The sequence below is a fragment of the Thioalkalivibrio sp. ALE12 genome, from assembly GCF_000381105.1.
GTDB lineage: Bacteria > Pseudomonadota > Gammaproteobacteria > Ectothiorhodospirales > Ectothiorhodospiraceae > Thioalkalivibrio.
In genome coordinates, this window is record NZ_KB905907.1 from 10346 (window position 1) to 63101 (window position 52756).

The following is a 52756-nucleotide window of genomic DNA, read 5'->3' on the forward strand; positions in this document are numbered from 1 at the left end:
CAGGGAGAAACAAGGAAATGGCTCTGTGAGGCCAAAAAAAGGGGCGTATGGAACGCCCCGGAACACGGAAAAACAGGGAAATGGAGGCTGGGGTCTCTACCCTATTTCAGCGGCAAGGCGTTGAATCGCGGGCGTCTCACGCCGGCTGATCGTCGCTTATACCCGCATTTTTACCCGCAGATGGCGGGCCGGGGACTATTGCGGGACTCGCGCGCTTGAGCCACGGAAGCCATTATAGAGGGGCAGACAAAGTAGGAGTGTTCTATGGACCTGGAGCTGGCGCTGACGATCGCGCGAATCCTCGTGATGATCCTGATTATGGTCGTGGGCTCGCTGATCGCGGACCGCTACTACGACAGGGCTGACGAAGCCGATGACGCGGCGACTGGCTTCAGGGAGAATCTGAAGGGGAGCGCGGTGTTCTTCTCTGCCTTGGCGTTGACTGGAGCCTTTTTCGTTGGGTCCATCATGCTGCAGTCTGCGGTGCTGGGCGGGCCGCTCGATTGAACCACTTTACCAGCGCCCAGGCGAACCTGACGCGGTGCATGCCCTACATCCTGGCGGCACCGCTGGTCTATGCGGGGATGATCGTCGTCTGGATGGGGTTCACCAACGGCCTGTCGCCGATGCTACCCGATCCGATCTTCAGGATCTTCGCACTGGTGACGCTGGCCGGCTACCTCGCCATCCTCATCAGCCCGCTCTGGTATATCCCGCGCCGGTACGATCCGAACACGACCGTTCGCAGCGTGCTCATGGGCGTGTGCCCGATGCTGGTACTGCCGATCGGGCTTTCGTTCTACTGACCGTCCACGTCCGGCACGTACATGCCCCGCTGCATCAGCAGCAGGCGACGCATGCCCGGCGTCAGCTTCTGGTCGCCCCGCATGGACTCGAGATCGTCGCGCAGGTCGTCCATCGGTGACCGCCGCGACATCAGGCCGGCTTTCATGGCTGCCTCGCGGAATGTCGAGTCGATCCGCTGGATCCGCTGGAAGCTGTCCGGGCCCACGCGCTCCTCGGCCCAGCGCAGGAAGTCCCGGCGCTCTTTCTCGGACGGGCTCTCGAACACCCGGGCCGGCTGATAGGCTCGCACGGAGGCCTGCAGCGACATCATCGTGCGGTCGAACTCCTCGCGCGTTTCGGCCTGCTCGATCACCTCCAGGGCAATCTGCCGCGCCCGTTCGGACTCGCCCAGCAGCAGGGCCTTGTTGATCCGGCGATTGTACGGCGTCATTTCCGTATGCCCGATCCGATCCGGGGCGCGGCGCTTGTTCTCCAGGCCGATGTCATCCGAGTAGCGGCGCACCATCTTGCGCACGTACCGGCGATCACGCTGCGCGGCTTCCCACTGTGCCTGCCGCCAATCGGAGACGTGCGAAAGGCCCATCAGGGCGGCTCGGTTCCAGGTGCGGTACAGCGACCACTGGCCCTCGGTGAAGTCGTGCAGGTCGCGCCAGTCCAGGGTGCCCTGTTCGAACAGGCGCATGCCGATGTCCACGCCGTCACGGATCGGAGACAGACCCGGCGGGTCGATCGGGGACTTCACCCGCTGCCGGTCGGCCACGTCATGGACGAACTGCGCGTAGTTGCCGAAGAACCCGAGCGAGCCCACCGACATATTGGAGTGCCAGAAGCGCCAGGCGGCGAGCACCGCGGCCTCGGCGTATTCACCCTGGGCCAGCTGCTCCTCGATCTCCTCGAAGTCGGGGCCCGGATCCTGGTAGCCGAACATGCCTTCGCGCAATGCGGCCAGGGCCGTGCCGGACACCCCGGCCACGGCGAAGAACCGAATCAGGGGCGTGATCGTGCGCACGCGCTTCTGGTGCTGCTCGCCGCCCACCTCGACGTCCACGACCTCGCCACCCTTCACCACGGAGTCGATCGCTGGCTTCAGGTGGTTGATCCAGAACATGCGGGACAGCTGGGTGCCGAACTTCTGGTACTTGAACAGGAAGCGACCCACCGGGGTATCGGTGAACACCGGAACCTGGTTGACCCGATAGCTACCCTGGGTCAGGTTCACCGCCTTGCGCAGGAACCGGTCGGTCTCGGGGCCCTCGCCGTTCTCATCCAGAATCTGCCGGTAGTCGAAGCCCTGGCGCTTGAACCAGGCCACTGCCTGCAGGCTGCGCTTGCTCGTCACGTCCTTGTTCCAGCGGGCAATGGAGTCCTCGAGGAACGTCTTGGCCGTGAGCATCGCATGCGAGCGGATGAAGATCTCCGCCGGTGTGTAACCGCCGATCTTGAGCATGAAGCTGGTGAAGTTGCTTAAACGTTCCGGCACGCCCTGCTGCTGCGCGTCGTGCATGAAGGTCAGGTAGTCGTTGATCAGGATGCCCTTCTGTGTGCCCATCTCCAGGGCCCCGCCGAAGTCGGCCAGCTCCTTGCCCAGCGCCCGAATCGACGGCCATACACCGTAGGCCTGGAAGTTGAGCGACGTCCCGCCGATCAGGTTCAGGGCCGCGGTCGCCGGGTTACCCAGCATCGCGCCGGTGGCGAAGATGTTGAGGGCCCCGATGAACTGCGTGATCATGCTCGCGTCGGTCGTGTTGTAGACGCGCTGCTGCACCTGGTCCAGGTAGTTCTGCGTGTTCTGGTCCGTGGTCAGGCGCTTCGCCTTGTCGAACACGTCACCTTCGGCATCCACGTCGGCCTGACCAAACGCCTCGATCTGGCTCACACGCTCGGCCCAGCGATCCTTGTACAGCATCGCCGCGTCCCAGCTGTAGTCGTAGAACCACTCGGGCAGCGGATCCTTGCGCGCCTTCTCCACGCCTGCGAAGTAGTCGTTGCTCGTCTCGCGGGAGAAGTAGTTACGCACGTAGGTCTGCGCCTCGGCGGCGTCCTCGATCATGCCCGCGGCCAGCAGCTCGTCCTGGATGCGCTGCCAGGTCTCCGGGTTGCCGGCCGGGTGCATCAGGGCTTGCTGCACCTCGCGCTTCATCACGCGCGGGAAGAAGCCCTTAACCCGGCCAATCGGGCGCCAGCCGCCCTCAGCCTCGTCGTAGACCTGAACGCCGACCTCCTGGTTGTCTCGGCCGGATAGATCGGCGACTTGATCCCAGGCCTCGATCAGATTGCGTACCCGCTTCGGGCCCTCCTCGCGGATCAAGCGCGCCTCCTCGGTTCGGCCGTTCTCCTTCGCTGCCTGATACCGCTCGAACAGGCGGAACAGCTCACCCCGGCGCTTGCGGTTCAGGCTCGGGATCTCCTTCATCGCTGGCCGGATGATCGCGTTCACCCGGCCCATGCGCATACGGGTTCGATCGAAGAACTGGTCCACGGCGTCCGCCACATGGGCCAGCTGCTCGTGCCGGCGCAGGATGTCCGATGCCGAGTCCCACATGCCGCGCAGCCGGGCCAGTTCCGCATAGCGGTTTTCGATCGCCGGCATGTTGTCCAGGTCCGGGCGCGACGGGCTGGACTTCTCGCCGCGGCTGAACCGAATGTCGTCGGTGTCGGCGTCGAAGGTGCCCTGGTTGCCGGTGGCGGATTTGACCTGCTCAGGAGAAAACGCGATCACTTCGCTGCCATAGACGTGCGCGCGTGCTTCACCAAGGCGGTTGAACCCTGGGTTGATCCAAATCGCGCCGTCGTACCCTTGCTCCTGGAGGCTGGCGATTGCCTCCGCGTCGGACGCCAGGTTGTAGATCCCGGCCTCGTCCTTTACGCGCCATGGGTTCCGGATTGACGCATACACCGGAGCCACATTCGGCGTGGCAATGCGGTCCCGGCCGCGCACCTCATTAAATTGGTCACGCGCCTGGCGGCGCCGACGATCTGACTCCTGCATCCGCTGGCCAATTTCACGCACGCGCTCGACCCGCTCACGGGCGCCAGGGCGCCGCTGCTCAAGGCGGTCGCGCTGAGCCTGTGTCATGTCGTCCCACATGGCCACCTCGGACGAATCCGAGTGCTCCGCGTAGAAATCGCGGTCTTCGCGCGATACCAGCGCCTCCGCTTCGTCCATCGCCGCTTCGGAATCTGCAACCGCCTGGCGCTGTTCCGCCTCGGTCATGTCACCAATCGGGTATGGACCTTCCTGCGGGAAGCTCGCGGGGGCGCCGGTTCGCTCGCCCCCCGCATAGTAATTGGCGTATTGCGCGGAGTCGGTCAGGTAGATCGGGCCGCCGGAGCGATCAATGCCCGTCATGGTCCCGTGGTACATCAGCAGGGGCTGGCCATCCTGGTCCTGGGCAACGGACCCATCGAACCACCGCCAGAAGTTCCGCACGCCCTCCTCGGTCGGATGGATCACGCGGCCTTCGCTGTTTCGGGTTGGGCGCGGGGTGCCATCCACGTCGATCGTATCGGGTAGGCTGGTATCCGCTTCGCTGCGGCTGGCTGCTGCATCATCTTTGCCCATGGCGCTCGGCGAAGTCGTGTCCATGCCGCCGGTCTCGGCCACGCGGCGGGCCTGGTGGATCAGGTTGGCCAGGTCGGCGTCAGTCATGCCAAGATCCCAGCCCATGCGGCGCAGCCAGTCGCGCACGGCGGATACAGCCCGTTGTACCAGACTGGCGTGCGTGCCGCGCTCGGCCATGTGCGCGATCAGCTCCTCGGCCACGAGATCCCGGTGCTCGCGGTTGTTCACGTCGAACCGCCGGCCGCCGGTGAAGTAGCGGCCGATGATGTCGCGCACCTCGGGATGGTTGCGGCCGTGCATGGCCCACACGCGGTTCAGGACGCGGCCGAGATCGTCACCGACCAGCTTGCGCAGCCCGTGGTGACCCACCACCTCGTGCAGCACCTTCTCGCGCACGTCCTGGGTGCTGTTCATCTTGTTGGCGACGATGTAGACCCGGTTGCGCCAGTAGACTGCGTTCACGGTGCCGCTGGCGCCGTGCTCGGCGATCTTTCGGATCAGTCCCTGCGGAAGGTCGGCCTCGGACTGCACCGCGCGCACCTGGGGCGCGCCCTTCCATTGGCCCATGAGCCCATCGACCGCACCCTGAGCATCGGAAACAGAAAGCCCGGCACGGGGCCGGGCTTGGGGGGCTTCGCGTCGGGCGTTCACTGGAGGGGGTGCGTTCTGCATTTCCCGTCCATTGAATACCACTACCGCCTGATCAGCCGGAATGTCCCGCGTTGCCTCGGGCGGCGTGGCAGCGCGTTCCTCTGCGGTCATGCCCTGGCGGGCCTGTACGTTGCGGGCCTCGATCTCTCCGGCCAGGCGTTGGTACTTGGCGTGCGCCGGCAGGTTCTCGCGCTGGACCTGTCGTGCCGCCTCCAGGGCCTCGTCCAGACGCCCCTCGGAGACGACGCGCCGGACCTGATCCGCCTGATCGGCATCCAGTGCCCCGGACTCCAGCAGGGCCTCGTAGGTCGAGCCCTGACCCTCCACCAGGCGCTCGGCCTCCAGCAGGTTCTCGGCGGCACGCAAGGCCTCCGGGCTCGGCTCAGTGCCCCGGAACTGGCTTTCCGTGCCCCCTCGGGCAAAGCCTTCCTGATATTGGATGGCATGCTGAATCTCATGCAAAAGCGTGGATAGCTGCTGCCCGCGCCCGATGCGGATTACCGGTTCCCCGTTCTCCATCTGTGCATAGGCGCCACCCACCCCCATGCTGGGGTCCACCTGGACCATGGCCTCGCGTAGACGCGGGTATGCGGCAAACAAGCCCGGGTGGTCAAGCACCATATCCAGCGGCAGGGCATTGAAGCCCTCGAACTGGAATGACTGCTCGATCCTCTTGGCCTCAACGAAGTCACCCACGAACGAATCGTTGCCTTCACCGCGACGCATGCGCTGCAGCAGGTCAGGCGGCACCATGGACTCAAGCATGGAGTCGGTTACGCTCGAGAAGCTGCCAATATCAGCGGTTCGCTGCGGGTCTCGAGGCACCAAGTGCAGCTCCCAGGTTCCATCCTCGGCTTTGCGGTAGTCGATCTTTTCGATTCGCTGCGCCTCGAATCCACCGCGCGCCAAGTTCTGGATCATCTCGCGGTTCAGGCTTGCCTGGCTGTCGTCGATCTCGAAGCGCCAGCGGCCGTCATAGCCCTGGAACCAACCGGTTTCCTGGCGCACGGCCTCTGCGTCCTCGCCGGCGTCAATGCGCCGGCGCGCCTCGCTCAATGCGTACCGGTCGGCCGTTTCGGCGCGTTCGCCGGCGAAGGAAAACTGCGCGCCGCCCTCGTCGGGCAGGATGGTCTGGTCGGCCTCGAACGCGACGAACTGCACCGGGCCGCCGACTCCGCTTTGATCCAGGATGATTCCGTCGTAGCCCTGAGCGCGCAGATGATCCCGGTAGCGGGTCGCCTCCTCCACCGAGTCGAACTGCGGCATGTTCTCGGCCTGGAAGACCTTGGGGTTGCGGATATCCAGGTAGGCCGAATCGACGTGCGATCCATACCGGCCCGCTTCGCCCTGGTCCGACGTGAACCACACTCCCAGCCCCGCCGTCGGGTGCCCGGTGGCCTGGCCCAGTGATTCAACCGCGAACGTATCCGGCCGAATGGCGCTACGCGCGCCGCGGTAGACTAGTCGAGGCCCTGCGCCTTGATCGCGGACACGGCTTGCCGAAATCCACCCCATTCGGGGTGCTCCGCCGCCAACTGTTCGGAGGTCTTCGTCGGCACGTAGTTCGGATCCATCGGCTCGAAGTGGTCGCTGCCCGCTGCGTCCCATTCCCGGAACTTCTGTTCCTGGCTCTTGGTTGCGGAAGTATTGCGCGAACTCTGCATCGGTCATTTCTCCTACGTCTATCCCTACCGTATCACCGGAATCCTCGCGCGAGAAGCGCGCACCGGCCTGCGGTTCGCGGATCATCTCAGCACTAACCGCGTGGTCACGGGTGCGGCCTCGGTTCTCGGTGAACCCGTGGCCCTGGTAGAAGCGGCGCAGGCGGCGGCGGGACGTGGTGCCCATGCCATCGGAGGGCGCGGCCACGTCGAGCGCCAGGGTGGCCCCGGCGGCGTCGGCCTGCTCCAGCAGGGCTTCCATGAAGCGCGACCCCTGGCCGGCTTCGCGTTGCCCCTCGGGCACGACCATGTTGGTCAACTCCCAGACCGGGCGCCCTTCGCTGTCCGGGCCACGGCGCCCCAGGTGGAACCGCATGTCCGGGAACTGCTCGGCCAGCGCGCGGCGAGCGGTATCGACGTCACCGGTGCGGCTGAACATCGCCACGCCGGAGTCGGTTTCGCGCGTCTCGATCGTCTGGAACAGCTGGTCAAAGGCACCCTCAACGGCTGGCATTTCCTCAGACAGCAGATACGGGTACAGAGCATCGTTGCGCTCGAATGCAGAGACATCCGCGACGTTGGCCAGGTAGTCATTGTCATAGCCCTGGCTGTGCATCTTGGAGATCACGTAGTTCTCGAAGGCGCGCGCGCCGCGCTCGATGATGCGGGACCAGTATTCGCTGCCCTTGCCGGCGTCGATCTGCCGCGACCGCTCGGCCATCGGTGAATCATCCAGCGCCTCGACCAGGCTGGCGAATGCCTCACCCACCTCGGGGCGCACCCCTTCCACTTTCTCCCACTGGCTGCGGTTGCGGTCGGCCGGGTGCAGGCGGCGCCCGTCCGGCAGAGCGCGGCCCGGGGTCATCATGTCATCGAAAAGGCGCTCGGGGATTCGAGGCGCGTTGCTGTCCGTCCGGTGGACGTAGTAGGTCTCGGGCGAATACGTGATGTAGCGGGACTCACGCGACTGGCCTGCCCCGCGCTGGCGCTGAAAATAGTTATCCAGGGCGTGGAACCACTCGTGCGCCAGGCTGCCGGCGCCCTTCGTCTTGGTCAGGTTGATCACCAGCTGGTCAGGCTCGTAGTGCGCCGCTGCCTTGCCCTTGCCGCGCGCGCCAAACGCAATCCCCAGATCGCCGTTGAGCGACATCGCACGAGGCGGCATGTCGATGATCGCCGCCAGATCCATCAGTGCGTCGTAGGCCTGGTTGATCATGCCCTGGCGGTCCTGCGCTCCGCGGCCCTGGCCGACCCACTCGCCGAACTGCACGCCCCGGAACCCGAAGGTCTCGCGGAACTCGTCGGCCGTCACGTCCCGGCCCTGGCGGTGATCTTCGCCGCGGCGCTCGCGGTTCTCCTTGCGGCGCACGTCCGCCCGGTTCACGTTGTCTCGCTTCTTAACGGCCTCCCACTCCTGCACCAGATCCGCGTTGTGCTCGTCGCGGTATGCCAGCGCCTCGCGCCCCGTGCTGAAGCCTTCGGCTAGTTTTCGGTAAAGCGGATCACCTTCCTTATGGATCCAGTACGACCCACGCCGTCCGCGCACCGTGAACTTCATCTGCCGCTCACCGGCTGCCTGGCTGGTCTCGGCGTCGCCAAGCGCCTCCTGGATGGCTGGCAATGCTTCCTGCACAGTGCTTGCGCCGGTAAACGTCTGCGGTCGGTTATCAATGCGGACGTGGACTTGAGGGTTTGCTTCCCACTGACCGTCAGCCCCACGACGCTTGGCGTCCGGATAGGCGCTCACCGATCCGACACGCGACCATTGGCCACGGGGGATCGCCGCCAGCACGTCGGTTCGGTCCAGCAGCGGCCGCAGTGACCGGTTGCCCATCATCTTGTCGCGCACGCGGGCCGGATCTTCCATGTAGATCCGCATCAGCTCACGCACGGTCTGAACCTGCTCGACCCAGCGACGCTTGGCGTGACTCTGGCGCGGCTTCCGAGGAATGCTGTCACGCAGCGCCGTCGCAAATGCAGCCAGTCCGGTATCTTCGATCTTGTCGATTTCGGCTTTCGGCCAGATTTTCGACAGCGGCATGTTGGCAATGTCCGCGCCGTCCAGCGTGCCCTCGATGGACTGAAGTTGCGCGCGGTCCTTGCGGGAACCCGGCAGGTGCTCACCGACGTTTTCGACGCGATCCGGGTCTTGCTCGACTGCCTCAGCGTCCGCTACCTCCTGCGCCTCACCCTCGATCCGGCCTGGCTCGGCCGGGGCCTGCGCCTCGGCGAACCCGGCGCGCTCGAACCCGGCAATGAATCCGCCGATCTCGGTGGCCACATCCGGGTCCAGGTCGGCCTCCTGACGCCAGGCGCGCAGCTCGTCGGCCGCGTCGCGCTGTAGCTGCGCCAGGTCGCCGCCCTGCTCCAGTGTGTCGTTGATCCGGCGATACAGGTCGCCCACTCGGCCGGAGATCGCGGACGGGGCAGTGAAGTCCTCCAGCCAGGCATCCAGGAACTCGCGCACCGCGATCAGGCGGGATCGGTCGGGGCCTTCTCCCGCGGCCTCGGCTCGGGTGCGCGTGGCCAGATCGGCCTCGTCGGAATCGACCACCTGCGGGTCCGCTTGCTGCTCACCGGTGAGCGCGTCGCCGGTTTGTTGATCAGATTCCGCCGATTCTGAGCGACGATCGCGCAGCGCCCAACCGCCCTCGGTCTCCACGGCCTCCAGCTGGTCCTTGCGGTCCTTCAGGTCGTCGCGGTTGCGCGCAGCCAGCGCGGCGCGCTCGGTCTGGAACGGGGTGCCGTCCTTCTTGAGGATCAGGCCCTCAGAACGAGAAACCCCCGCTTCAGGGGCGGGGGTTTCGGTGGCTTCAGGCTGGGTTTCGGCGGGCGTTCGTCGTGGGCTGGCCAGTAGATCCTGCTGGCCGGCGGCCATGGCCTGGTCGGCGGGGCTTGGGGAGCCGGTGAGGCGGAAGTCGCCCAGTTGCTCCTGCTGGCGCAGCCGCTCCTGGCGCTGGGCCTCGGCGGCTTCGGCGGCATCGCGCTCGGCTTGCTGCTGCGCCAGTTGCTCCGGCGTCTGCTGCTCGAGCGTCAGTCCTTCGCGGCTTTCCGCATCTCGTCCAGGGCGTGCCGGATCTGATCCTTGGTCTCCAGCGGATACCCCGCCTGCCTCGCCTCGTTGATAAGCAGCAGGCGGGCCTGCGCGGCCTTCGTCGCGGCCGCTCGTTTCTCCGGGGGCATCGCGTCGAGCTGCTGCTGCATCCGGCGCCCCACCTTCGGCTTGCCTGAAGTTTCGGTCATATTCGCTCAGTCCTTGTTCGGTCTCGGCTTGCGCCTGCTCCTGCGACGATAGCATGTCGAGGATCAGGGTCTCCCCTGCTTCGGAGTGCAGATCGGCCTCGAGCACGTCGGCGTCGATCGCCTCGTAGAACATCTCCAGATCGGTCGCCTCCATCTGCGCTTCCTGCTGGTCGATCACATCGAACAGGAAGCTGACGGCGCGTTTCTCGGCGGCGTTCAGGGGCTCGCCCGCGCGCACCTTGCGGACGCCGCTGGTCACGGCGGCTTCGGTGACGTTGCTCGGCTTGTCGGCCCACCAAGGCGCGATCGGGATCCAGTTGGTGCGGCCGACCACGTTACCTTCCGTGTCGCGAATGGCCTGGCCACCACGCTCGGACCATCCGGCGCCTGCGGCCACATCCGGCAGGCGATCCAGGTATCCCGGCTGCTGCGCGCGAGGGTCGGTGAACGCGGCCGGACGGCGGCCACCGCGAGCCGGTTCCTGCTGGGGCGCGGCGGTGGCCTGTTGGGGTGCCGGTTCCTGTGGCGCTGGGGCGGTCTCGCCGGGCTGCAATGCACGGCGCACCACGGCCCAATCGGTATCCGGGGCCTCGCTGATGGGTGCTGCCTCGTACCGGAACCCGTCGCCTCGCCGGTTCAGATCTTCGACGCGCTGCGTGATGGACTCTCGGGGGCCCGGCTCCACTACGCGCCGGCCAACGCGGCTCCAACCCTCCTGGCGCATCCTCTCGATCGGGCTTTCCGCTTGCTGCGGACCGTCCGGCGTTTCGGGCTGCGGGTCGCGCAGGGACGCGGCGCGTTCTGCGGCACGCTCGGCCAGGGCCTGCGCGGCAAACGGGCCGCGGCCGGGGTGCGTCGGAAGATCCCGCGTGGCGCGCTCCAGGTCGCGCAGCGCCTGTTCTGTGTCGGCGGCTTCAATGGCGGCCTCGGCCTCGCTGTAACGGCGCAGGCGCTCGGCGCGTAGAGCATCTTCCTCGGCGCGGGTGTGGGGCGAGTAGGCATCCAGGTCGGCCCCGGTCATTTCGGTGAACGGCGATTCGGCCTCGGGGATCGACGGCGCGGCGGATTCGGTGTCGGCCGGGGCTGGCTGCTGCGCAGGTAGGGCGCCCAACCCTTGCGGCGCGGCATCCGGAGCCCCGATATCGGGCATCTGCGCCGCGTCCTGCGCGGGCGCCTGGGTCGGCGCCATGGGATCCTGCATGGCCTCGGGACCAATGCCGGTCGGGGCGTCGGTCTGGATCGCGGCCGGATCGGTGCCTCGCATCTGGGCCGGGTCTCCCGTGGCCTGCTGGCTCACCTGGCCATCGGCCGATACCTCGGCGCCAACGTCCGGCAGGCCCAGCATTTCGGAGGCGAGGCTGGCCGCTTCGTCGGCATCCATCCCCTGGAAGGCTTCGGCGGCCTGCTGCGCATCCGGATCCTGCAGCATCTCGTCCAGGCGCTTCTCGAACTCGGTCCGGTCGCCCTGCCAGGCACCCACTCCACGCTCGATGCCGAACCGTCCAACCTGGGTGACGCCGGCAGACAGTGCACCGATAGTGCCGCGATAAAGCACGTCATCCATGAGGGTCTGGCGCTCGTCATAGGACATCTGGCCCCAGTTCTGGACCAGGGCGCCCGCGCCCTCCACCCCGAACTCGTTGGCCATGGAGCGAAGGATCTGCGGGCCTGCATTCGCCAGCAGGCGCTCCCGAGCCTGGCGCGGAAGCGTGCGCAGTAGCGTGCCGATGTTCAGCACCTGAACCGTGCCAGCCGGGGCCCCGTACCAGCGCGCCACGCTCTGCGCATGCTCCGGGTCCAGTCCGTACTGAATGGCGCGCTCGTAGGCCTCGTCGACCCCGGCCGGAGCCGCCAGGGACGCCGCTGCACCGAACTGCCCGGCGCGACGTGCGCGCTGCTGTCCCGTGGCCCCCGCCCCCAGGCGCGCGGACAGGCCGCGGCCGGCCATGCCGCCAATACCGCCAAGCGGCATGAATACCGACATGGAGCCTGCACCGCGAGCGGTATCCGCCACCATGCCGTCTTGATGAATCGGGTCCACCAGGTCGCGGGCCTGTTCGGACTGGTCGATCATCCATTGACCGGCGCCTGCAAGGCGGCCCTCGCCAATGTTTTCGGGGTCCGCGAACGCCCGATCCAGCCCGCGGAGGCCTCCGCCAATGGCGCCCAGGCCGCCCTCGGCCACCTGCGTCGGGAGCGCCGTCAACGTTCCCGTAAAGCTGCGCTCAGGTAGCTCCTCGCCCTCCGCAAACGCCTTGATCCGGGCGTCCTCGTAGGCGGAAGGCTTTGATGAGGCAATGTCCGGTCGAGTCCGACCGGCGCCCTCACTATCCCCGGAGGCAAAGTCGGCGATCTTCAGATCAATGTCGTCCATCTTTGGCAAGCCCTGGTTCTGATCAGCCATTACTGCCCCTGGTTGCGCATGCGGTTGGCGTATTCGCGGGCGTGGCGCCGGACCTCCTGTTCAGCCTCCGGCGTCAGAAGTCCGGCCTCAGCCGCCTCGATCGCCTCGTGCAGTTCGCCGCGCTCCGGCGGCACGCCCTGCTCGATCTTCTCGAAGAACGGGGCGGCTCGACGCACCCTGCGAGGCATTGCCTGGTTCACATCCCCACCACGGAACGCATTGCGCTCGACAGCGCCTTCACGGACCCATCCGGGCGTTCCATCCTCGCGCTGGCCGAAGCCCGCGGGTTCCGGCGCCTGTTGCCGGTCGCCCGCTGGATCTCCTGCGCGCGCACGCAGTCCGGGCCCGCCATCCGGGATCAAGGATGCGCGTTCGCCTTCAGGTGTGCGGAAACCCGCACTCTGGCCGGGCGGGAACATCCGCAACCCGCCCGCCTGCGCCTGACCGGGGCTTTGCTGCTGCGCGCCGCCGCGCATCGGCTGCTGCGGCATTCCACCGGCCGGAGCCTGCCCCTGCTGAGGCATGCCACCCGGCATCGGCTGGCCGCCCTGCTGGGGCATACCGCCGCCCTGCTGGCCCTGGAACTGCGGGCGCATGTCGCGGACGAACGTGCCAGTGGCGGGGTCGACGCCGTACTCCTGGCGCGCGAAGTCCATCAGGTTCGGGACGTTCGGGCCGGCGCGTTCCTCCATGTACTGGTTCACCGCCTCCTCGCCGTGCGTCTGCAGCATGACCATCATCTGCTCGGCGTCGAGACCGTAGCGGTTGCTGTAATCGGAGCGCATCTGCGCCCATACGCTGCTGGGGGCTTCGGTGCCCGGGGCGCCAACACCGCCCCCTCCACCTGGGCCGGCCTGGCGCACCTCGCCCGTGCGCTGATTGAACAGCGACCCGTCGTTCAACCTGCGCCAATCGGCATCGTCTCCGCCACCGGGGCGCATCGACTGCGGCAGGTCGTGCATGCGGCCGTCCGGGCCCATCTGTGCAATCGGATTGCCCTGCTCGTCGCGCAGCACCTCGAAGTTCTCCTGCTGCGGCAGTTCACCGCCCAGGCGCAGGATCTCCGGCTCGAGCGCGGCGCGCACTTCCTCGGGGCTCATGTTGGCAGTGCCCTGCAGCAGTGCCTTGTGGCCCTGCACGCGCTGCATGATCTTGTCGATCGGGACATCCAGCACCAGATCATCGTTGGCGCTGTGGCCTTCGGTCATGGGCGCTTCATATTCGTAGGGCTCGCCATCCGGGCCGACGGCCTCGACCTTCAGGCCGATATGCACGCCCTCGCCGGTCTGATCCGGGACCACGCTGGAGATCCGCTTGTCGCGGATGGTGTACGTCTTTCCGTCGCGCTCGAACGTCTCGCCCAGGTTCTCGTTGACCAGTTCGCCCAGTAGCACCTGCGCGGAGCTTAGGGTGCGCTCGTCGTTCATCACCTCGATCGGGCGGCGGTTGTCCTGGCCGCTGGCCAGCTGCTCGAAATACTGGACGGCCTGTTCGGTGGGCTTGCGGTTCTCGCCGAGGAGCTTGGACGGGTCGACTTTGGTGCGCTCCCGGAACTGCTGGAACACGGGATCACGCGCCCACTCGTTCTCGTTGAAGTCGATCTCCATCGGCCCGTCGGCCTGGCTGGCCTGGTGGCGCAGGGCGTTCAGGCCGCGCAGCTGCTGCTGCCGCTCGTGCTCGCCCACCTTCAGGTCATGCAATTCTGCACGCTGCGCGTCCTGCTGCTCTGCGCGCTCGCGCTGCCACTGCCGATGCTTCTGGTTCGCCTGGTTCTGGTAGTGCCGGTCCATCATGCCGAAACCGGCCTGGAAACCGGACGCAAGCCCGCCTAGTCCTGCCATATCAATGACTCCTCAAAATACCGAGCTGGCCAGCCAGCCGACGCCGGCACCGATCACGGCACCGATGGGGCCGGCCGCGCCGCCCATCTGCATGCCGATCATCGCGCCCGAAGCCGCGCCGGTGCCGATCGCACTCATCTGCGCCTGCTTCTCCTGCTGCTCGATCTGGTCGTTCATGTGCTCCCGGCGCTGCTCCATGTCGGCCGCCTGTTGCAGCCCCTGCATCGCCTGGTTGCGGTAGTTCTGGCCGAGGCCAATCAATCCGGACATCGCTGTGCTCTCCTACGGTTGGCCGGGGTTCTGGCGCTGCTGGGCCAGCGTGCTCAAGCCGCCGGCCATGGCGGCCAGGTCGCGATCCTGAAGGCCCATGCGCGCGGTGTTCATGGCGCCGGCCTTGGCCGAGGCGTGGTTGACCGCTTGCGAGCGGTCGAACGCCTGCTGCTGATCCGGCGTCATGCCGATGCCAAAGCCACTGAGGCCGCGCTGGTGTTCACGCGCCTGCGTGGCGTACTGCTGGTCGACACTGCGCCCGACTTGCTCCAGCGCCTGACCGTGGTTGCCCACGGACGCCATCAGCGCGTTCTCCGCCGGGATGAACCGCCGCTGGTAGTCCTCCCACATGCCGCGGTGGACCTGCGCCATGTTGTCGCGGGCATCGCTTTTCTGGCTGAGCGTATTGGGTACATGGGACGGGGCATTGACGTACTGCACGCCACTGCGCTCGACGACCGAGCCCGGCTGCTGCTGCGATAGCAGGGAGTTCTGGTGCTGCTCCCAGATCGCGCGCTGCGCATCGTCCGAGATTGTGTAGGCTTGGCCGCCCGTGGGCTGCTGGACGCCGGGCAGGCCCATCATGTTCGGCATGCCAAACGACGTGCGCGGGTCGTTCGATTCCGTGTCTGTGCTGGGCGCGTAGAAGTTGCCGGATTCGGCGTTGTATTGCAGCTGGGTCGGGCCCGAATCCTGCTGGGTTTGCTGCCCGCCGAGCCATTGATTCATCAGCATGCCGACCTCCTACTGGTCCTGCATCTTGTTCATGCCGTAGCGCGTGCCGGCGCCCATCAGCGTGCCCGCCAGCTGCTGCCGGCCCTGGCGCTTCTGCATGGCCATGTTGGCCCGGTGGCTGGCGTCCTGTGCTGCACTGGACGCGACCTGGCTCATGCCGGCCTGCGCTTCCGCCGCCTGGCCCTGGCCCATGTTCACGATGTTCTGGAGCCCGGCCATGTGCGCAGCCTGCGTGCCCAGGTGGGATTCGCCGGCGCCGACGCCCTGAACATGCGCCTGGTCCTGCCGCATCTGGCCCATGCCGAGGTTGTGCGCCCCACTGCCGGGCTTGGCGCCTGCGGCAAACAGGTTGCCCTGCAGCTCGTCTCGCGCCGGTGCAAACGCCTGTTCGGTCGCCACGGCCGCCTGCCCGCGCGCCTGCTGGTGATCGCCCGGCGTCTTCTGGACGTGCTGCATGTACTGGTCCTCATACGGGGCCAGCCGCGTCTGGTAGTCGTTCCACCGGTCCACGGCGATCCGGGAAAGCTGCTTTTCCTCGGCCGTCGGTTCGATTTCGTTGCTGCCGCCACCGCCACCGCTCATTGCTTTTGCTCCTCCAGACCCTTCAGGTACTGGCTCAGGTTCTCGTGGTGCGTGAAGAACTCGCGGATCTCCATCGAAAGCGACCGCATCACGTCACGTCCGCGCGTCAGGTAGATCACGAACGACACGAACTCCATGTAGTAATCCCGCATCACGTAGGCGAACACACGGTCGTTCTCGCTGCCGCGCTCAAGCCGATTGGCATCCAGCCAGGCATTGATGCCGGTCACCAGCAGCGGGATCAGCTGGTACTTGAACCGGTCGAAGAAGGGGTTAATCGGCAGTTCGGTGAAGACGTTGAACAGCACACGCACGGCGTGCTCCTCGGGGATCTCCTTGTCCCGGTCCACGATGTCGTCGAACAGCTCGCAGGCATCGGCCCAGTCCAGAATGAAGCGCACGGCGTCCTCGTTCTGCACCCACTCGTGCAGCCGGCGGTTGCGCTCCTGGCGCCACCCCTCGGAATCGAACTCCATCACGTCCTCCAGAACGCAGAAAGCCCGCACAGGGCGGGCTCCAGAAACAGCAAAGGCCCGCGCGGTGGCGGGCCTTCGGGCAAACTTCTCGACTTTGGGTTCAGGCTACCAGAAATGAGGGTAGATGTCGTCTATAAAGCCGCGATTCTCATTACCGCCTCATCTCGGATCGACTCCACATCCTCAAGGCTGGAGGCCGCCCGCACCCGCTCTTTCGCACTCAAACGGATACTCCGAATCGCCCGGCCTAATGCCTCCCATTTATGCCGCCTCTGAATTACCAGACCTGCAGCTTCTTCGATCGACCCGGCAAGCCCTGATTCAACATCCGCCTCCAGCATCGAGACATCACCGGAATTTCCCGACTCAACACCCAGCGCCTGCCTATAAACCTCCTGATACTCCATCACCTGTCCAAACCCAGGGGTCGTATCCTCCATCCTGCGGCGTTCCGCTGCATCGTCTATGTCGCGGATACACTGCTGCTTTATCGAATCCAGATCAGGGGTCCACGCGCGACCACTTGGATCCCATGTGTAATGCTTGGATGGTCGCCTGGGGCGCTTCGCCCAATCTTCTCCGTCGTGCCACCAGCTCTCAAGCAAATCCCAGTCCGAAACTCCGTCCGGCGCTTCCGCGTATTCATATTGACCGGGTAGGCTGGAAGCCAGTTTCTCGACATCATCCACAGATACCGTGTAGACAACGGACCCGCTATCGTCCAAAACGGCAACACGAATCATAAGCACGCACCAAAACCCAGCATCATCTTCTTTTCCAAGTACAAGCAATTCACAGAGCAAAAGTTGTAGGGGTGAAAGGGCGACCCTCCCTGAAAATCGACTCGGTTATTCGAGGAATCAAGGCGCGACTCCCAAAGAGCTCCGCTATCGTCGATTGGGGCGAGGCCCCCAAGACTAAGGTAGATGTCACCTACAGGAGGCTGCGAATATGGAACAGTGAACGGGTCGTAATCCACAAATGTTCCCGATGCCTTCGGAACCCCAAATATGCTGTCGAAATACTCCATCCTGCTGTCGTAGACGATTTTCCCAGTCGCATCCCAAACAACCAAGCCATATCCACCGGACCCATACGAACCCTCAATCGGCCAAAACACCCTGTAATCGTAAGCGAAGTCGTCACGGTTACCAGCTGACTGACCCTCAACCCAAACTCCAGGCCAAGCGATAAACGAATCGGCGCCTACAGATCCACAGATCCACGTCTGGTTTGGAGGCCGAACCATCACAATGGGGATCGAAACAGATCCTCCTCCAGAGCTTTGTCGGCTAAAGGTAAAGTCAACCCATTCACTTGTCATTGCGGCCCCGCTCTGGACCAGAACGTAGTTGCGGAATTGGCTGTCAATCTGAACAGCTCCATCGACAGCAACTGATCGAAATCCGTAACTCATGCGAAGAACACCTGCATAAGGTAGGTCTCGGTAATGCTGTCCGAGAAGGGGCTATCGGCTGAAAGCACAACCGTGTCTGTCCCTATGACTTCAACGCCCACAAGGCTAAAGGATACGGATCGAGGCTCGAGAACAACAAAGTGTCGATTATCAGGTTTTATGCCTGGAACCGAAAATGACTGTGTTGTTTTGGTCTGAGGTTGCGCCGTAAACGAAACCGGAATTTCATGCATGAGTCGGGTCAGCTTGGTGGTGATAGTAACTACAAGTTGGCCCGATGCGTTATATACGTTTAGGCCATGGCTCATGGTAGTTTCCCCAGCTGAACACGCAGCATCCCGCTTCCGTCGAACACACGAACGCCATCCGCGTCTTGCTCAACCCGCCCCCCGCTCGCCGCGGTGCGCAATTCAAAGTTGCCGGCTTTTGTGAGACGAAACCCGGCATTTGGCCAGTCTCCGCTCTTGATTTCGTTGCTGATGGCCAGGTTGAAGATGTCACCCTTCTGGATCCGCGCCTGCGCCAGCGTGCCTTTGGCCGCCGTCAGGTTGTCGAGGAACGCATCCTGGATCTTGGCCGTGGTGATCGCGGCGTCCTGAATGTACGCGGTCTCCATCGCGACAAGCGGCTCGCCGTCGACGGTGCCTACGGTGAAAGGCACCGAGTCGTTGACCGCGAGGGTTTCCCAGACGACGGACCCGTCCGTGACGGTTTCTCCGGGGCTGGTAGGCCATGACGGTTCCGAGGAACCCGAAGTACCCGGCTGCAGCACTCGGGCGCGCAGGTCGCCCGCCCGGACATACTGGAAGGATTGATAGGCGGTGCTCGGTGCCCAGTCCTTCGAGGTCAGGCGGTCCTTCACGTAATCGGCGTCGCGCGCCGTCTGCCCGAAGGTGCCGGCGCTGGCGTTGTAGGGCCCTGGGTGCCCGGTGGTGGATACGGCGCGGACCCAGTAGTAGTAGCTGGAGCCCGGCCCCACCGGGTCGGTGAAGACGAAGCCGCGGGAGGCGCCGATCATCACGGCGCCGCCCAGGTTGTCGGCTTCGCTGCGCCAGACTTCGGCGTAGGCATAGCCCGGCTGGGTAATGCCGGACCATTCGATGATCATGTTCTGGAACGCGCCGTTGACCTGGAGGTTGGACAGGGGCCCGACGCGCACCGGATCTTGCCCGGCGGCCACGGCCTCCATGCGCCCGCCCCGGCTGATCCGGGCAATGTTGGCCTCGACCAGATCCCGGAGCGTCGCCACGCTGTCGAGCTGGTCGCCCCGGTCGCCGGACCAGATCTCCAGCAGCTCCTTCATGCGCGCGATCGTGTTGCGCCCCAGGTCACCAGGGATCGCGGGAAAGCGGCGGCGGGTCATGCGGCCTCCGCGACGTTCTGCGCCAGGGAGATCATGCGCACGCGCTCGATGCCCTCGATCTCCAGCCACCAGCGTTTGCCGCGGCGCGGCGCAATGCGGTGGGCGCGCTCGTTGGCAATCGTCACGGTGTCGGACCAGCCATCATCGGCCAGCACCTTGACGGTCACCGGGTAGGCCTCGGCATCGACCCGGATCGCGGTCATGGCCAGCCACTGCGGCTGGATGAACACCTTGGAGACCCAGCGGTAGGCCATGCGGTCGTTGTCGGCGTCCCAGCGCACGATCTCGCCGTCCACCAGCAGGTACAGGTGGCCGGTCTCCGGATCGGCATAGCCGGCGTCGGCGTACAGGTCGATGAACGTCAGCTGGCCACCCTGCGGGGAGATCAGGAACCCGCCGGGGCCGTCCTCGCCGTCGTAGAACGCGACGTATCGGTTGTGCCAGCGGTAGGCGTGGATCGTCTCGGGGTTCAGGCGGCGCCATTGCTCCAGCGTCAGCACGGAGTCTGAAAGCATGACCGGGCCCTGGCCGGGCGCCAGGAGCATCAGGCCATCGGCGGTCGGGAAGATCGCGTACTGGCCCATGTCCACCATGCCGCGCTTGGACACGCAGCCGCGCGGCCGGTCGACCTTCTCCATGCTGGCCGCCGACGGGTGCGTGGCGGAGACCATGTAGGGCGTGCCCGTGGTCGCCACGACCAGCCCGCCAGGGAACGGCGACAGTGCGACGATCGGGAAATCCGTCTGCAGGCGATAGCCCACCGGCCAGGCGTGCGGCCGGTACGGCTCGGAAAAGCACAGATCCTTGCCGGTGAACCCGGCCATCACGCCGTTCGGCATGGCCACCAGGCCCTTCATGTCCTCCGGCGGCGGATCCCACTCGAGCGAGGGCATGATGTCGCCCAGCTGCTCGTCCGGGAGCGTGTCGGTGTAGCTGGATACGCCGCTGGTCAGCTCGTCGACGAACTGGTAGTCGGCATTCCCGGCCGCCGTGGCGGTGCGGTAGATCCGGATCGACGTGACGTTGTAGTTGCCCTCCGGCACGCTCGGCAGGTCGGTCAGATCGACCGCCTGGCCCGGTTTCACCTCGACCAGACCGGTCGGGAACGACGGCGGGCCTTCCTCGCCCTTCTCGGTCACGAAGGTGACCACGTAGGCGCGGGACTCGGCCAGATCATCGGCATCGTCCGGGTCGCCGGTCACCGAAGCACTCGGCACCTTCTCGGGCGCCGGCACGCCCAGGTCGTAGGCCGCGGACGGGTACGGCTCGCTGCCCGACGTGGCCAGCCCGGCATAGGTCATCTTGGGCTTGCCGTCCCCGGTGAAATAGGTCCGGTTCTCGGTGTCGCTCGGGATCTGCCCCCGGGCCACGTCCACATCGCCGCTCCACTGGAACCAGAAGTCATCGAAGAAGCGGTGGATCGTCTGCACGTCACCCGCCATTGCGCGCTCGAATGCCGGGGCCCGGAACGACCCCAGGGCGCCGTTCTCGAAGAAGCAGTTGATCGCTTCCTGCCCCTGGCTGTCCTCCAGCAGGTGAGGCTCCGCCTTGTAGTTGGCGCCGGCGAACATCGGCACGTAGTTGGCCATCAGGCTCCTCCGTTACTGGGTAGACTCGATCACGGCGCGCAGCTGGCCGATGTACCGGCTCTTGAGCATGTCGCGCCGCACCAGGGCCTCGTAGGATTCATCGGTCAGGCACTCCAGTTCCGCGGCCGGGATACGCGGGTAATCCGGCTCAGCTGGCACCGGGAGCGCCACCGTCTCGTACACGGTCCGCTCGGGAATCAGCGAGCACCCGCTACTCGAAGTGGTCGCGACGACCAGCGCGAGCGCGATCAACAGCGTTTTGCAGCTCGGCATTCCCTTTCTCCTTGGCTTGTTCGTTGGCGTCGTCCGCGCGCTTGCGCGAATGGATCGCGTGCTCGGCACTGTCCGCCCGGGCTTCGTGTTCGTCGCGTTGGTCGCGCGCCCGGTCGCGGCTGTTGCGCAGGTGCAGCGTGTACAGCAGCCAGATCGCCGCCGCCCCGATCATCCCGCCGATCTTGTAGATCCAGTTCATCGCTTCACTCCTCGCACCTTCGCCATCGCATCCACGGCAGACGCCCCGCCGGAATACACCGCCACAATCCCGGCCAGCACCCATACGATGGACTGCGCCAGCGGCAACGTGTGCTCGGGCACCCATCCCATGATCGCGGCGGCGCCGAACCCGAAGATCCCGGCAAGGGACGCCCACGCCTGCCAGCGGCGGTTGCGCCACCAGCGGGCGGGGTCCGGGTGTTCGGGCGCTTCAGCCATTGACCAAATCCTCCGCCCAGGCCGCCGCGTCGAAGCATGGGCACGCCTTGCTTGGATCGTGGTCCCGATGACCCGACACCTTGGCGCCCGGGAAGTCGCGCAGGAGTTGTCGGACCAGTGCCTCCAGGGTGCGCCATTGTTCTGCGGTGAAATTGGCATCGTGCCCACCGCCAGCTTTGCGACCGCCGACCAGACACACGCCGATGCTGTTCGCGTTTTTGCCTCGCACATGGGCGCCCGCATTGTCTTCTGGGCGGCCGTGCTCCAGCATCCCGCTACGGGGGATCACATAGTGGTATCCAATACCGGACCAGCCTCGATCACGGTGCCAGGCGTCGATCTCGTCCGCGCCGATGCGCATGTCCGGCGGGGTGTCGGCAGCGTGAATGATGATCTCGTCAATCGTCCTCATTCGCTCGGTCTCCGGTGTGTGTTGCGCGCGATGTCCAGCAGGTGCGTATTCACCTCGTCCAGGCGCTGCGTGACCTCGGAGTTTGATCGGTCGATCCGCTGGTGCAACTCGCGCGCTTGCTCGGCTTGCTCTCGGGCGGCTTGGTCGATCTTGTATTCGAGCCTGTCGATCCGCTGTGTCTGCGCCCGCCAGCGCGAAGCGGCCAGTGTGATGACCCCAAGCGACAGCGCGCCGAACAGATACCGGATCGGCGCTGGTGTGTGCTTAACAAACGCCTCCCAGATGTTCGTGTCGGTCAAGTTCTCCATCGGCATGCGCCGCCCCTGTTTAGCAGTGCCCTTCATCGTGTCGATTCAGCTCCGCGCACACGGCCTGCGCCCACGCCTGGCGGGCCGGGTGTGCAGCATCTTTGACCCAGCGTTGCAGCCGGGTCGTCAGCAGGATTTCGCCCCAGCGTGGGCGTTCGCGCCAGTACAGGCCGGCCACGACGTTCAGTGCAGCGTCGAACGGCAGCCCGATGCCGAGTACAACGACCGCCCAGGGGTAGTGCCACAGCGAAAGTTGGTTCTTGTCGCGCAAATCCTTGAGGCGCATGGCTTCGGCGTACAGGCGGTAGGTCGCAATCGCGAGGAAGAACGTTGCAGCGACCGTGATCGCAGCCGCCATGGGCGACGCCGGAGCAAAGATCAGCGCAACCGGCAGCGCCATCGCTGCGGTCAGCTCGGCGATCTTGAGCGTGCCGCGCATCATTCCGGCCAACCATCGTCCAGCATGGACTCTGTGAAACTGCCGGCCTCGACCGCCTCGGCAAGCTCCTTCTCGCGGTCGAAGCACGCCTGCACGTGCATCCTCACCGCGCGGCCCAAGTCGATCATCTGGTCAGCGTCCAGCTCAGCCCAGCCGCCCGCCGACTTCCAGCGGATCGTCCACGCCTCGCCGGTTTCTTTCGCATCCTTCGCGCTGCTGAAGGCCCCTGTAATCAGCGCCTGCGATTGTCGATCCGTGGCGACCTGCATTCCGTTGATTGTGACGCCTGCGGTTTCGTGCTCATAACGAACACGGGCAATGCGCTGAATTAGCTTTTGCTTTTCTCGCTCGTCAATTTCAGCTTGTGTAACTTTACGCATCGCTAGGCTCCGGGAAGTTCTCAACAAAGTAGTCAGGGAACGTGACACTCTCGCCATCGTTGAGCGCGATAGGCTCCTGCATCGCATCAAGTAGTCCGTTTGACTTGGCGCGCTTGTGGTAAGGCGTGTCCGGCTGATAGGCCGTGACGGTGATGACAGGCTCACCGTCGATCTTCTCGCCGCTGCGGAGCAGGCCGCGATCTTCACCTTCGTCCCATTCCAGCTTCACCCAATCGCCGCTGAGGTCGTAGCTTTCGCCGTCGATAGTGAGCGTATCGCCGTTGCGGGTGAACGTGACTTGCTGGCCGGGTCGGTAGGTGATTTTTGGTAGCATCTTCATTCTTGTATCTCCTTATTTCCAGAAGCCGATTGCAAATAATATGCCCCAGTAATAATCCCCTTCCTCAAACCCGGTTGAGCCACTACGTTCAATATCTAAAACGACCGAGCTATAGGTTAGTCTAGTTCCGGACACGTTTGTAACAAGTTCGCGACGGAAAGGCGTGACATTTTCGTCTACGTTATCTGCGTCGTCCCTGTAAGTTTTTTGTACTGTCAGATACTTATATCCAGCCTGGAAAGGCGCAGGGTAGGTCCATAAATAAGTCAGTCTAGAGGAACTGTTGTAAGTGAACTGAGCTTCATGAAAACAAACCTGAACCCCACTCTCCCACCGAATCGCAGTGCCATCGGTGTTTTCGATGATGTCAACGATTGCGCCTTGACCGACTGCGCCCATGATCGGGCCGAAGCCGCTTCCAGCATCTGACGTGTCGAGCGCGGTGAGGATTTCATCGACGCCGGGGATGTCTCCGGAGGCTGTTCCGATGTTGCCGGAGTGCAGCAAATCCTCACCTGCCGGAGCGCCATGCACTTCGCTGGTTTCGGCGGAGTGGGAGTCGGTGTAGTTGTTGGCGTTGGTTTCGGCGGTGTTGGCGCTGCCTGCGGGGTCGGCTCCCACCTGCGCGGCCGTGTAGTCGCCGGTCTGCGCGGTGACGGTGCCGGTGCGGCCGTGGACGGATTGGACAGGGGCGGCGTCGGCTGCTTGGGACTCGGTGGTGTACTGAGGATGCGGGTCCGCTTTGTTCTCATGGTCGAGGACCGCCTGGTCGGCGGCAGACTCGGCTTCTTCTGCCCACTCGCGAGAGCTTTTGGTGCCTACGCCCCCGGGCTCCGTCCCTTCCGCCCAATCCTGAGACTGACTCGCGCTGATTGCGGCGGCCGACTCGCTTGACGCCGCATTCGTTTCGCTCGTGGCTGCCGCTGATTCGCTGCTCGCGGCGGCCGTCGCACTGCTCGAGGCATTATCCTCACTGGTGGCTGCTGAGATCGCGCTACTGGATGCTGAGCTGGCGCTATCGGCCGCATTCGTCTCGCTGATGGCCGCGTTGCTCGCGCTGTCCGCTGCGCTACCCTCGGAGCTGGCCGCAGCGGTCTCACTGGCCGACGCCTTGGCTGCGTGGTGGAGCGCGCTGTAAGCGCCCGGCACCACTTCGACATCCTCGGCGTTCTCGGCCCACTCCTGTGAGCGGTCGCGCGCTGCCTGCGAATCATCCCGGGCGGACTCGGCAGAGCTTTGTGCAGACTCTGCTGCACCCTGCGCGGTTTCCGCGTGGCCTTGGGCTGATTCGGCGGCGGATTGCGCCGTCTCCGCGTGACCCTGAGCCGTCTCCGCCTGTGTGCGGTGATGCAGGGATGAGTAAGCACCGGGTTCAACCTCGATGCCGACCTCGGCCTCGGCCCAATCCTGCGCCTTGTCCCGGGCACCTTCTGCCTCGGACTGGGCTGCCTCACTGGCGTCCTGCGACGCTATCGCTGCGCTCGCGGCCGACTCCGAACGGGTCATCCAGTACGCGGCATTACCCTCGTCGTCTAACCGGACCTCGGCCTCGGTGGACTGCTCAACGTTCAGCTCGACTCCGGGCTGCTCCTCGACGACGACCCGAATCATCGCGTGACCTCCGGCGATACATCCGCTCGCCCTTCCAGAAGCCGAGCGACAAACTCGTCCTCAGTCGTGTAGGCCTCAATGTCGAACACATGGCGACCTGCCGGGATCGCTTCCGTGCTGGCCGGGTCCAGACTCACAGCCAGGCGGTTGTCGCCTAGGTTCTCGAAGCTGAACTCTGCCAGCACTTCGGGGTCGTCATGGGTGCGCCGGATCTGACCCCGGAACTCCAGCGAGTCGATCGGTGTCTCCCCGAAGTTGAGTGTGCGCGCCCAGGTGCTCCCCTGCTGGATCTCAATATTCCAGCGAGCGGCGCGCCGAATCGTGGCATCAATGGGCATCAGACGAACCTCACGGGCTTGACGGTCTGCGGTTCAGGAGTGTGGTGACGGGCACGCTCCACCCGGGCGCGGGCGACGTGCTGCTGGAACTCACGCTGGTAGAACATCGCCATGTCGGGGTTCGACCAGGCGACGCCCGGCATACGCATCAGGCGGTACTTGGCGCCGGCGGTGATCGCCTCGCTGTAGTGCATGGCGAGTACGTCCGGCAGGTCGGTATCACGAAGCGTCGGTTGCAGGGCCCCTCGGGCCACCAGTTCACCCTGCCCCCTGGCCTGCAATTCATCGCGAAGCGGCCAGACAAACGGGACCGAGTGGCCATCGACCTCGACACTGGAGATGGCGATAATCTCGCCATCGAAAGGCTCGGGGATCTCGTGCGCTTCCTCCTCCGGCTCTGCGGTCTTGCTCAGAACCGGCTCCTCCCAGGCCCATGTCTCCATGCAGAAGTCGCGGGCAGACTGCAAAAGCGCACGCTCCGCGATCTGGACCGGGCAGTCCGGCACCTCCGGCAGCACATCGGGCAGGAACTCGTCGAGCTTAGCCATCGGCCACCCCCTGCTGGCGCTTCATCGCGCCCTTCGGATCCCAGCGCATCTTGGCCTCGGCCGAACCGGAGACCTGCTGCAGGAACCGTTCGTAGTGCATTTGGCTGGCCTGCCAGGACTGCGCGCCGGACTCCTTGGCCAGGGCCTCGCTCACGACGTAGGCGACCAGGGCCGGTTCCCAGTCATCGCTCAGGGCGATCTCATCGGTCGGGCTGGTCAGGGCCGGGGGCTGCGCCGCATAGGTGACCTCGACGTAGCCGTTGCCGGTGTTCGGCGGCTCCACGTAGAAGACGTGCGGTTCCTGGTCGTCGCGCATCCAGTGACGCACGGCATCCCGGGCCCGCTTGTCGTTGGCCCAGCCGGGGTCGAAGCGCGTCAGGACCGCCTCGTCCACTCGGCGCACGGCATCGCCCGGGGTATTCCCGTCGGTGCCCATGTTCCGCGTGACCCGGTGCAGGACGTGGCCGGGGCTTTCCTGCACAGCGCCCGGCTGAAGCTGCATCACCTCGGTCTGGGTGAGCGCCTGCGGCTTCAGCTTGACGATCGCGCGCTGAGCGGCGGACAGGTGCCCCAGTAGCTCGGGTTCCGGCCAGGTATGCCCCGCCTCGTCGATCAGCTGAGCCGCGGCCCGGCCGATGATCTCGGATGCCTGCACGAGTCGTTACCGGGTCTGGAAGGTGTAGCGGCGAACGGTGCGCTCGCGGTACTTGATCGCGCCGTCGGCATCGGTGCCAGCTTCTTCCATCACCGTCTGCTTGGCGTTGTCCAGGATGCCCAGCACGCCCTTAGGCACCTTCACCCACTGGTCGCGGTTGATCAGGAACATCTTGCCGTTGAGGCCGACCTTCACCGGGTCCTGCCCCTCGGGGCCGCCGCCGGCGTGGACCATGATCTCGACCCGCTCACCGGGCGCGGCCTTGGCGGCACGCATTTCCTGCTCGGCATCGGACATGGGCTCGGGTTCATCGTCACCCGCCGCCAGGATGGTCGCGATCACCTCGTCCTTGCTGCCGTTGGACTTCAGGGTGATGCCCCGATCCGCGGCAAACTCGCGCAGTTGCGCGACGGTCATGGTGTTCAGGTCGTCTTCGCTGTATTCGTCGTTCATTGCGGTTCTCCACAAAAAAAGGGGCCCAGCAGGGGCCCCTTCAGGTCGTTACCGGACTACGCCGGGGTTACAGGTCGCTGACCGCCACTTCCGCGCGTACCAGCCACGCATCGTTGAGGATCACCGCAGCCTGATAGGCCTTCCAGCCCACGAAGCCGCGCTGACCCAGCGGGTCGCTCTTGTCGCGCGAGGACGGGTTCACCACGGACGGCGAGACCGCACCCTTGCCCTTCAGCGGCACGATGCCGAACGAGTCGCGGGCGATGTACAGGATCGGGTAGACGTCCGCCTGCCCCGGGCTGCCGCCGCTGGCGCTCAGTACGCCGTTGGTGGTCGGGTCACCGCCTGCGTCTTCCCACGGCTCGAAGATCGTGCTCGCGACGTAGCGCACATCCTCGACCTTGCCGATCTCCGACTCATACGGGGTCATCGACCCGTACTCCTCAGTCGGCACGAAGCCATCCATGTTGCGGATGTCGGATTCCAGGTCCGGATGCACCAGGCCGATGTACGACGGCGCGACGTTCTGCGTGCCGTAGGACGGGGTGGAGCGCACGACGCTGGTGATCTTCCGACCGTTCTGCCGCTTCAGCGAGCGCGTGATCTTGCGCTGCAGGTTGCGGGAAACGGGGGAAGCCACGTCGGCCCGGGCGCTGCCGTCCGAGTAGAAGACGTTGGTGCCGGCCTTGATCACGTTGAACCGCACGGTCTCCAGCATCTGGGCCTGCTGCTCACCCAGGATCTCCACCGACTCGTTCAGGACCGGATCCTCGTGGGTATCCTCGATCACGTCCGAGATCTGGATCAGATCACCGTACTGCTGCAGCTGGGCGGACACGTCGGTCTTGGTCAGCTTCTTGGCGGACGGGGTGACGCCCTCGGTGAGCGGTGCCGGCGTGTTGTCCAGCGCCTCGTACCGACGGAACTTGACCGTATCGGTCTTGTTCTTCGGCAGCGGCTTGGACTGGCCGAACTTCTCGAGGACGAGGTACGGCATACCCCGCTTCAGCATTTCCTTTGCCGCATAGGCGGCGGTACGGGGGGAAATGTCCCCGTATTCAGTCAGTGCCATGGTTGGCCTCCTGTGTCAGATCAGAATTGGTCCCAGGCGGCGTCGAAGTCGTCGGCTGCCGCACGCTTCTGCGGCGGGCCTCCGCTTCGGCTCCGCACAGCACGAGCCTTGGCGGCTCGCGGATTGGCGGGTCGATCATCGCCGGACGGCTGCTCGGGCGGGTTTTCCGCCTTGTAGCGGTTCAACAGCTCGATCACCTCATCGGTTGATCCCTGCTCGTAGACCTGTCGCATGGAGGTCGCCAGGAACGACGGCTGCGCGTCGATCCACTCCTCGATCGCACCGGATTGCACGAGATCCATGGCGTCGCTGTGCGCCTCCTGGACCTGGCGTGCGTGCTGCTCCTGCGCCACCTGCTGCTGGGCTTCCTCCAGCGGGGTCAGACGTTGGGACAGAGCCGATACCTGCGACTGCGCTCGCTCGTCCGCGATCTTCCTCGCTCGCTTCTCGATGAAGTCCGCCATTTCGTCGCCGAACTCATCCCGGAAACGCTGGAGGTCTTCATCGTCGGGGCCATCGGTGTCCGCATTGGGGCCGTCGGCCGTTCCCGGCTGGTTCCGCTGGGTATCCGGGTTATCCGGGCCACCACCAGCCGGCGCCTGCGTTTGCAGACGCTGTTTCAGTTGCTCGTTTTCCTCGGCCAGGCGCTGGCGTTCCCGTGCTTCACGGGACAGCCGGCCCTCCCAGGACTTCATCTTGTGCTCGTTCTCCTGGAGCTTTTTCCGCAGGGCCTCGATGTCGTCGTCGGACGCCTCGCCCTGCGGCTCCCCTTCTTTGGCGTCCGCTTCGCCCTCGGCCGCTTCCGCGTCCTGCTCGGGCTCCTCGCCTTCACCGTCGTGGTCGGTTTCCGGTTCGTCCGGGCCGTCGCTGGTTTCGGCTTCGCCCTCATCGGGCTCGTCGTGTTCGCCAGCTTCGGCTGCCTCGGTGTCCAGCTCGTCGCTGTCCCAGGCAGTATCGAAGTCGTCTTGAGGGGTCACTGCGCACCTCCATCGGTGTCGATTGCTTTGCGTAGGCTGCGCAGGCGCTGTGCGGCGCCCTGCAGTTCTCGTGTCTCGTCCGGATGGGCCGTAACGAGGCGGTCTTTGATCTGCTCGATCTCGTCGTCGAGGATTACCCGCACGGCATCCGCGGCGCGCTCAAAGCGGCGCAGTTCGGCTTCGGCCTGCGGTCGGTTCATCAGTAGCCCCCGGCGGTTTCAGGCGGCATCGGCTGCCCCATGCTCGGGCCCATACCCTGCGGCCCCGGGCCGGTCATCGGGCCCTGCGTGGGCATGGGCCCTTGCGACGGAATCGGCTGCATGGCGCCGGGCGGGGCCTGCATCAGCTCCTGGCGCAGCTTCTCGATCTCCAGGCGCAGCTTCTCGGTCTCGGCGGCCGTCTTCTCGGTGTCCGCCTGCGTCTCCTGGATGTCGGCCTGCGCCTTGGCCTCGTCGATCTGGGCCTGCATCTGGTCCATCTGCTGTTTGATCAGCTCGGGGTTGTTCTCCTGCTGGGCCTGCATAGCCTGCTGGTGCTCCTCCTCGGATAGCATCAGGCTCTCGTCCAGGTCCTGGACCTCCATGCGCCGGCGCAGCAGTTCTTCCCAGCGGATCCACGACTCGAACGGCGTTCCCATGGACTGCGCGGCGAACCGATCCAGTGCCTCGGCCCGGATCTCTTTCGCCACCAGGCTTGAGGAGCCGCGCGCCTTGATCTCGTAGTCGCCCTTGATCGCCGGGTCGTCGCTGTAGGCCATGTTCCAGGCGTACAGCGCGCCGATGAACGGCTTGGTGATGCCGTTATCGAAGTTGCGTACCAGCTTCTTCAGGTCGATGTTGGCCGCGCCCATCAGCATCGAAAGGCCGGACGCCGTGCCTTGCGCCCCGCCGCTGGTGGTCGGGGCGCCTTCCATATAGCTCGGGACCGTGTGTTCGTGTGCCCAGCGCTCGGAGACCTGGATCAGGTTCATGTACTCGCTCATATGCGAGTTGACGCTGAGCGGGCGCATGGCGGGGTACTGCGCCTCCTGGCCGGTGCCCTGGCGCAGGAACACGCGGCGCGGCCAGATCTTGGTCGGATCTTCGCCCGGGGCCATCAGGCTCATGTTGGCCTCGAACATTGGCCCGCTGGCCACCGCGGCGTTATCGAGCATCGCCCGGGTGCTGGCGTTCATCATGGCCTGGTCGTGGCGCAGCATCGCCGGGACGCCCTCGGCGAAGATGCTGGTGCGATCCTTGTACATGCTGAACGCGTGGTACGGATGCGGGCGCTGACCCTCCATCGGCTCGACCGCGACCTTGATGATCAGCGGGCCCAGCAGCCAGAGATTGACCCAGACTTCCTCGAGACCCTGCACCTCGTCCTCGGTCTCCGGCGAGGCCTGCAGCAGATCCTCGACCGATACCGGCCCCCAGAACTCCAACAGCTCGTAGCGGCCCTGCTGCTCGCTCACCCCGGAGCGTTCGCCCAGGGTGCGCAGGTCGTAGTCGTGCTCGCGCTCGGTCACGTCGCCGGTGCGCCGGGACTGCACGTACTCGAAGATCGCCTCGGCGTCGAAGTCCTCGCGCTTGGCCAGGTCCAGCAGATCATGGCGCGGCATCACGTGGCGCTGGTAGACGTAGCGCACGTCGTCCCAGTCCCGGGCTGCCATATCCGGGTACACGTCCCAGTTGTCGACGCATTCCAGGTAGGGCTCCAGCTTCACCTCGCCGATGTTGGCCCACTGCCCCGTCTCCGGGTCCGGCTGGTAGCGCGTCTGCACCCGCTCATCGACCAGCGGCCCCTTGAGGATGCCGTCGCCGTAGATGCAGCCGTTCAAGATCACGTCGCCGCCGGCAATGTCGCTGTACTTGGCGTCGCGCAGCTGGTCGTCCATGCGCTCACGCATCGCCTTCGCCCGTTCCTCGGCGATCTCGGTGCGGCGCTGATCCATGTCGAACTCGGGCTGCGGGGGCGGCTCCTCGCCCTGCGCCTGCGCCTGCATGACGGCCTGCTCGTACTGCATGGCCAGCTGCTGCGCTTCCTGCTGCAATGCCATTTCATCGCGCGGGTCCAGCGTCGGCTCGTTGGCCGGCTCCAGCGCCCAGTTCCGTTGCGCGGCGGCCGGGAACAGCATGTCCACCAAGCGCGCATGGATGGTGTTGACCTTCTTGCGCGTCAGCGGCACGTAGACCTGCGACTGGTTTGGGTCCATGCGCTGCAGTTCTTCCCAGCTGTACCGCGCCTTGTACTGCATCAGGTCGGCCAGCCAGCGCTGCTCGGTATCCCGGCGCTGCGGCACCGCCTCGGACTCCCACTGCGCACGCAGCGACTGACCGAGCGCGCTCATGAGATCCTGAATGCGCTGCGGATAGCCGTCTTCTTCGATGTTCTCGTCGTCGGTCATCAGTAGCCTGCGCTGGTCGCGGGTTGCCGCGGGGTTTGCGTAATGCGGTTCACCGTCTCCCGTGTCTGCACGGGTTCGGCGAACGTGTTGGCCAGGGCATCCCCCACGTCGGGGCTTGAGATGCCGCGCTTGGCCATATCCTCTTTGCGCTCCAGCCACATGCGGCCGGAACTGTCGTGTCCGTGTTGGGGGCCCACCAGATCGGTGTGCAGATCGTCTTGATCCGGCAGGGCGACTACGCCCCGGCGCATCCAGTCCGCCATCTCGCCCCAGATCTCGGAGCGCTTGTCGCGGTACTTGTCGTGCTCTCGGGCGCGAGCGCCGTACTGGACCTCGGTGCAGGGAATGTTCAGCTCCCGCAACCGGTCCACCACCGCCGCCCCATAGCCGCCCGTGGCGTCGATAAACACCGCGTCGGGCTGGTGCAGGCCGTACAGCCTGGCCACCCAACCCGCCGTGCTCATCAGGTCCGGGTCACGCTTGGCCACCGCGAAATGCACCTTGCGGCCCTGGCGCAGAGCGACCGCCGATCGGTCCTTGCCCTGCCGGGCCACGTCCACGCCCAGGATCTTCGGGCCCTTCGGCACCACCGACGCCTTGCGCGCCGCCATGACCCGCTCGGGGTCCAGCAGCGGATGCCGCGCCGGCACCTGGAAGGCCTCCGCCGGAAAGGCCGGGTACTCCTGCCGGAACAGCCAGACTTCGCCCTCGAAGTCCTGCTCGATCTTGATCCGGCGCCACGCCATCTGCTGGAGGTCCAACCCGTGGGCCTCCATGTACTCGCCTTCCTCGTCCGTCAGCTCGAAGCCGGGCGGCACCGGCGAACGGTACTCCTCCTGCCAGTACCACGGAATGAAGATCGGCTGGTACTCGCCGACCCCGCGCTCAGCGGCCTGCCAGTACCGGTGGAACAAGTCTCCAACCCCGTTGGCGGTGGACTCCAGGATCGCTTCGGTCCCTTCGCCTTCATCCCCCGACGGGATCGCCTGCATCACCCCGGCCGCGTGCTCCGCCTGGTTCGGCCAGAACGCGACTTCGCTCCCATGGAAATACTGGATCGTCCCCGAGCGGCCGGTCCCCTTCGTCCGGGCCGTGCCAACGGCGTAGCCCGAATCCAGCCGGTCGAAATACAGCTCGGTCGTACTCGCGCGCTGGGCACGCGGCCGCAATGGCGCCGGGCAGCTATCGTGATAGCGCCGCGCCATGGCAAACAGATTCTTGGTGGCGGCCTCCTCGTGCGTGAGGATGAAGGCCTGCCGACCCCAGCCGCCGGTGACGCGCCAGTAGTAGCGCCCCTGCGTGTACGTCGATATGCCCTGCTGCCGACCCTTCAGGACCAGCGCCCGAACCCGGCCCACGTCCTCGATCTGCTCCTCCAGGCGCTTGTGCAGGTACTGCTGCGCGCTGTTGAGTATCAGCGGGCCCTTGCCGCTCTTGCCCCGGATCTCCAGGGCCTTCGAGGCGTACAAGGGAAAGTCGCCGCGCAATCGGCGCAGCGCATCGAGGCTCATTCCTCCAGCAGCTTCTTCAGCTTGTCTTCGTAGTCCTCGCCGCTGCCCTGCTCATCCAGGTTGTAGGCCTGACGCTCCAGGGCCACGAGGCGCTGCATGCTCTGGCTCAGGTCGCGAATCGTCCCGGCCCGTCCCGGCAGGCTTACCGCGCGGCGCACGGCATTGGCGGCCCGCGCATCCATGTCCTCGCCCTGGATCCGCTGCTCGGCCAGTTCGCTCAGCAGTTCGTGGTGCTGGCACTCCGCCTTGAGCTCGCTCAGCATCATCTCGACGATCTCGCGCCCATCGCGGATGTCGCGCCGGTGCGTCTGGATCACCTCGGACCCGCGCTTGGCGGCTTCCTCGATGATCTCCTCGTCACTTGCGTTGGTACTGCGTAGCGAATCGCGTAGGGCTTGGCTCTTGGCCTGGCGGCGAACCTCGTCGCTCAGATCCCGCTTCCACCCGTGGCGCTTGGCTCGCTGCCGGATCGCCCCATCGGTCACGCCATGCTTCTTGCCGATCTCACGGATCGACAGCTGGCCCGCCTTGTACTCCCGGGCAATCGCTTCCCAGTCGTATTGCTTGCGCTCAGCCATGGTTCCCCCCTACCAGGGACTCCACCACCGCCTTGAACAGCTTGTCCTTGCCCTTCTGCACCGCCGATAGCTGGTCATACGGCACCATGCACGGGTGTGTCTTGGCCTCGGGGTCCTTCTCCTCCCCGTACACCCACCCGTCCCGCACCTTGTGCCGCATCCACTCCTCGTGGGATTCCTCCGGGGTCAGGCCGCGCTCCAGGTGAGCAATCACGCCAGCGACCGCAGACTTCTTCTGCCAATCCGGGGCGTCCTCCCATTCCGGCTGCGAATGATCACCCAGCGCCGCGCAGTACGCGCGGTTCACTTCATGCGCTACGCGCGCCACCGCCGGAACGACGTTTCCGTAATCCGCGGCTTCCATCACTCGGCCTTCTGCAGTCCGTTGCGCGCCCAGGCCAGCACAAAGCCCAGATACGCCCACACCTCATCCCGCGCTTCCTCCAGCGCCAGATCGGTGCCGATCTCCTCGCTGTAGTTCGCGGCCTCGACGCAGGCTGAATCCGCGACGATCGAGAATCCGTTTCGCAGCTGGAGGCGAACCACCGTATGGTTGCCCATGCGCTGCGCGTCCATCCCCGCGTCCATTTCCTCCACCGCGGCTTCGTCCACCCGGGTCGGGTCTTCACCGATCTCCAGGTAGGCGGACTCGAACACCTCCTGCGGGCTCCACGACTCATAGCCGTTCGGGTAGACCACGCGGTAACCGGCCTGGCCGTCACGCTCCTGCGGCTCGGCTTGTACCTGCTTCACGCCAATGAAATTCTGCATGTCGTTCTCCGAGTATCCCCGTCGCCGGGGGCTCCAACGAAAAAAGCCCCGGGCGAATGCCTCGGGGCTTGTGGGCCCAGAACGAGAAAAGCCCCGGGGCGCATGGCCTACGGGGCTTTCCGACAGTTCGGGTAGTTTGGGACTTTGTACCAGTCCGTGAGGGTAGCGTCAAGCCATGCCGATCACACCGGCACTCCCTTCCCTCTCAGCAGTTCCATGAACTCGCTCTCGCCGCGCTTCACCCAGTCGTCCACCACTTCCTCGGCTGCCTTGATCAGGGCCGCCGGCCCGGGGTTGTCGATGGTGCTGCGGTCCACGGCCAGCTCCCGAGCATACGCGGCCTTCGGGGCCTTGCGCCATCCGTGGCCGGTCTGCCTGGCCCGCATGACCGCCACGCTGGCGATCGCCTCCAGGTCGGCCCGTGCCCGTTTGCGCGCGGCCAGGTGCTTCGCCAGGTAGTCGACCACGAACTCGACCAGGGTATCCAGCCCACCGCTCGCCTCCTGCCCGTAGATCGCCCGATAGGCCTCGCGCCCCCGGTGATCGGTCACCTCGGTCAGCGTGACCATGATCGTGCTGGCGCAGTCCTGGATCTCGTCCCAGCTGACGCCGCTGTGCCCGCCGACCATCTGCGCGTAGAAGCCTCGGCACTTCACCCGGGCCAGCTGCTCCTCGGCCCACTGCAGGGCATGCTCCCCGCTCTTGAATTGCAGTTCGCCATACTGGCACTCGTCTTGCTCTGCCGCCATCGCCATCATCCCCGTTCGCTCCGCAGGTAGTCGCATATCTCGCTGTGTGTGGCCCCGTTCCCGGCCGCTGCCTCGGACCATGCGGCGTTCAGCCGCTTGCGCATGTCGTCGGCGTACTGCCGGTCCTGCACCATCAGCCAGGTCTTGATCGCCATCGGATCCATCGTCGCGATCATCCCGGCCGCCTGGCGGTCTCGGTCTTCATTCATCTGCCCGCCCAAGTGTGATGCCATATCGCCCGATCAGGAGCGCATCCGCCAGCGCCTGCCCCTTTCCTTTTGCATCCAGATCACGCAGTGCCGGGTACAGCTGAACCGCGCGAGACCGGGCCGCGTCCTTGTCGTTGCCGATCAATCCTGCGTGCTTCTTCCACCGCTGCGGAGTGACCAGCGTCAACGGGACGCCGGCGCCGGTGATCACGCCCTCGACCAGTCCGGCGCTGTGCCCGAAGCTGAACGTGCTGGCCACGCCCTGTTTCGGCATCGACTGCACCTGCTCAATGAAGGCGTGCCCAACGTCTGGAAGCCATTGCTCGAGCCACCCGTACACCGCCGCACCGTTCACTCGGTTGCGCTTGCCGACCTTGATCGTGGGCATGGCCAGGTGGTCGACGTACTCACCGCCGCCCGCGAGGAGCGCGAGGCAACCGGACACGCCTGGATCGACGGACAGAAACAGCGCTGTTTCAGAACTCATCGCCTGCCTCCATCCGCCGGGATTCTCCGGAGTGCCGGATCAGCCCCATGCGCACCAGCCTTCCCCGTGTCTCCTGGCTGCCCCGAATCCATGACAGCAGCACGTCTGCCAGGTCCAGGTGCTCCGTCCCGGCCCGGCCGTCGATCACGTCATGGCATGCAGCGCACGCGAACGCCCCGTCGATGTCGCTGCCCTTGAGTGCCAGACCGCCATTGCTCACGGGTGGATGCGCCAGGACCACGGTTGCGGGGTCTGCGTTGCACACACCCGGAAGGCGCACCGTGCAGTGCTGCCCTCGTGCGGCCTCTCGGATCTTGCTCATGCCACCGCCCTCGTTTTTCCGCCCAGGTTCGGGTCGGTCAGGAACACGCCCTGCTCGCTCAGGTGCTGGTAAACCCGGTCCAGGTACTCGCGCTTCTCTGGAACTTTCATCAGGCGGGTCACCGGGAAATCCACCGGCTCCCGCATCAGGGCCAGCTTCTGCTCGTAGGGAAGCGGCTTCACCAACTCGTCGTACTGCGCCCGGAAGTCGTCGTGGTTCTCGCGCAGGATCGGCACCCCGACTCGTAGCTTCAGGTAGGCGCGGACCTCCTCCGGCTCGTCGCCCAGCTGCTCGGCGGCCTCGGCGATCCACAAGCGCTGCAACTTGTTCTGCTCCACCGTGCGGTCAGCGCCCTTCCGGATCGAGACCGTAAACGGCAGTTCCATGGCCAGCAGGGCGCGGATAAGCTTCTGGCGATCGGCCTCGTTGCGGATCACATGGCTGCTCATGCGGGCCTCCGGTCACGTAGGCCTCTGCGGGCCAGCACCTTGTACGGATCGCGCGAGAAGCGAAGTCGAGTGCGAATCGCCGCCACGGACGCGCCGGTCAGTCTCGAAATCTGCTGCGCCGTCCATTCGCTGCCGTCGGTCAGGCGGTAGGCCTTCATGCGCCCACCCCATCGAGATCCGGCGACCCTGGAAGCTGCAACCGGTGCGTCGTGCGCCACGCTTGCCCCCAACGTTTCTTGGCGGCCTCCCGGCCCTCGAGGATTCGCTCCGCCTCCATCCCCCACCGGTCGATTCGGTTCCGCATGCCGTCTTCCGTGAGCCCCGGAACCATCGCCGTCAGCTCCGGGATCGTGCCCCGGGTGCCGTCGTCCAGCTCGTACACCTTGCGACCGCTTGCCGGGTTCCAGCCCCGGCGCGGGGCCAGTACGACCTCCGGCTCCCGGGACTTGCGCAGGCGCTCCGCCGCCGACTTGCGGGAAATCCCCATCTCCTCGGCGACCTCGCTCGCGGTAATGCGCCGGCCGCCGACCAGGCGATAAACCCGTTCCTGGATCATGCCGCCACCTCCTGCGGGTTCGGCCGCCAGCGGCACCCCTCGCAGCCCGGGTCGCTCTCCGGGTGGCCGCCATGCACGCATTGCGCCTCCGCGCTCCAGGCCGTGGTGTGATACCGCTGCCTCAGACGGCCATCGTCGGTGTAGCCGTTGTTCACGAGCGACACGCTCACGCCATCGCGCGGCGCATGGTTGTGGCAGCTGTTCATGCCAGCCCCCGCTTGCGGTCCCGCTCGTACCGCTGCTGGCAATCAATGCAGCGCCCCCGGCCCACTCGTGCCCGGGCGGTGTTCTCCGCCTCGCATTCGGCGCAGTAGCCCACGCCGTCGTGCCAGACCGGATCGGGCTGATCGTCCCGCCGCGCCTCGGTAATGGCCCGCTCTTTCCGGGCCTCCTCGTCGCGCTCTGCCTGCTCCATGTATCGCTCGTCGAAGGGCATCAGGTTTCCTCCTCGACGATGAAGGCGAGGCAGCACATCGCATGCGCCAGGTGGTGCATGAGCGTCTCCTCGTCGGTCTCGCGGCCTTCGCGGTACGCGTTGATATGCCGCAGGGCCGCAGCCAGATACCGAGCGCGCCGGTTCTCGACGAGGCGCCAGTTGTCCTCGCCGTACTTCTGCGCGCCGTAGGTCAGCACTTCGGCCATCGCCCACTCGGCGCGCGGCGGGATCAGGTCCATGCGGGGCTTTTCGTGGTCGTACTTTCGGCCCACCACATCGCCCTGCTCTGCCGCATGCCCGACGCAGGGGCTCGTATGTCCCGGCCAGTCGTCGCCCATGTCGTCTCGCTTCTCGCTCATCCCTTTCTCCCCTCGTACCGCGCAATCCGGCGGCGCAGTTCCTCGTTTTCTTCGTTCAGCTCCTTGACCATCAGGCGCTGGATCTCGGCCAGGTCGCGCAGCTCGTCCACCCGGTCGCCCAGGCTCATTGCCAGCTCTTGCCATTCAGTGATCGTTCCCCGCTGCCGGTCGACCCGGCCGCGCAGGCTCAGCTTTGTGTGTGCGGCGCCCATCAGCCGAACCTCCCTTCCATGCCTTCGTACCCGGTCACCACTTCGCGGAAACGGTTGTACTGGCCCTGGAAGTTCAGTCGGCAAGTGCCGGTCTCTCCCTGGCGGTTCTTGGCGACGATCACCTGTGCCTCGGGCCCCTCGTCCTCGTGCCCCGGGTAGGCCGCCGGTCGGTACAGGAACACGATCTTGTCGGCGTCCTGCTCGATGGATCCGGAGTCGCGCAGGTCGCTCATCTGCGGGATCGGGGTCGGGCGTTTGTCCACGGCCCGGTTTAGCTGCGACAGCGCAATCACCGGCACGTCCAGCTCTTTCGCGAGCGCCTTGAGCTGCCCGCTGATCTCGGTGACCTGCTCGTACAGCGAGCGGCCGTCCGCGCGCAGCAGCCCGAGATAGTCGACGATGATCATCTGCACCGGCTGCTGTTGGTGAGCGACCCGGGCCCGGGCGCGCAGCTGCTGTACATGCAGGGCGCCGGTGTCGTCGATCCGCATCGGCTTGTCGTGGACCGCATGGATCGCCTGGCTCACCTTCGCCCACTCGACCTCGCCCATCTGCTGCGGCTTCTTGAGCGCGGCCATGTCCAGCGCCGAAATGCTGGACGCCATGCGGTTGACCAGCTCCTTGCGCGGCATTTCCAGCGAGAACACCAGCACCGAGCGGTCGTCCCGGAGCATGGCGTTCTCGGCAATGTTCATCGCCAGGGTCGTCTTGCCCATACCCGGCCTTCCGGCCACCACGACCAGCTCGCCGCCTTCCATCGCGCCCATCGTCTGGTCCAGGCTCGGGAACCCCGTCGGGATCCCCATGCGGTCGCCGTGGTCCTCGACCCGCTCCTCCAGCTCCTCCAGCCATTCGCGCATCGCCTCGGTGATCGTCACCGGGCCCGACGTCTGCTGGCCGGCCGCCAGGCGGAGCATCCGCCCCTGCGAATCGCTGATCGCTTCCTCGGACGATTCCGCCGACAGCGCGGCCTGGTAGATCGCATCGGCCTCGGCCATCAGGCGGCGGCGCTGCGCGGTATCGCGGATCTCGGCCAGGTGCTGCTGGTACGACCGGGCCAGCAGGTACGAGCCTCCCAGTAGGTCGCCTGCCGTGGCCAGGGCATCGCCCTCAAGCCGCGACATCAGCAGCGGGCCGTCGATCTCGCCGTTGGCGTCCAGCTGGGCCGCCATCGCCTCGAACAGCTCGCGGTGGTCGATCTGGTACAGATCATCCCGGTCGACCTGCTCCTGCACTGCCCGGAAGTCCAAGCGCCCAACCAGGCACGCCCCCAGGATCTCGCGCTCGCTCTCTGTGGCGTTCGGGATCTTCGGCGCGCTCATGCCTTGCCCCCTTCCAGGGCGCGCAGCTGCACTCGGCTGGACCGCTGCGCCTTGTGCGCCCGCTGGATCAGATCCCAGACCTGATCGCCTTCCATGCCGGCCGTCTGCGAAGCCGGAATGCCGTACCGGCGCAGCAGCTTCGCCCACTCGCCTTTCTGCTCGATCGCCGGACGCGCCGGCAGGGACTCGCCGCGCAGTTCCTCGACATGGCCGATCACGTCCGCCGGCACCGGGGCAAACCGCCCGCGGTGGGCGTCCTGGATATGCGCCTGCAACCCGGCCTGCACCTCGCGAAGCTCGAACGGCTGGAGCGCGGCCCACCACATCGACAGCGCCGCCTCGCTCACCGATTGCCGGTACAGCTCCAGGGTCGCGGTCACCGTGGACGCAAACATCGAACGATCATCGGGGCTCATGCGACACCTCCCTGTTTGGCCGCCCAGCGACGGGCGACATCCGAGTTATCGACGGCGGGTTTCAGGCCGCCGTTGTGGACGGTCATGGTCGGCTTGGCTGGCGGCCGGTATTCCTCACGCCAGTGCTCGTCCGGGCCCAAGAACGTGGCCGCCTGCTTGACGAACTCGGTGCCGACTTTCCCCTGTTGCTCGCAGTACGCCGCGTACCGCATAACCCCGGCCATCATGTCCTCGTGGGTTACGCCCTTTCGGAGTCTGGCGGTGTAGGCCTTAAACGCCTTCTTCTGCGGGTTGTCGCCGCCCCGCTTCGGGTATTGAGCCCAAAGTGCCTCGAACTCTGGCGGGTATTCGGACTCGTTGCGTTTCGCTTCCGGCTGACCCTTCGTGTCGGTCGGTTCGTCAGAACCGTCCAATAGATCTTTTCCCTTGGGTACTGGGTTACTGGGTACTGGGTTACTGGGTAGCATTGCCTTCGCATTGCCTTCGCTATGCGTTCGCATTGCGCCTTCATTTTGCTGGGCGTCTGCCTTTGTAACGTCTTGTTTTTCCTTTCCCCACCGCTTCTGCGCGGACTCCCTGGCCTTCTCGGATTTCTCGTAAATTGCCTCGAGTTCCCGCTTGCATCGGGCGTGTTCGTAGCCTTCATTCGTCAGCGTGAAGAAGTCCTCAAGCACTGCGCACAGAGCGCGCTCCTCGTCCGCAGTGCGAACGCATAGCAAACGCATGAGTCTTTGCATGTCCGAAGGAAGGGGGGATTCGCTCAGGTAGTACAGATCGATCGCCTGTCGGTAGACGCCATGCTCCAGCAGGGACAGGTGCGACGTGTCCTTGCGGTAGTCGCCAATGTGGTGGCGGTAGTGGTTCATTCGCCACCCTCCTCCGGGCGTCCAATGGCGTGGCGGCATTCGTCGAGCTGTCGCTTTATGGCCTCGCCAAGGGCCTTTGAAAACCGATAGGCCATGACCGTGTTGAACTCCAAAAGGATGGCCGGGCCGCACCCCTTGACGGTCACGGTGATCGCCCCGTTTGGAGAAGCCTCAACCTCCGCGACTCGATCGGTATAAAACTCGGAGTTCGCGTAAACGTTTACTGCGATTTGCTTATTTGCCATACTGACCTCGTTCGTTAGTGGCAGCCCCGGCACTTGGCTTCGCCCGCCAGCCGGGGCTTTTTTGTGGGTGCTACCTCAGCGCCGCCTTCACCTTCCGGCACCACGTCAGCGCAGCTCGCTTGCGGCCTGCGTCGGTCTTCGCCTCAGCGATCCGACGTGCCTGGCGCCGGGCGTCCGTCCAGCGGCTCATGCCGGCCACCAGGTCACGCCAAGGCGTCCGGTGGTGATGTCGCGCTGCGACCGGCCCCGCGTCACATACCCCGCGGTCTCCGCTTCCGGGAGACGGCGAGCGATCTGATACCGGTCGAGCCCTAGTCGCTCGGCAATCCCCATGCGGGCCAGCTCCGCACTGGTCAGGCCCGGATGCGCTCGGACCACCTGCACGGTGTCCAGCATCTGCCTGTGTCGCTTGCCGCCGGCCGTGATCGCGTCAGCGGCCGCGTGGCTCGTGTGGGGGTCGGTGCTGCGGGCTGCGGGTGTCTGGATGTCCATGGTTCCTCCTTGCGGGGCTATTCGCGCCCTTCCGGCTCATGGGCTCCTGCGGCAAGCTGCAAGACATGGAAGTGACCGCGGGTGTGTGTTGTCAGCGCCACCCGGCAATACTCGCCAAGGGTGTACCCATGCACTGCTGCCAGGGCCGCCAACTCGGACTTGACCTCCTCGGACACGCGCACCTTGATCTCCTCGGTGGCCTTGCCCTCGGTCGTCCGGTGAATCGACCGGCTGAAACGGGGTTCCATCATGTTCGCGCTCCTTCGTTTCGGGCCGGTGGATCCGACCCGGTTGTGAGATCGGGTCAGGCGGCGTCGTTATGGTCAACGCCCACAAACACGTCGGGGCGCAACTGGCGCGCAGTCACAGCCCCTTCGGTTGCTCGCTCGATTGCCATGCAGCGCTCCGCGGGGACGCGGCTGTCTCTGTGAATCCAGTTCCATACGTGCTGCTGTTTCACGCCGCAGGCCTTGGCAAGGGCGGATTGCCCCCCGGCTTGCTTGGCTGCTTTTAGGACTAGACGATTCATGGCCGACAGTTATACAACCCGAGTTGTGGCGCGTCAACTCCCCGGGTTGTTTGCCGGTTACACAACAAGCGTTGTAGCTTCGTGCGCTATGACACTCGGTGCCCGGTTAAAAGAGGCTCGGATCGCATCGGGCTTGACGCAAACGCAGCTCGCCAAGAACGCCGGTGTGAGCCAGCAGGCGGTTGCAAAGCTGGAGAAAGGTGCCGAGTGGTCGCGCCACACTCACGCTTTGGCTAAAGCGCTCGGCGTCTCAACTGAATGGCTGGATACCGGGGCGGGCCCGAGGGAGCGAACCGAGGATCGAGGCAGAGACCTTGGTTCAGCAGCCCACGACGCCATCCATAGATTCTTGCGAGACTTCGACCCTGAAGAGTCGGCGCACGACCAGCTGGTGCAATTTGTCGAGGGACTGCCTGGTGGCGCATACGTTGCACCTTTCGCGACGGCCTACGACCTGGAAGACGCGCTGGATGAACACTGTCCTGGGTGGCGCGACGGGGAGCGCAGTGTTCGGGCCTCTTCTGTAGCGGAAGCGGACGCGGAGTTCTATGCGATCCCTACCGTTACAAAGGCCCGGCAAATTCCGGTTGTGGACTACGTGGAGGCCGGCGCCCCGAGGGAGATCGTCGACGCCTACGCGAAAGGCGACGGTCACCGAATGGAATGGCTGGATCCGGCATCCGCCGAGTCCTTGGGGCCCTATACGTTCGCTCTGGAGATTCGCGGCCGCAGCATGGAGCCGGAGTTTCGCGAGGGCGAGATCATCATCGTCGACCCGGACGCTTGCGTGCGGCCGGGGGATGTTGTGGTCGCCAGGGTCAACAGCGACACCGAAGCCACGGTGAAGAAATACCGGGACCGGGGCCGCGACGAGCAGGGCCACCCCGTCTATGAGCTGGTGCCGCTCAACCCCGACTACGCCAGCATCACCATCGACTCCAGCAATCCGGGCACGCTGATCGGCCCGGTCGTCCAGCACAAGCGGAACCTCCGATGACCGACGAACCCATGTTCTCCCGCAGCGGGCGCACCCTGCCGCGCGACCTTGGCCCCAACGACCATGTAGCCAAGGTGAACCTGCCCGAGCAGCTGTACTGCGACCTGTCCGCCCTGGCCGCCATTGAGGGCAAAGGGCTGTCCGAGTACCTGCGCGACCGCCTGATGGAGTTCACTTACGGCGAGATGGAGGCCGTGCGCATCCGCACCCAGCGCGCCAGCCGGGGGTAGCCGCCTCTATTGAGGGTGCCTGTACGAGTTCAGGAGCGGTTCCCCATGCTCCTCGACCAAATTCTCGACCGCCTCTACGACCATCGAAAATCGCTCTTCCACGGAGAGGTGATCGAAATCCGGGTTGTCCATCATTCTGGTATCGATATCCACCGCTAGATTCCAGCGAGCCGGGTCGTTCTCCATCCAGTCGCGTAGCGGCGGGTTCGCGTCGATCGCGTCCAGAACCTCCTGATCATCACTCGATGTCGGCTGCGACGTGGCGACCGGGCTGGGAATGGAGTCCTCGTCCACCAGTCGCCACCCCTGCCCGATCATGCAGCTCCGGAAAGCACTTTGCTGCGCACCCGCAGCACCCACCGCAGACGCCTGATTCCATCCCTGGGCGAATCCGCCCGCCATCGCACCACTACCCGGCACCGGCTGAATCTGTGGGTTGGCTGCGCCGGCCTGCCCCGCGATCGCCTGGCACTGCGCTGAATCCCCGTGGAACTGCTGTGAGGACTTACCCGGGTGATGCCATACCTTGCTGGTTGCGCACCCCACCAAAAGCAAGCTGCTAACCCCCGCCGCAAGAACCAAACCTACCCCTGCTCTCATCGCACCGCTCCCTTTCTCACCGTGTCACTCCACAAAATTCCTACGTGAATCCTATCCGAACCTAGATCTTGAGCAACAGGGCGAGAACAGGCCCGATAAAAAAACAACTGGGGTTGTTGACACGAATGGACAACTTGGGTTGTACTATGTCCAACGCAACCGGACGGAGCCGCACCCATGACCGACCTCACCGCTATCGAAACCGCTTTCTGGCTCACCGTCGTGTACAGCGGCCTGTGCTTCGGCTTCGGCGTCCTGGCACTGATCAGCGACACCATCGAAGCCCTGATCCGCCGGGTGCAGTCGTGATGTTCCCCTGCGGAAGTTTCAGGGAAGCCGTGCGCACCCGAGGCGACGGCTGGCGCTGGAGCCACCACGCGCAGGGCGTGAAGTCCTACGACGACCGCGACCAGGCCGCCATGCACGACCGAATCATCACTGACTTGTTCGTCCGCAGCACCGGGCATCCGGCGCATCGCGGGCATGTTTTTGGAGGGCAACCCCAATGACCTACCCCGCCGTACAACCCTGGGACTACGAAATGGAGCCGGACGACCCGGAGCGCGACGAGCTCGAAGCCGTCATGGAAGAAATCGCCAGCGACGACGAGACGTGCTTCCTGGTCCTCAAGGACGCCGACTGGACCGCGCGCATCGAGGACGTGATCCGGGCCGCTGCCGAGAGGCGGATTGCGAATCGGAAGCGGCTGGCCGAGGAAGACAAGGCCGAGCGGAGGGCCACGGCATGAACCCCGTGCAGCCCGAACTACTGCGTCAGAACGACGTGATCCGCATGACCGGCATGAGCCGAACGACCATCTACCGGCTGCGCCGGCGGGGCGAGTTCCCGCCGCCGCGCACGCTGGGAACCACTATCGCCTGGCGTCGCCGAGACGTCGAGGAATGGATCAACCGCTTGCCCGAGGCGAGCGAGTAATGGAGGACGACATGAAGCAGACAACGAAGCGCGTGTACCGCGTGACCGACCGAGACGGAAACACCCGCATGGTGTGGGCCTACAACCGCAGCCAGGCGATCCGTCACGCATCCGAGGCCGACTACAGCGCGAACGTCGCGAGCCAGGCCGAGATCATCCAGATGGTGCGCGAAGGCGTGCCCGAGGAGATCGCCGGCAAGGTCCGCGAGGTTCCCATGACCGAGAACAGCGTCGCCCAGTTCCGCGCAGGAGGTGCGGCATGAGCAACCAGATGCAACAGACCAATGGAGCCCGGCAGCCGTCCGTGCTGCGCGATATGGCCGAGCGTTTCGGCATGGACCCGGCGAAGTTCGAGCAAACCTTGCGGGCCACCGTGTTCCCGGCCGATGCCGGTAACGAGCAGTTTGCGGCGTTCCTGCTGACCGCCAAGAAGTACGGCCTCGACCCGATCACCAAGCAGATCTATGCGTTCCCGGCCAAGGGCGGCGGCATCCAGCCCATCGTGAGCATCGACGGCTGGATGCACATGATCAACAGCCACCCGCAGTTCGACGGGATGGAGTTCGAGGATCAGCTGAGCGACCAGGGCAAGATCCTCGCGATCACCTGCCGCATGTACCGCAAGGACCGCAACCGGCCCGTGGCCGTCACCGAGTACATGGAGGAGTGCAGCCGCCCGACCGACACATGGAAGAAGTGGCCGGCGCGCATGCTTCGGCACAAGGCCGCGATCCAGGCGGCCCGCTACGCCTTTGGCTTCTCCGGTGTCGTGGACCCGGACGAGGCCGACCGCGTGGACGAAGCGGTGACCGGCGCGGCCACGGTTCGCCCGCAGGAACCCGAACGCCCCGCCCTTCCCCAGCTCACCGACGACGAGTTCCAGCAGCAGATGCAGGCATGGGCCGGCGCCATCGAATCCGGCCGCATGGATGCCGAGAAGGTCGTGAGCATGGCCGAGACTCGTTGGCAGCTCACCGACGAGCAGCGCCAGGCGATCCGCCAGGCCGGCAGAACCGACGAACCCGAAGCCATTGACGGCGAATGGCTGCAGGAGAACGAAGGAGAGACCGCATGAAGATCCTCAACATCCAGCAGGGCAGTCAGGAATGGCTGGATGCCCGAGCGAAGTACCGCACCGCCTCCGACGCCCCCGCCATGATGGGCGTCTCGAGCCACACCAGCCGCCAAGAGCTTCTGCGGCAGAAAGCCACCGGCGACACGCAGGAGGTCTCGCCGCAGCTGCAGCGCGTGTTCGACAAGGGCCACGAAGTCGAGGCCAAGGCCCGGCCGATCATCGAGGGCCGCATCGGCGAGACTCTTTTCCCGGTCACCGTGGTGGACGACGACGGCTACCTGCTGGCGTCCCTGGACGGCCTGAACATGGAAGGCACCACGATCTGGGAATGCAAGCAGATGAATGCCGAGAAGGCCGAGGACGTGCGCAACGGCCGAGTTCCCGAGTGCGACTACTGGCAGGTCGTCCAGCAGCTGCACATCACCGGCGCGCAGCGGTGCATCTACACCGTCACCGACGGCACCGACGAAGGAACGATCAGCACCAGCGTCCAGCTGAACCCGGCCGATGCCGAGAAACTGCTGGCCGGCTGGCGCCAGTTCGATGCGGACCTGGCCGAGTACCAGCCTCGCGAGCGCAAGGCCGAAGCCACCGGCAACGGCCCGGGCACCCTGCCCGCTCTGCACATCGAGGTGCGCGGCGAAGTCGCAGCATCCAACGTGGCGGAGTTCCGCGAGCACGCCATGGCCGTGATCCAGGGCATCAACACCGACCTGCAGACCGATCAGGACTTCGCCGATGCCGAGGCGACGGTCAAATGGGCAAAGGACGTCGAAAGCCGCCTGCAGGCCGCCAAGGACCACGCGCTCGCGCAGACCGAGGATCTGGACCAGCTGTTCCGAACCATCGACGAGATCCGCGAGCACACGCGGAAGACGCGCCTCGATCTGGAGAAATCGGTCAAGACGCGCAAGGAAGGCATCCGCGACGAGATCCGCAACGATGCGGTACACGCCATCCGCGCGCACTACGCCTCCCTGAGCCAGGGCCTGGGAATCACGCTTGGCGTGCCGGCGGATGCCGCCCAATCCGTGGCCGACGCCATGAAGGGCAAGAAGACCGTCGACACCCTGCGGGACGCCGCAGAACAGGCCGTGGCCGATGCCAAGCTGGCCGCCAGCGACACGGCCGAGCGCGTGCGCCGGAACCTGCAGCGCCTCGACGAGATCGCCAGCGACTACCCGGCCCTGTTCCCCGATCGCGAACAGCTGGTGATGAAGGCGACCGAGGACATGGAGGCTGCGGCCAAGTCGCGCATCGCGGATCACGTCGAAGCCGAGCGCCAGCGGCAAGAACAGGAGCAGGCGAACCAGCGCAAGGCCAACGCAGAAGCCGCTGCGGAGGTGGGCCGCCTCAATCGCGAGGAGGACCGAGCGGACGAAGCGGCGCAGGGCGGCGAAACCTGGCCCCCGGCGCAAGATCCCGAGCCCGATTCGGACGCGCCCGCCACGCTCAAGATCGGCGACATCACCGCGCGCCTGGGACTGACCATCAACGGCGAATTCATCGAGTCAACCCTGGGCATCCCGGCTGCCGAGAAGAAAGGCCGCGCCGTGCTGTACCGCGAGCGCGACTTTGACGCGATCTGCGACGCCCTGATCCGGCATATCGCATACGTCCGCGATTCGGAGCGCCGCGAGGCGGCATAACCCCCCACGGAGACCGGCCGCATCACACGCCCCGAGCCTGCCGGGGTCCGGTCAGCAGGCCCCATTCAATGAGGGAGCAAAACGAACCATGACAGCAGCCAAAGCATTCGCGCTATTCGTCGCGACCATCCTGACCATCGCGCTACTCGTCGCCGCCATTTGGGCGATCCGCTACTACACCGCCGAGGTGCGAGGCGTGATCTCCGGCGAGGAGCAGATCGAATCGGCCCCGTCGCGGATCAGCCGGTACGAGCATTTCTTCGATCTGTGCGCATCGGTTCAGACGCAGAAAGCGGCCCTGGCCGCGCAGCGAGACCGCCTGGAGCGCGTCACTGACGACGGCGTGCGCGACCGCATCGAAAGCAACATCGCGGGGCTCACGACGCAGGTGGCGCGCACCGTCAACCGATACAACGCCGAAGCCTCGAAGGACTACACCAGCGCCCGCTTCCGGGCCTCGAATCTGCCCTACCAACTGTCCACCGAAGGAGACACGACATGCGCACAGTAATCGCCACCATCGCCCTGGCCGCTACCGCGCTCACGCTGTCTGGCTGCAATGAAGCCAGCACCAGCCAGCAGCAGGAGACCGCGCGCGACAACATCATGGACCGGGCGCACCAGAGCGTGCGAATCCCGGAGGTGAGCAACTTCCTCACCCGCGAATATGTGGCGGAGTACATGCGCCGCATGGACGAGCCCAACAAGACGTTCTACGTCTACGTAGTGGCCGATACCGGGCAGATGCTGGGCTACTACGTGGCCCGCAGCGCGCCGGTGAACATCTGCACCTTCCTGACCCCGCCGGACCGAGTAGAGCGGACGACCAGCAGCAGCGTCGGGCGCGTTCTGCGCAAAGCATCGGGAGCCGACGGGGTTTACTACGGGGATTCCGCCTGCAACACCGAATACTTCTTCGACGCCGAAACGGATGCCCTGGTGCAGATCCAGGGGCTGAACCTGTTTGTCAGCGACCAGCCGCTGGAAATGGATGCCAAGCCGATCCGCGTACAGACCACGGACTGAAAGGAGAAACGATGCTCATCCTCACCCGCAGGCCAGAAGAAAGCCTGATCCTCTACGGAGGCACAGGCGACGAAATCGAGATCAGGGTGCTCGGCGTCAAGGGCAACCAGGTTCGGGTCGGGATCACCGCGCCGAGCCACGTGACGGTTCATCGCGAGGAAGTACAGGCGCGGATCGACGAAGCAGCACACAACATGGAGACGGAATAATGGCACGAGGCGTCAACAAAGCAATCCTCCTTGGCAACCTGGGACAAGACCCCGAGCGCCGGGAGACCGCCAACGGAACGACGGTCACGAACCTGAGCGTCGCCACGTCCGAGCAATGGACCGACAAGAACAGCGGCGAGAAGCGCGAGAACACCGAATGGCACCGGGTGGTGATGTTCGGGAAGCTCGCCGACATTGCCACGCAGTACCTGGCCAAGGGTGCGCAGGTCTACATCGAAGGCAAGATCCAGACCCGCAAGTGGCAGGATCAGTCCGGCAACGACCGCTACAGCACCGAGATCGTCGCCAGCGAAATGCAGATGGTCGGCGGCGGCCAGTCCGGCAGCCAGCAGCCCCCGGCGCAGCAGGCGCCCCAGGGCGGCGGGCCGGTAGACGACGACGTGCCGTTCTGAGGAGAGAGCCAATGGATCCATGCAGCATAGATATGCCGACTTCCAAGCCGTTCCCGACCCGCACTATTGAGATTGTCACCTGGCTGGACTCCTACGGCGCTGGCCCCGGCTGGACGGACATCAACGATCTGGAGGCCACACCGACCCGAGTAACCAGCGTCGGCGTGGTGGTAGCGGAGCGCAACGGCGTGCTGGTGATTGCGCCTCATGTCACCGAAGGGCCGGACGGTGCGAAGCACATCTGTGGCGAAATGCACATCCCGCGCAACGCCGTTGTGTCGCGCGTAGTCGTGAACCGCGGGAAGGAGGTGGGCCGTGAGTGATCACCCATTCGACCGATGGGGCGGACCAGCCTTCCCTACCCAGTTGAAGCAGGGGGCAGAAATAACGACTTGGCGCGGCCTTTCGATTCGGGACTGGTTCGCCGGGCAGGTGGCGCAAGGTGAGTGCGCAGCCAGCACCGCATCCAGACCGAAGCCCGAAGAACTGGCGCAATACGCCTACGAGGTCGCCGACGCGATGCTCGCAAAACGGAAAGAGGACGACGACGATGCAGATTGACCTCAAGATCCTCGACCCGCGCATCGGCACGGAGTACCCGCTACCCGCGCCGGCCACCGAGGGATCGGCTGGCGTGGACCTCCGGGCGATGGAGTACGAGCCGGCGACTCTGGACCCAGGCGACTGCCGCCTGATCCCGACCGGGCTGTCGATCCACGTCGCGGACCCGGGCTACGCCGCCATGATCCTCCCTCGCTCCGGGCTGGGCCATAAGCACGGGATCGTCCTCGGCAACCTGGTCGGGCTGATCGACAGCGATTATCAGGGGCCGCTCATGGTCTCCTGCTGGAACCGGGGGCCGGATCTTTTCACGATCAACCCCGGCGACCGCATCGCGCAGCTCGTGATCGTGCCCGTCGTACAGCCGCAGTTCCGCGTGGTGGAGTCTTTCCACGCCACTGAGCGCGGGTCCAGCGGGTTCGGCTCGACTGGGGGTGCGTGATGGACTGCTACTGCGGAGAAGTCGCGGACGCCACATGGACGCAACGGCGTCGCGCCAACCGCCCCCATCAATGCGGCGACTGCGGCCGGAAGATCCAGGTTGCTGACGAATACGAAGAAACGCGCACGCTGTTCGACGGGCGTTGGTACAAAACCAAGGCCTGCGGTCACTGCGTTGCAGTGCGCGAGGCGCTGAAGGCGCGTATCCCGTGCTTCTGCTACCTACCGGGCGGCCTGTACGAGGACGAGGGGCTCTCGGCCTACATCGCGGACCTACGCGCGGCCGAAACCGGAGACGCCTTTTCTGTACTGCGCCTGATTGCCGCCGGGCGCCAGGCGAAGCGGGCGAACCCGTGGACGGCGGTACACCGCCGGCCGCAGACCACACAGACACAGCCGAGGATGGATGCATGACTGACCGAGTAAAAAAGCGCAACGCAAAAGGCCGACCGATCACCGATGCGCTCGCAAGCAAGATGAACGAAATGTACTCGCTACTCCTGACGCTGGAGCGTGCAGAGATCGACGCCGTGCAGGCGGACATTGACGGGTTTAGCGAAACAAACTGCAGCTGGCTGGCGTATCAGCACCAGGGGTTCGTGCGCGAACTCGTAGCCGAAGCGGTCAGCGAAAACGACCGCCAGCGTCGGCTGCACCGCGCGCGGATGGGAATGGATCGTGAGTGAAGATGTTGTGAAGCGGCTGGACGACCTAGCCGACCTGAACCAAGCGTACTCCGTAGGCGACATGGCGAACGGGCTAAACCGGGCCGCCGACGAGATCGAACGCCTGCGCGCGGAGAACGAAGCGCTGCGGGAGGCAGCGCGGGAGGCAGCGCGAGAGGTGCTGCGAGCGATGGGTGCGCTAACTGTTCATGGTGTGCCAGTACTAAAGCTGGATTCCCGAACAGATATGGCGACCACAAAACTTGCGAAGCTGATCGAAGTCGCCTACGCCCACGACAAAGGAGCCGACCATGAACGATAAACACCACGGCCCGCACTGCGCCGGCTCGTGCGAGGGCGCGGCCTATCAGATCGAGATCGAGCGGCTCCGCGCTGAGAACAAGGCGCTGCGGAAACAGCTCGCCGTGGCCCGGCGTGACTACGAGGTAATGAACAAGATTCGCGAGGGCCTTGAACAAGCCCAGACGGTGCCTAGCGGGTGGCAGTTGGTGCCTGTAGAGCCGACAGAACAAATGATCGAAGCTACTGAGGACGTGATCGACTGCCCAGTATCAATGTACTACGCCATGCTCGCAGCCGCGCCGAAGCCGGGAGGGGGTGCGTGATGTGTATCTCAGGATGGACGCTGCTCGCGGTGATTGCAGCCCTTGGCACGTTGGCTTTGATGTTGGCCAACGCATGCCTCAAAGAGATGGCCGGTCGCGAGCTGGAGCGGCGACGAGCGGATCGTGCCGAAGCGAAACTCAAAGATCAGGGAGGTGAGTGATGGGCTGGACCAGGCACGAAGGAACAATCTCGCCCGCGCTGGCTCCGGCAGCGCTCATAGACAGCATGGAGACGTACCTCCCCCTCACAGACCCCGAAGGCGTTCAGTATTGCAGCGCGGAGGGGTTGGAGCCCTGGGCGGAGTATGTGGCGACAGGGCGGATTTCCGGAGCCAGGCAGTACCAGCTTCGCCCGCGTGTTCCCGAGGCTGTCGGACCTGTCGAATGGGTAACTACAGGCGGATTTGATAAGCGAGCGCCCATGACCCATTACCACCCCGGACGCTGGCAAGACTCGCTGATGCGGGTTTGGAGGGGAGAATGACCTACCGCGACCTCAAGCGCCTCGCCCACGACGTCGGCCTGACCCGCGCCGAAGCCGCCAGCCTGCGCGGCCTGACCGAGCGCGAGCTGTCGGCAGAGATCAAGCGGCTGGACCCGGGCGGGACGATTGCTTGGCCGGGGGAGCTGATCGAAGAACCGCCGCGGCCCCGACAGATTGCTGGGTTTGCGGTGCCGGCTACTCGGGGCGCTTGAGCCCGTCCAGCCAGTCCGCCCACTGCTGAAGCATATCCCGGCGCTGTTCGTACCACTGCGCGCGGTTGTAGGCTCGCCCGTGCATATCCCGGACGCGGTGGCCGAGCTGCATTTCCACGACCTCCACTGGCCAGCCCAGGCGCTCAACAAGGATCGTGCGCGCCACGGCCCGGAATCCATGCCCGCTCTGATCGGCGAAGTCGATCCGGCGCAGCGCCGCATTGACCGTGTTTTCGCTCATGGGGCGGCCGCGACCACGCATTGAGGGGAACACGTATTCGCCGCGGCCGTTGAGCGCCCGCATTTCGTCGAGGATCTGCAGGGCCTGGCGCGGCAGTTCGACCAGAAGCGGGTCGCCGTCCTTGGACGGCTGGAAATGCCAGACCTCGCCCTTGAAGTCGTCCCAGCGCAGCTTGCGCAACTCACCTGGCCGGCAGAACAGGATCGGGGCCAGGCGCAGCGCCCCGCGCACGGTGGCTGTTCCGGGGTAGTCGTCCATCGCGCGCAGCATGGCGCCCAGCTGGTCGAGCTCCAGCACCGCCTTGTGGTGCGTCACCCGCGGCGATCGGAGCATACCCTTCAGGTCTCGGGTCACGTCGCGCTCCGTGCGCCCCGTCGGGATGCCGTAGCGCATCACCTGCCCGATCAGCGCACGGACCCGATGCGCGGTATCCAGCCGCCCCTGGCGCTCCGGAACGCGCAGCGCCTCCAGCACCTCGCCGGCGGTGATCTCACGCACCGGCCGGCGCCCCAACAGCGGGAAGGCGTAGACCTCCAGGCGGCGAAGGTTGCGCTCCGCGTGCTTCTGCACGGTCTCGTGCCGATGTAGCGTATCCCACCACTCGCGCGCCAGCCCCTCGAAGGTATCCTCGGCCGTTTGCACCTGAGACCA

At 65.4% G+C, this 52756-nt stretch carries 71 protein-coding genes (1 of these 71 only partly in view); 22 read left to right on the plus strand and 49 right to left on the minus strand.

Annotation, left to right across the window (positions count from 1 at the left end):
* Window positions 1-264 precede the first annotated feature (264 nt).
* Window positions 265-507, plus strand: a complete 243-nt coding sequence (locus tag F614_RS0105930) for a hypothetical protein (RefSeq protein ID WP_019558462.1) — start codon at window positions 265-267, stop codon at window positions 505-507.
* A gap of 38 nt (window positions 508-545) precedes the next feature.
* On the plus strand, window positions 546-806 hold the full coding sequence (locus F614_RS0105935) for a hypothetical protein (protein ID WP_019558463.1): 261 nt from the start codon (window positions 546-548) through the stop codon (window positions 804-806).
* Here the strand turns inward: F614_RS0105935 and F614_RS0105940 are convergent.
* The 47 genes from F614_RS0105940 to F614_RS14395 form a co-directional block, all read right to left on the minus strand.
* The gene (locus tag F614_RS0105940) at window positions 800-12328 is read right to left on the minus strand and encodes an LPD23 domain-containing protein (protein WP_026329813.1); all 11529 of its coding nucleotides are present in this window, start codon (window positions 12326-12328) and stop codon (window positions 800-802) included. The genes F614_RS0105935 and F614_RS0105940 overlap by 7 nt on opposite strands.
* A complete protein-coding gene (locus F614_RS0105945; protein ID WP_019558464.1) occupies window positions 12328-14169 on the minus strand; it encodes a hypothetical protein in 1842 nt (613 codons plus the stop codon). The genes F614_RS0105940 and F614_RS0105945 overlap by 1 nt, the downstream gene beginning before the upstream one ends.
* Before the next feature lie 12 nt (window positions 14170-14181).
* Window positions 14182-14439: a hypothetical protein gene (locus F614_RS0105950; protein WP_019558465.1), complete on the minus strand. Its 258-nt coding sequence runs from the start codon at window positions 14437-14439 to the stop codon at window positions 14182-14184.
* Between the two features lie 12 nt (window positions 14440-14451).
* Complete coding sequence (locus F614_RS0105955) at window positions 14452-15174, minus strand: hypothetical protein (RefSeq protein WP_019558466.1); 723 nt, start codon at window positions 15172-15174, stop codon at window positions 14452-14454.
* A gap of 9 nt (window positions 15175-15183) precedes the next feature.
* Window positions 15184-15756 carry a hypothetical protein gene (locus F614_RS0105960; protein WP_019558467.1) on the minus strand — a complete coding sequence of 191 codons (573 nt, stop codon included), beginning with the start codon at window positions 15754-15756 and terminating at the stop codon, window positions 15184-15186.
* Window positions 15753-16232 carry a hypothetical protein gene (locus F614_RS0105965; protein ID WP_019558468.1) on the minus strand — a complete coding sequence of 160 codons (480 nt, stop codon included), beginning with the start codon at window positions 16230-16232 and terminating at the stop codon, window positions 15753-15755. The genes F614_RS0105960 and F614_RS0105965 overlap by 4 nt, the downstream gene beginning before the upstream one ends.
* Window positions 16233-16363: 131 nt before the next feature.
* The gene (locus F614_RS14785; protein WP_155986825.1) at window positions 16364-16975 is read right to left on the minus strand and encodes a hypothetical protein; all 612 of its coding nucleotides are present in this window, start codon (window positions 16973-16975) and stop codon (window positions 16364-16366) included.
* Between the two features lie 978 nt (window positions 16976-17953).
* The gene (locus F614_RS0105975; RefSeq protein WP_019558470.1) at window positions 17954-19012 is read right to left on the minus strand and encodes a hypothetical protein; all 1059 of its coding nucleotides are present in this window, start codon (window positions 19010-19012) and stop codon (window positions 17954-17956) included.
* Window positions 19009-20601 carry a hypothetical protein gene (locus F614_RS0105980; protein WP_019558471.1) on the minus strand — a complete coding sequence of 531 codons (1593 nt, stop codon included), beginning with the start codon at window positions 20599-20601 and terminating at the stop codon, window positions 19009-19011. The genes F614_RS0105975 and F614_RS0105980 overlap by 4 nt, the downstream gene beginning before the upstream one ends.
* A gap of 12 nt (window positions 20602-20613) precedes the next feature.
* Entirely contained in the window at window positions 20614-20874 is a 261-nt protein-coding gene (locus F614_RS14790) for a hypothetical protein (protein WP_155986826.1), read from the minus strand.
* Window positions 20813-21073 carry a hypothetical protein gene (locus F614_RS0105990; protein ID WP_019558473.1) on the minus strand — a complete coding sequence of 87 codons (261 nt, stop codon included), beginning with the start codon at window positions 21071-21073 and terminating at the stop codon, window positions 20813-20815. The genes F614_RS14790 and F614_RS0105990 overlap by 62 nt, the downstream gene beginning before the upstream one ends.
* A complete protein-coding gene (locus F614_RS0105995) occupies window positions 21070-21312 on the minus strand; it encodes a hypothetical protein (protein ID WP_019558474.1) in 243 nt (80 codons plus the stop codon). Before F614_RS0105995 ends, F614_RS0105990 begins: the two co-directional genes overlap by 4 nt.
* Complete coding sequence (locus tag F614_RS0106000; RefSeq protein ID WP_019558475.1) at window positions 21305-21724, minus strand: N-acetylmuramoyl-L-alanine amidase; 420 nt, start codon at window positions 21722-21724, stop codon at window positions 21305-21307. Before F614_RS0106000 ends, F614_RS0105995 begins: the two co-directional genes overlap by 8 nt.
* Window positions 21721-22038 carry a hypothetical protein gene (locus tag F614_RS0106005; protein WP_019558476.1) on the minus strand — a complete coding sequence of 106 codons (318 nt, stop codon included), beginning with the start codon at window positions 22036-22038 and terminating at the stop codon, window positions 21721-21723. Before F614_RS0106005 ends, F614_RS0106000 begins: the two co-directional genes overlap by 4 nt.
* A gap of 13 nt (window positions 22039-22051) precedes the next feature.
* Window positions 22052-22474, minus strand: coding sequence for a hypothetical protein (locus F614_RS0106010; RefSeq protein ID WP_155986827.1), 423 nt, complete (start codon window positions 22472-22474; stop codon window positions 22052-22054).
* Window positions 22471-22851, minus strand: coding sequence for a DUF4376 domain-containing protein (locus F614_RS0106015; RefSeq protein ID WP_019558478.1), 381 nt, complete (start codon window positions 22849-22851; stop codon window positions 22471-22473). Before F614_RS0106015 ends, F614_RS0106010 begins: the two co-directional genes overlap by 4 nt.
* Entirely contained in the window at window positions 22844-23191 is a 348-nt protein-coding gene (locus F614_RS0106020; RefSeq protein ID WP_019558479.1) for a hypothetical protein, read from the minus strand. The genes F614_RS0106015 and F614_RS0106020 overlap by 8 nt, the downstream gene beginning before the upstream one ends.
* A 12-nt stretch (window positions 23192-23203) precedes the next feature.
* Window positions 23204-24802 carry a hypothetical protein gene (locus tag F614_RS14795; RefSeq protein ID WP_051080438.1) on the minus strand — a complete coding sequence of 533 codons (1599 nt, stop codon included), beginning with the start codon at window positions 24800-24802 and terminating at the stop codon, window positions 23204-23206.
* On the minus strand, window positions 24799-25140 hold the full coding sequence (locus F614_RS0106030; protein ID WP_019558480.1) for a hypothetical protein: 342 nt from the start codon (window positions 25138-25140) through the stop codon (window positions 24799-24801). The genes F614_RS14795 and F614_RS0106030 overlap by 4 nt, the downstream gene beginning before the upstream one ends.
* Entirely contained in the window at window positions 25140-25688 is a 549-nt protein-coding gene (locus F614_RS0106035; protein ID WP_019558481.1) for a hypothetical protein, read from the minus strand. Before F614_RS0106035 ends, F614_RS0106030 begins: the two co-directional genes overlap by 1 nt.
* Window positions 25681-26343 carry a DUF6682 family protein gene (locus F614_RS0106040; protein ID WP_019558482.1) on the minus strand — a complete coding sequence of 221 codons (663 nt, stop codon included), beginning with the start codon at window positions 26341-26343 and terminating at the stop codon, window positions 25681-25683. The genes F614_RS0106035 and F614_RS0106040 overlap by 8 nt, the downstream gene beginning before the upstream one ends.
* A 6-nt stretch (window positions 26344-26349) precedes the next feature.
* The gene (locus F614_RS0106045; protein WP_019558483.1) at window positions 26350-26796 is read right to left on the minus strand and encodes an SAP domain-containing protein; all 447 of its coding nucleotides are present in this window, start codon (window positions 26794-26796) and stop codon (window positions 26350-26352) included.
* A gap of 67 nt (window positions 26797-26863) precedes the next feature.
* Window positions 26864-27868: a N4-gp56 family major capsid protein gene (locus F614_RS0106050; protein ID WP_019558484.1), complete on the minus strand. Its 1005-nt coding sequence runs from the start codon at window positions 27866-27868 to the stop codon at window positions 26864-26866.
* 20 nt (window positions 27869-27888) lie between these two features.
* Window positions 27889-28845 carry a hypothetical protein gene (locus tag F614_RS0106055; protein WP_019558485.1) on the minus strand — a complete coding sequence of 319 codons (957 nt, stop codon included), beginning with the start codon at window positions 28843-28845 and terminating at the stop codon, window positions 27889-27891.
* Window positions 28842-29045 (minus strand): hypothetical protein, encoded by a 204-nt coding sequence (locus F614_RS0106060; RefSeq protein ID WP_019558486.1) that lies wholly within the window; start codon window positions 29043-29045, stop codon window positions 28842-28844. The genes F614_RS0106055 and F614_RS0106060 overlap by 4 nt, the downstream gene beginning before the upstream one ends.
* The gene (locus F614_RS0106065) at window positions 29045-31231 is read right to left on the minus strand and encodes a hypothetical protein (RefSeq protein ID WP_019558487.1); all 2187 of its coding nucleotides are present in this window, start codon (window positions 31229-31231) and stop codon (window positions 29045-29047) included. Before F614_RS0106065 ends, F614_RS0106060 begins: the two co-directional genes overlap by 1 nt.
* Window positions 31231-32742 (minus strand): hypothetical protein, encoded by a 1512-nt coding sequence (locus tag F614_RS0106070; RefSeq protein ID WP_019558488.1) that lies wholly within the window; start codon window positions 32740-32742, stop codon window positions 31231-31233. The genes F614_RS0106065 and F614_RS0106070 overlap by 1 nt, the downstream gene beginning before the upstream one ends.
* Window positions 32739-33320 carry a hypothetical protein gene (locus tag F614_RS0106075; protein WP_019558489.1) on the minus strand — a complete coding sequence of 194 codons (582 nt, stop codon included), beginning with the start codon at window positions 33318-33320 and terminating at the stop codon, window positions 32739-32741. The genes F614_RS0106070 and F614_RS0106075 overlap by 4 nt, the downstream gene beginning before the upstream one ends.
* A complete protein-coding gene (locus F614_RS0106080; protein WP_019558490.1) occupies window positions 33313-33684 on the minus strand; it encodes a RyR domain-containing protein in 372 nt (123 codons plus the stop codon). The genes F614_RS0106075 and F614_RS0106080 overlap by 8 nt, the downstream gene beginning before the upstream one ends.
* Complete coding sequence (locus tag F614_RS0106085) at window positions 33684-34091, minus strand: Gp49 family protein (protein ID WP_019558491.1); 408 nt, start codon at window positions 34089-34091, stop codon at window positions 33684-33686. Before F614_RS0106085 ends, F614_RS0106080 begins: the two co-directional genes overlap by 1 nt.
* A gap of 182 nt (window positions 34092-34273) precedes the next feature.
* Window positions 34274-34840, minus strand: coding sequence for a hypothetical protein (locus tag F614_RS0106090; RefSeq protein WP_155986829.1), 567 nt, complete (start codon window positions 34838-34840; stop codon window positions 34274-34276).
* A 5-nt stretch (window positions 34841-34845) separates the two neighbouring features.
* A complete protein-coding gene (locus F614_RS0106095; protein WP_019558493.1) occupies window positions 34846-35049 on the minus strand; it encodes a hypothetical protein in 204 nt (67 codons plus the stop codon).
* Complete coding sequence (locus F614_RS0106100; RefSeq protein ID WP_019558494.1) at window positions 35042-35536, minus strand: hypothetical protein; 495 nt, start codon at window positions 35534-35536, stop codon at window positions 35042-35044. Before F614_RS0106100 ends, F614_RS0106095 begins: the two co-directional genes overlap by 8 nt.
* Window positions 35526-35858 (minus strand): nuclease domain-containing protein, encoded by a 333-nt coding sequence (locus tag F614_RS0106105; protein ID WP_019558495.1) that lies wholly within the window; start codon window positions 35856-35858, stop codon window positions 35526-35528. The genes F614_RS0106100 and F614_RS0106105 overlap by 11 nt, the downstream gene beginning before the upstream one ends.
* Window positions 35855-36307, minus strand: a complete 453-nt coding sequence (locus F614_RS0106110; protein WP_019558496.1) for a hypothetical protein — start codon at window positions 36305-36307, stop codon at window positions 35855-35857. Before F614_RS0106110 ends, F614_RS0106105 begins: the two co-directional genes overlap by 4 nt.
* Window positions 36308-36461: 154 nt before the next feature.
* Window positions 36462-36863 carry a helix-turn-helix domain-containing protein gene (locus tag F614_RS14800; RefSeq protein ID WP_019558497.1) on the minus strand — a complete coding sequence of 134 codons (402 nt, stop codon included), beginning with the start codon at window positions 36861-36863 and terminating at the stop codon, window positions 36462-36464.
* Complete coding sequence (locus tag F614_RS14805) at window positions 36860-37069, minus strand: hypothetical protein (protein ID WP_019558498.1); 210 nt, start codon at window positions 37067-37069, stop codon at window positions 36860-36862. The genes F614_RS14800 and F614_RS14805 overlap by 4 nt, the downstream gene beginning before the upstream one ends.
* Window positions 37066-37278 (minus strand): hypothetical protein, encoded by a 213-nt coding sequence (locus tag F614_RS13900; protein WP_155986830.1) that lies wholly within the window; start codon window positions 37276-37278, stop codon window positions 37066-37068. The genes F614_RS14805 and F614_RS13900 overlap by 4 nt, the downstream gene beginning before the upstream one ends.
* A gap of 20 nt (window positions 37279-37298) precedes the next feature.
* Entirely contained in the window at window positions 37299-37658 is a 360-nt protein-coding gene (locus F614_RS0106130) for a dATP/dGTP diphosphohydrolase domain-containing protein (RefSeq protein ID WP_019558500.1), read from the minus strand.
* Complete coding sequence (locus F614_RS0106135; RefSeq protein WP_019558501.1) at window positions 37655-37870, minus strand: hypothetical protein; 216 nt, start codon at window positions 37868-37870, stop codon at window positions 37655-37657. Before F614_RS0106135 ends, F614_RS0106130 begins: the two co-directional genes overlap by 4 nt.
* Complete coding sequence (locus F614_RS0106140) at window positions 37870-39192, minus strand: replicative DNA helicase (RefSeq protein WP_019558502.1); 1323 nt, start codon at window positions 39190-39192, stop codon at window positions 37870-37872. Before F614_RS0106140 ends, F614_RS0106135 begins: the two co-directional genes overlap by 1 nt.
* Window positions 39189-39608 carry a hypothetical protein gene (locus F614_RS14075; RefSeq protein WP_019558503.1) on the minus strand — a complete coding sequence of 140 codons (420 nt, stop codon included), beginning with the start codon at window positions 39606-39608 and terminating at the stop codon, window positions 39189-39191. Before F614_RS14075 ends, F614_RS0106140 begins: the two co-directional genes overlap by 4 nt.
* Window positions 39605-40474, minus strand: a complete 870-nt coding sequence (locus F614_RS14080) for a YdaU family protein (protein WP_019558504.1) — start codon at window positions 40472-40474, stop codon at window positions 39605-39607. Before F614_RS14080 ends, F614_RS14075 begins: the two co-directional genes overlap by 4 nt.
* The gene (locus tag F614_RS0106155) at window positions 40471-40719 is read right to left on the minus strand and encodes a hypothetical protein (RefSeq protein ID WP_019558505.1); all 249 of its coding nucleotides are present in this window, start codon (window positions 40717-40719) and stop codon (window positions 40471-40473) included. The genes F614_RS14080 and F614_RS0106155 overlap by 4 nt, the downstream gene beginning before the upstream one ends.
* A gap of 186 nt (window positions 40720-40905) precedes the next feature.
* Window positions 40906-41211, minus strand: coding sequence for a helix-turn-helix domain-containing protein (locus F614_RS0106160; protein WP_019558506.1), 306 nt, complete (start codon window positions 41209-41211; stop codon window positions 40906-40908).
* Window positions 41212-41228: 17 nt separating this feature from the next.
* Window positions 41229-41462 (minus strand): hypothetical protein, encoded by a 234-nt coding sequence (locus tag F614_RS0106165; protein WP_019558507.1) that lies wholly within the window; start codon window positions 41460-41462, stop codon window positions 41229-41231.
* A 53-nt stretch (window positions 41463-41515) separates the two neighbouring features.
* Window positions 41516-41740, minus strand: coding sequence for a helix-turn-helix domain-containing protein (locus tag F614_RS14395; protein WP_019558508.1), 225 nt, complete (start codon window positions 41738-41740; stop codon window positions 41516-41518).
* Window positions 41741-41828: 88 nt separating this feature from the next.
* On the opposite strand from F614_RS14395, the gene F614_RS0106170 reads away from it, so the two are divergent.
* Entirely contained in the window at window positions 41829-42737 is a 909-nt protein-coding gene (locus tag F614_RS0106170) for an XRE family transcriptional regulator (protein ID WP_026329816.1), read from the plus strand.
* Window positions 42734-42967: a hypothetical protein gene (locus tag F614_RS0106175; protein ID WP_019558510.1), complete on the plus strand. Its 234-nt coding sequence runs from the start codon at window positions 42734-42736 to the stop codon at window positions 42965-42967. The genes F614_RS0106170 and F614_RS0106175 overlap by 4 nt, the downstream gene beginning before the upstream one ends.
* Window positions 42968-42973: 6 nt before the next feature.
* Here the strand turns inward: F614_RS0106175 and F614_RS14810 are convergent, their stop codons facing one another.
* The gene (locus F614_RS14810) at window positions 42974-43567 is read right to left on the minus strand and encodes a hypothetical protein (protein WP_155986831.1); all 594 of its coding nucleotides are present in this window, start codon (window positions 43565-43567) and stop codon (window positions 42974-42976) included.
* A 177-nt stretch (window positions 43568-43744) separates the two neighbouring features.
* On the opposite strand from F614_RS14810, the gene F614_RS15050 reads away from it, so the two are divergent.
* The 18 genes from F614_RS15050 to F614_RS0106280 all read left to right on the plus strand — a co-directional run bounded on the left by F614_RS15050 (window position 43745) and on the right by F614_RS0106280 (window position 51864).
* A complete protein-coding gene (locus F614_RS15050; protein WP_019558513.1) occupies window positions 43745-43876 on the plus strand; it encodes a hypothetical protein in 132 nt (43 codons plus the stop codon).
* A 196-nt stretch (window positions 43877-44072) separates the two neighbouring features.
* Window positions 44073-44315 carry a hypothetical protein gene (locus F614_RS0106200; RefSeq protein ID WP_019558515.1) on the plus strand — a complete coding sequence of 81 codons (243 nt, stop codon included), beginning with the start codon at window positions 44073-44075 and terminating at the stop codon, window positions 44313-44315.
* The gene (locus tag F614_RS0106205) at window positions 44312-44503 is read left to right on the plus strand and encodes an AlpA family transcriptional regulator (RefSeq protein WP_019558516.1); all 192 of its coding nucleotides are present in this window, start codon (window positions 44312-44314) and stop codon (window positions 44501-44503) included. The genes F614_RS0106200 and F614_RS0106205 overlap by 4 nt, the downstream gene beginning before the upstream one ends.
* 11 nt (window positions 44504-44514) lie before the next feature.
* The gene (locus F614_RS0106210) at window positions 44515-44766 is read left to right on the plus strand and encodes a hypothetical protein (protein WP_155986832.1); all 252 of its coding nucleotides are present in this window, start codon (window positions 44515-44517) and stop codon (window positions 44764-44766) included.
* The gene (gene bet, locus F614_RS13915) at window positions 44763-45578 is read left to right on the plus strand and encodes a phage recombination protein Bet (RefSeq protein WP_019558518.1); all 816 of its coding nucleotides are present in this window, start codon (window positions 44763-44765) and stop codon (window positions 45576-45578) included. Before F614_RS0106210 ends, bet begins: the two co-directional genes overlap by 4 nt.
* A complete protein-coding gene (locus F614_RS0106220; protein ID WP_019558519.1) occupies window positions 45575-47227 on the plus strand; it encodes a lambda-exonuclease family protein in 1653 nt (550 codons plus the stop codon). The genes bet and F614_RS0106220 overlap by 4 nt, the downstream gene beginning before the upstream one ends.
* An 88-nt stretch (window positions 47228-47315) precedes the next feature.
* Window positions 47316-47738, plus strand: a complete 423-nt coding sequence (locus tag F614_RS0106225; RefSeq protein ID WP_019558520.1) for a hypothetical protein — start codon at window positions 47316-47318, stop codon at window positions 47736-47738.
* Complete coding sequence (locus F614_RS14085; RefSeq protein ID WP_019558521.1) at window positions 47726-48253, plus strand: hypothetical protein; 528 nt, start codon at window positions 47726-47728, stop codon at window positions 48251-48253. Before F614_RS0106225 ends, F614_RS14085 begins: the two co-directional genes overlap by 13 nt.
* 11 nt (window positions 48254-48264) lie before the next feature.
* Window positions 48265-48462 (plus strand): carbon storage regulator CsrA, encoded by a 198-nt coding sequence (csrA, locus tag F614_RS0106235; protein WP_019558522.1) that lies wholly within the window; start codon window positions 48265-48267, stop codon window positions 48460-48462.
* Window positions 48462-48875 (plus strand): single-stranded DNA-binding protein, encoded by a 414-nt coding sequence (ssb, locus tag F614_RS0106240; protein ID WP_019558523.1) that lies wholly within the window; start codon window positions 48462-48464, stop codon window positions 48873-48875. Before csrA ends, ssb begins: the two co-directional genes overlap by 1 nt.
* Window positions 48876-48907: 32 nt before the next feature.
* Window positions 48908-49198: a hypothetical protein gene (locus F614_RS0106245; RefSeq protein WP_019558524.1), complete on the plus strand. Its 291-nt coding sequence runs from the start codon at window positions 48908-48910 to the stop codon at window positions 49196-49198.
* On the plus strand, window positions 49191-49436 hold the full coding sequence (locus F614_RS13925) for a hypothetical protein (RefSeq protein ID WP_019558525.1): 246 nt from the start codon (window positions 49191-49193) through the stop codon (window positions 49434-49436). Before F614_RS0106245 ends, F614_RS13925 begins: the two co-directional genes overlap by 8 nt.
* Window positions 49426-49878: a dUTP diphosphatase gene (gene dut / locus F614_RS0106255; RefSeq protein WP_019558526.1), complete on the plus strand. Its 453-nt coding sequence runs from the start codon at window positions 49426-49428 to the stop codon at window positions 49876-49878. Before F614_RS13925 ends, dut begins: the two co-directional genes overlap by 11 nt.
* A complete protein-coding gene (locus F614_RS0106260; protein ID WP_019558527.1) occupies window positions 49878-50291 on the plus strand; it encodes a hypothetical protein in 414 nt (137 codons plus the stop codon). The genes dut and F614_RS0106260 overlap by 1 nt, the downstream gene beginning before the upstream one ends.
* The gene (locus F614_RS0106265) at window positions 50288-50563 is read left to right on the plus strand and encodes a hypothetical protein (protein WP_019558528.1); all 276 of its coding nucleotides are present in this window, start codon (window positions 50288-50290) and stop codon (window positions 50561-50563) included. Before F614_RS0106260 ends, F614_RS0106265 begins: the two co-directional genes overlap by 4 nt.
* Window positions 50556-50864, plus strand: coding sequence for a hypothetical protein (locus tag F614_RS0106270; RefSeq protein WP_155986833.1), 309 nt, complete (start codon window positions 50556-50558; stop codon window positions 50862-50864). The genes F614_RS0106265 and F614_RS0106270 overlap by 8 nt, the downstream gene beginning before the upstream one ends.
* On the plus strand, window positions 50854-51168 hold the full coding sequence (locus tag F614_RS0106275) for a hypothetical protein (protein WP_019558530.1): 315 nt from the start codon (window positions 50854-50856) through the stop codon (window positions 51166-51168). Before F614_RS0106270 ends, F614_RS0106275 begins: the two co-directional genes overlap by 11 nt.
* A gap of 480 nt (window positions 51169-51648) precedes the next feature.
* Complete coding sequence (locus tag F614_RS0106280; protein WP_019558533.1) at window positions 51649-51864, plus strand: hypothetical protein; 216 nt, start codon at window positions 51649-51651, stop codon at window positions 51862-51864.
* On the opposite strand, the gene F614_RS0106285 is transcribed toward F614_RS0106280, so the two are convergent.
* A protein-coding gene (locus F614_RS0106285) for an integrase arm-type DNA-binding domain-containing protein (protein ID WP_019558534.1) crosses the window boundary here: on the minus strand, window positions 51848-52756 show its 3' portion. The gene runs 279 nt beyond the window's last position; the window shows 909 of its 1188 coding nt (coding positions 280-1188); its start codon lies off the right edge, out of view; the stop codon is at window positions 51848-51850. The genes F614_RS0106280 and F614_RS0106285 overlap by 17 nt on opposite strands.

Coding starts and splice junctions, on each gene's coding strand:
- F614_RS13900 (WP_155986830.1), bottom strand. CDS start 37,278: ATGGAGCAGGCAGAGCGCGACGAGGAGGCCCGGAAAGAGCGGGCCATT.
- F614_RS0106220 (WP_019558519.1), top strand. CDS start 45,575: ATGAAGATCCTCAACATCCAGCAGGGCAGTCAGGAATGGCTGGATGCC.
- F614_RS0105990 (WP_019558473.1), bottom strand. CDS start 21,073: ATGAACTGGATCTACAAGATCGGCGGGATGATCGGGGCGGCGGCGATC.
- F614_RS14800 (WP_019558497.1), bottom strand. CDS start 36,863: ATGATCCAGGAACGGGTTTATCGCCTGGTCGGCGGCCGGCGCATTACC.
- F614_RS0105940 (WP_026329813.1), bottom strand. CDS start 12,328: ATGGCTGATCAGAACCAGGGCTTGCCAAAGATGGACGACATTGATCTG.
- F614_RS0106140 (WP_019558502.1), bottom strand. CDS start 39,192: ATGAGCGCGCCGAAGATCCCGAACGCCACAGAGAGCGAGCGCGAGATC.
- F614_RS0105955 (WP_019558466.1), bottom strand. CDS start 15,174: ATGCTGATGAATCAATGGCTCGGCGGGCAGCAAACCCAGCAGGATTCG.
- F614_RS0106075 (WP_019558489.1), bottom strand. CDS start 33,320: ATGGCTGAGCGCAAGCAATACGACTGGGAAGCGATTGCCCGGGAGTAC.
- F614_RS14810 (WP_155986831.1), bottom strand. CDS start 43,567: ATGAGAGCAGGGGTAGGTTTGGTTCTTGCGGCGGGGGTTAGCAGCTTG.
- F614_RS0106155 (WP_019558505.1), bottom strand. CDS start 40,719: ATGGCAAATAAGCAAATCGCAGTAAACGTTTACGCGAACTCCGAGTTT.
- csrA (WP_019558522.1), top strand. CDS start 48,265: ATGCTCATCCTCACCCGCAGGCCAGAAGAAAGCCTGATCCTCTACGGA.
- F614_RS0106245 (WP_019558524.1), top strand. CDS start 48,908: ATGCCGACTTCCAAGCCGTTCCCGACCCGCACTATTGAGATTGTCACC.
- dut (WP_019558526.1), top strand. CDS start 49,426: ATGCAGATTGACCTCAAGATCCTCGACCCGCGCATCGGCACGGAGTAC.
- F614_RS0106045 (WP_019558483.1), bottom strand. CDS start 26,796: ATGAACGACGAATACAGCGAAGACGACCTGAACACCATGACCGTCGCG.
- F614_RS0106225 (WP_019558520.1), top strand. CDS start 47,316: ATGACAGCAGCCAAAGCATTCGCGCTATTCGTCGCGACCATCCTGACC.
- F614_RS0105930 (WP_019558462.1), top strand. CDS start 265: ATGGACCTGGAGCTGGCGCTGACGATCGCGCGAATCCTCGTGATGATC.
- F614_RS0106130 (WP_019558500.1), bottom strand. CDS start 37,658: ATGAGCGAGAAGCGAGACGACATGGGCGACGACTGGCCGGGACATACG.
- F614_RS0106205 (WP_019558516.1), top strand. CDS start 44,312: ATGAACCCCGTGCAGCCCGAACTACTGCGTCAGAACGACGTGATCCGC.
- F614_RS0106280 (WP_019558533.1), top strand. CDS start 51,649: ATGACCTACCGCGACCTCAAGCGCCTCGCCCACGACGTCGGCCTGACC.
- F614_RS0105995 (WP_019558474.1), bottom strand. CDS start 21,312: ATGGCTGAAGCGCCCGAACACCCGGACCCCGCCCGCTGGTGGCGCAAC.
- F614_RS0106135 (WP_019558501.1), bottom strand. CDS start 37,870: ATGGGCGCCGCACACACAAAGCTGAGCCTGCGCGGCCGGGTCGACCGG.
- F614_RS0106035 (WP_019558481.1), bottom strand. CDS start 25,688: ATGGCTAAGCTCGACGAGTTCCTGCCCGATGTGCTGCCGGAGGTGCCG.
- F614_RS14075 (WP_019558503.1), bottom strand. CDS start 39,608: ATGAGCCCCGATGATCGTTCGATGTTTGCGTCCACGGTGACCGCGACC.
- F614_RS14395 (WP_019558508.1), bottom strand. CDS start 41,740: ATGAATCGTCTAGTCCTAAAAGCAGCCAAGCAAGCCGGGGGGCAATCC.
- F614_RS14805 (WP_019558498.1), bottom strand. CDS start 37,069: ATGAACAGCTGCCACAACCATGCGCCGCGCGATGGCGTGAGCGTGTCG.
- ssb (WP_019558523.1), top strand. CDS start 48,462: ATGGCACGAGGCGTCAACAAAGCAATCCTCCTTGGCAACCTGGGACAA.
- F614_RS0106030 (WP_019558480.1), bottom strand. CDS start 25,140: ATGCCCATTGATGCCACGATTCGGCGCGCCGCTCGCTGGAATATTGAG.
- F614_RS14795 (WP_051080438.1), bottom strand. CDS start 24,802: ATGATTCGGGTCGTCGTCGAGGAGCAGCCCGGAGTCGAGCTGAACGTT.
- F614_RS0106165 (WP_019558507.1), bottom strand. CDS start 41,462: ATGATGGAACCCCGTTTCAGCCGGTCGATTCACCGGACGACCGAGGGC.
- F614_RS15050 (WP_019558513.1), top strand. CDS start 43,745: ATGACCGACCTCACCGCTATCGAAACCGCTTTCTGGCTCACCGTCGTG.
- F614_RS0106265 (WP_019558528.1), top strand. CDS start 50,288: ATGACTGACCGAGTAAAAAAGCGCAACGCAAAAGGCCGACCGATCACC.
- F614_RS0106010 (WP_155986827.1), bottom strand. CDS start 22,474: ATGATGCGCGGCACGCTCAAGATCGCCGAGCTGACCGCAGCGATGGCG.
- F614_RS14080 (WP_019558504.1), bottom strand. CDS start 40,474: ATGAACCACTACCGCCACCACATTGGCGACTACCGCAAGGACACGTCG.
- F614_RS0105975 (WP_019558470.1), bottom strand. CDS start 19,012: ATGACCCGCCGCCGCTTTCCCGCGATCCCTGGTGACCTGGGGCGCAAC.
- F614_RS14785 (WP_155986825.1), bottom strand. CDS start 16,975: ATGATTCGTGTTGCCGTTTTGGACGATAGCGGGTCCGTTGTCTACACG.
- F614_RS14790 (WP_155986826.1), bottom strand. CDS start 20,874: ATGCCGAGCTGCAAAACGCTGTTGATCGCGCTCGCGCTGGTCGTCGCG.
- F614_RS0106095 (WP_019558493.1), bottom strand. CDS start 35,049: ATGAATGAAGACCGAGACCGCCAGGCGGCCGGGATGATCGCGACGATG.
- F614_RS0106260 (WP_019558527.1), top strand. CDS start 49,878: ATGGACTGCTACTGCGGAGAAGTCGCGGACGCCACATGGACGCAACGG.
- F614_RS0106005 (WP_019558476.1), bottom strand. CDS start 22,038: ATGCCGATGGAGAACTTGACCGACACGAACATCTGGGAGGCGTTTGTT.
- F614_RS0106000 (WP_019558475.1), bottom strand. CDS start 21,724: ATGAGGACGATTGACGAGATCATCATTCACGCTGCCGACACCCCGCCG.
- F614_RS0106020 (WP_019558479.1), bottom strand. CDS start 23,191: ATGAAGATGCTACCAAAAATCACCTACCGACCCGGCCAGCAAGTCACG.
- F614_RS0106090 (WP_155986829.1), bottom strand. CDS start 34,840: ATGGCGGCAGAGCAAGACGAGTGCCAGTATGGCGAACTGCAATTCAAG.
- F614_RS0106175 (WP_019558510.1), top strand. CDS start 42,734: ATGACCGACGAACCCATGTTCTCCCGCAGCGGGCGCACCCTGCCGCGC.
- F614_RS0106110 (WP_019558496.1), bottom strand. CDS start 36,307: ATGAGCAGCCATGTGATCCGCAACGAGGCCGATCGCCAGAAGCTTATC.
- F614_RS0106085 (WP_019558491.1), bottom strand. CDS start 34,091: ATGCAGAATTTCATTGGCGTGAAGCAGGTACAAGCCGAGCCGCAGGAG.
- F614_RS0106050 (WP_019558484.1), bottom strand. CDS start 27,868: ATGGCACTGACTGAATACGGGGACATTTCCCCCCGTACCGCCGCCTAT.
- F614_RS0105960 (WP_019558467.1), bottom strand. CDS start 15,756: ATGAGCGGTGGCGGTGGCGGCAGCAACGAAATCGAACCGACGGCCGAG.
- F614_RS0106015 (WP_019558478.1), bottom strand. CDS start 22,851: ATGCGTAAAGTTACACAAGCTGAAATTGACGAGCGAGAAAAGCAAAAG.
- F614_RS0106210 (WP_155986832.1), top strand. CDS start 44,515: ATGAAGCAGACAACGAAGCGCGTGTACCGCGTGACCGACCGAGACGGA.
- F614_RS0106100 (WP_019558494.1), bottom strand. CDS start 35,536: ATGAGTTCTGAAACAGCGCTGTTTCTGTCCGTCGATCCAGGCGTGTCC.
- F614_RS0105935 (WP_019558463.1), top strand. CDS start 546: ATGCCCTACATCCTGGCGGCACCGCTGGTCTATGCGGGGATGATCGTC.
- F614_RS0106070 (WP_019558488.1), bottom strand. CDS start 32,742: ATGAGCCTCGATGCGCTGCGCCGATTGCGCGGCGACTTTCCCTTGTAC.
- F614_RS0105980 (WP_019558471.1), bottom strand. CDS start 20,601: ATGGCCAACTACGTGCCGATGTTCGCCGGCGCCAACTACAAGGCGGAG.
- F614_RS0105965 (WP_019558468.1), bottom strand. CDS start 16,232: ATGGAGTTCGATTCCGAGGGGTGGCGCCAGGAGCGCAACCGCCGGCTG.
- F614_RS0106060 (WP_019558486.1), bottom strand. CDS start 29,045: ATGAACCGACCGCAGGCCGAAGCCGAACTGCGCCGCTTTGAGCGCGCC.
- F614_RS0106200 (WP_019558515.1), top strand. CDS start 44,073: ATGACCTACCCCGCCGTACAACCCTGGGACTACGAAATGGAGCCGGAC.
- F614_RS0105950 (WP_019558465.1), bottom strand. CDS start 14,439: ATGTCCGGATTGATTGGCCTCGGCCAGAACTACCGCAACCAGGCGATG.
- F614_RS0106160 (WP_019558506.1), bottom strand. CDS start 41,211: ATGGACATCCAGACACCCGCAGCCCGCAGCACCGACCCCCACACGAGC.
- F614_RS0106080 (WP_019558490.1), bottom strand. CDS start 33,684: ATGGAAGCCGCGGATTACGGAAACGTCGTTCCGGCGGTGGCGCGCGTA.
- bet (WP_019558518.1), top strand. CDS start 44,763: ATGAGCAACCAGATGCAACAGACCAATGGAGCCCGGCAGCCGTCCGTG.
- F614_RS14085 (WP_019558521.1), top strand. CDS start 47,726: ATGCGCACAGTAATCGCCACCATCGCCCTGGCCGCTACCGCGCTCACG.
- F614_RS0106275 (WP_019558530.1), top strand. CDS start 50,854: ATGAACGATAAACACCACGGCCCGCACTGCGCCGGCTCGTGCGAGGGC.
- F614_RS0106105 (WP_019558495.1), bottom strand. CDS start 35,858: ATGAGCAAGATCCGAGAGGCCGCACGAGGGCAGCACTGCACGGTGCGC.
- F614_RS0106170 (WP_026329816.1), top strand. CDS start 41,829: ATGACACTCGGTGCCCGGTTAAAAGAGGCTCGGATCGCATCGGGCTTG.
- F614_RS0106065 (WP_019558487.1), bottom strand. CDS start 31,231: ATGACCGACGACGAGAACATCGAAGAAGACGGCTATCCGCAGCGCATT.
- F614_RS0105945 (WP_019558464.1), bottom strand. CDS start 14,169: ATGGCAGGACTAGGCGGGCTTGCGTCCGGTTTCCAGGCCGGTTTCGGC.